This window comes from Pseudomonas tensinigenes (assembly GCF_014268445.2).
GTDB classification, from domain to species: Bacteria; Pseudomonadota; Gammaproteobacteria; order Pseudomonadales; family Pseudomonadaceae; genus Aquipseudomonas; species Aquipseudomonas tensinigenes.
Genome location: NZ_CP077089.1, coordinates 3,627,055 through 3,684,725 on the forward strand (window position 1 = coordinate 3,627,055; position 57,671 = coordinate 3,684,725).

The window sequence follows — 57,671 nt, forward strand, 5'->3', positions numbered from 1 at the left end:
CACATTTGGTTTTGCGTGCTTTCAGCGAGGGAGGATGTAGTTTTCGATCGCCAGGGCCACGCCGTCTTCGGTGTTCGGCGCTGTGACCACGTCGGCTTGGCGTTTCACCGCCTCCTCCGCCTGGCCCATGGCAATCGACAGCCCTGCGCAATGGAACATCGCTGGATCATTGCCGCCATCGCCGATGGCCGCTGTCTGCTCCAATGGAATACCGAGATGTTCGGCCAGAGTTGCCAGCGCCGTGCCTTTGTTCGCCTCCAGCGCCGTGACGTCGAGATACACCGGTTGCGAGCGTGACACTTGCGCCATGCCTTTGACCTTGGTCAACAGGCGCGCCTCAAGCTCGATCAACAGCTCAGTGTTGTTACTGGTCGCGACGATCTTGTCGATGCGCTGCAGATACGGCTCGAAGCTTTCGACCACCACCGGCGGATAACCGAGGCCATGCTGCTCGCGCGGCACCATCGGCCCGTGCGGATCCTTGAGCAGCCAGTCACCGCCGCTGAACACCCAGATTTCCACATCCGGCTGATCGGCAAACGTTGCCAGCGCAATCAGCGCGGTGCTCGCCGGCAGGTAATGCGCGACCAACAAACTGCCATCCGGATTGACGATGGTTCCACCGTTAAACGCCGCTGTCGGCAGATCAACGCCCAGGGCCTCGATCTGCTGCAGCATGGCTTTCGGTGGTCGCCCCGTGGCTAGGCTGAACAGCACGCCCGCCTCACGCAGCGAACGCACCGCGTCAATGGTGCGCTGACTCAGCGTGTGATCCGGCAGCAGCAACGTGCCGTCCATGTCACTGAGCAGAAAGCGGACAGGTTGTTTCGGCAAGTCACTCATCCGAGGCCATGCCAGACGCGGCCATCGCGAGTCAGCAGATCTTCGGCGGCCTGCGGGCCGTCTTCACCGGCAGCATAGGTCTGTACGCTCGCGTCCTGTTGCCAGGCATCAAGGAACGGTTGCACGGCGCGCCAGCCGTTCTCGATGTTGTCGGCGCGCTGGAACAGCGTCTGATCGCCGGTCAGGCAGTCGTAGATCAAGGTTTCGTAACCGGTCGACGGCTGCATTTCGAAAAAGTCTTTGTAGGCAAAGCCCAGTTCGATGTTGGCCATGTTCAACGCCGGCCCCGGTCGTTTGGCCAGCAGGTCGAACCACATGCCTTCGTTCGGCTGGATCTGGATGCGCAGGTACGTCGGCTGCAACTCATCGACTTCAGTGTCACGGAATTGCGCGTACGGTGCCGGTTTGAAGCAGATAACAATTTCCGTGTCGCGCACACTCATACGCTTGCCGGTGCGCAGGTAGAACGGCACGCCAACCCAACGCCAATTGTCGATCATCACTTTCAGCGCGACGTAGGTTTCGGTGCTGCTGTCCGGTGCGACATTGGGCTCTTGGCGATAACCGTTCAGTGACTTGCCATCGACTTCGCCGGCGCTGTACTGGCCGCGAACCGAGTTGGCCCGCGCCTCTTCAGTCGTCCACGGGCGGATCGCGCCGACCACCTTGGCCTTCTCGCCGCGCACCGCATCGGCGCCGAACGCCGCCGGCGGTTCCATGGCGACCATGGCCAGCAACTGAAACAGGTGATTGGGCACCATGTCACGCAGTGCGCCGGTGTGTTCGTAAAAACTGCCACGGGTTTCGACGCCGACGGTTTCGGCGGCGGTGATCTGCACGTGGTCGATGTAATGATTGTTCCAGAACGCTTCGAACAGGCTGTTGGAAAACCGGCTGACCAGAATGTTCTGCACGGTTTCCTTGCCCAGATAATGGTCGATCCGATAGATCTGTTTCTCGGACATCACCTTGAGCAGACAAGCGTTCAACGCTTCGGCGGTGTGCAGGTCGGAGCCGAACGGCTTCTCGATCACCACCCTTCTGAACGCTTCCGGAGTTTCTTCAAGCAAACCGGCGCTGCCCAGTCGGCGCACCACTTCGCTGAAGAAACGCGGCGCGGTGGCCAGGTAGAACACCGCATTGCCAGTGCCGCTGTCGGCGATTTTCGCCGCCAGCGCGGAATAAGTGCTGTCGTCCAGGAAGTCGCCCTGGACGTAGCTGATACCTTTGGCGAGCTTGGCCCACAAGGCCGGATCAAGCATCTGATCGCCCTTGCCGACCTTCGCCGCCACTTCGGTGCGGATGAAGTCTTCGAGCTTCTGCGCGAAGGCTTCATCGGTAATGGCGTTGTGGTCAACGCCAACGATCCGCAGATTTTCGTCAAGCAAGCCGTCGCGACTGAGGTTATACAGCGCCGGCATCAGCAAGCGCTTGACCAGGTCGCCGTGGGCACCGAACAGAAACAGCGTGGTCGGTGGAGCGGGTTCTGCCTTGGATTTTCTGCGGATCGTATGGGTCATTTCTTCGGTGTCTCCACGTGGCCGCCGAAGCCGAAGCGCTGGGCCGAAAGAATCTTGTCGCCAAACGTGCCCTGACCGCGCGAGCGGTAGCGCGAGAACAGCGAGTTCGACAGCACCGGGACCGGCACCGCTTGTTCCATGGCCGCTTCGATGGTCCATTGACCTTCGCCGCTGTCCGCTACGGAGCCGGAGAAACCGTCGAGTTTCGGATCGCTGGCCAGTGCATCGGCGGTCAGGTCGAGCAACCACGACGACACCACGCTGCCACGGCGCCACACTTCCGCGATGTCGGCGACGTTCAGATCAAAACGCTGATCTTCCGGCAGGCGTTCGCTGGACTTGGTCTTGAGGATGTCGAAACCCTCGGCGAAAGCGGCCATCATGCCGTACTCGATGCCGTTGTGAATCATCTTCACGAAGTGCCCGGCACCGGCAGGACCGGCGTGGATGTAACCGTGCTCGGCACGGTGGTCATCGGACTTGCGATCCTTGGTGCGCGGGATGTCACCCATGCCCGGCGCCAGTGCGGCGAACAGCGGATCGAGGCGCTGCACGGTTTCAGCGTCGCCGCCGATCATCATGCAATAGCCGCGCTCCAGGCCCCAAACGCCGCCGGAAGTACCGACGTCGATGTAGTGCAGGCCCTTTTCGGCCAAAGTCTTGGCCCGGCGAATGTCATCCTTATAGTTGGTGTTGCCGCCGTCGATGATGGTATCGCCGGCTTCGAGCAAAGTGCTCAGGGTGTTGATGGTGTCTTCGGTGGGTGCGCCGGCCGGCAGCATGACCCAGACCGCACGCGGTTTGGCCAGGCCGGCAACCAGTGCCGGCAAATCGGCGACGCCAGTGGAGCCCTCGGCGACCAGGTTATCGATGAAAGCGGTATTGCGGTCGTAAACAACGGTGGTGTGACCGTTGAGCATCAGACGTCGCGCAATATTGCCGCCCATGCGGCCCAGTCCAATAATCCCGAGTTGCATGTGCTGATGCTCCTTACTACAAATAAATGTGTGTCATTGGTTATAGCCCAACGCGACTGATGGAGGTTAGTCCAGAGCGTTGCGATGAAGTTTCCGGGCATTGTGCCCGATCCAGACTGATAACGCCCCGAATCATGCAGAAGACACACCGACCATGAAAAATAAAAAAGTTCCATTCACAGGCAAAAGAAATCAAAATCGGCGCCGATAGTAGATCTGTACCGCAAGCCGGGACGACCTACAGTTGATGCACGCCATTTGCGAGGTGAGCAATGGGCACAGTACACACAGCAATGCCGCCACAAACCCTGTACGTGACGATTCGTCGCGATGAATTGCGCCAGTTGAAAGACGAACGCGACCAGTTGAAGCAGGAGCTGGCGCAACTGCGCCTGTTGACCCAGGGTGCGCAACCGCAACCTTTGCCGGTCGTTCAGCGTCATCCCCACGCCTGATCCCCCGCCTGATTCGGGAACGGCAGCGGCTGTTCCCGACACGCTACCCTCTGGCCGCATGCCCCACGGCAAAAGCGCCGCTTAACAAAACTTTCACATTCTCTTCGTAATACTCCGCCCCATTCTGGCCGTACCTGCGTGTACGGCCTCCGTTCGTCGGCTTCATGGATGTTCCGGCGGTGGTTGTAACGAGTGAGCTGGAGCGCCGAATGGCATTGTTCAAACGCAGCAAAACGACTGCGACAGGTTTCGATTGGGCCGGTTTTCTCTGGCTGTTTGTATTCTTCTGGTACTTCTCGGGTATCACCCAACTGCTGATCCAGCTGACCGGTACCTCCGGCTTCACCGGGTTCCGTCAGGCGTTCGTCATGAGCGCGATCTGGCTGGCGCCGATGCTGCTGTTCCCCAAACGCACCAAACTGCTCGCCGCCATCATCGGCGTGGTGTTGTGGGCGTGCTCGATGGCCAGCCTGGGCTACTTCTTCATCTATGAGCAGGAATTCTCCCAGAGCGTGATCTTCATCATGTTCGAGTCGAACGTGTCCGAAGCCGGCGAGTACATGACCCAGTACTTTGCCTGGTGGATGGTGCCGGCGTTCCTCGCGCACACCGCGTTCGCTTACTTTCTGTGGACTCGCCTGCGCCCGGTGTACATGCCCCGTGGCCGCGCATTCGTCGCGGCGATGGCCATCCTGATTGCGGTGATCGGTTATCCGCTGGTCAAACAAACCATGCGCATGGGCACCTTCGCCCAAGGCTTCGAGAAATTCGAAACCCGCATCGAGCCGGCGGTGCCATGGCAGATGGTCGTGGCCTATCACCGTTACCAGGAAACCCTCGCCGACATGCAGGGCATGCTGCACAACGTGAGCAAGATCCCGCCGCTGAAAAACCTCAAGGACGCCTCGGCCGATCAGCCAAAAACCCTGGTGCTGGTGATCGGCGAATCGACCAACCGTCAGCGCATGAGCCTTTATGGCTATCAGCGCAACACCACGCCGGAACTGGACAAGCTCAAGGATCAACTGGCGGTGTTCGACAACGTCGTCACTCCACGTCCGTACACCATCGAGGCGCTGCAGCAGGTCCTGACCTTTGCCGACGAGGAAAACCCGGATCTGTACCTGTCCACGCCGTCGCTTGTCAGCATGATGAAACAGGCCGGCTACAAAACCTTCTGGATCACCAACCAGCAGACCATGACCAAGCGCAACACCATGCTCACCACGTTCTCCGAACAGGCCGATGAGCAGGTATACCTGAACAACAACCGCAACCAGAACGCCGCGCAATACGACGGCGACGTCATCGAGCCCTTTAACAAGGCCCTGACTGATGCGGCGCCGCGCAAACTGATCGTTGTGCATTTGCTCGGCACACACATGAGCTACCAGTACCGCTATCCGCCGACGTTCGACAAGTTCCAGGACCGCAACGGCGTGCCGCCCGGCGTGCGTGACGACCAGGTACCGACCTACAACAGCTACGACAACGCCGTGCTGTACAACGACTTCGTCGTGTCGAGCCTGATCAAGGATTACGCCAAATCCGATCCGAACGGCTTCCTGCTGTACCTTTCGGATCACGGTGAAGACGTGTTCGACTCGGTGGGCCACAAGACCCTGGGCCGTAACGAAAACAAACCGACCGCGCCGATGTACACCATTCCGTTCATGGCTTGGGCGTCACCGAAGTGGAAAGCCAACCACGACTGGAACTTCGCCGGCGACCTCGATCGCCCGTACAGCAGCTCGCACCTGATCCACACCTGGGCCGACCTCGCCGGTTTGAGTTTCGATGAACTCGACCACAGCAAGAGCCTGGTCAGCGACAGCTTCAAGGTACGGCCACTGCTGATCGGCGATCCGTACCAGACCGACCAGCGTGCGTTGATCGACTTCAGTTTGATGAAGCCGAAGAAACCGACACCAACCGTCGCGGATGCGGTGGGGCAGTAAAACCGAAGGGGCCTTTACGGCCCCTTTTTCATGGCTACCGCTAGCCACGGAAGCATTGTCATGGCGAATTTGTCGGGCGTCGCCGATGCGCCACGTCAACCTTCAGCAATCATCCCAAGTCCTGGTCCTCACACCGCCTTCGAAGGCAAGCAAGTGCGCCTCAAGGAAATACTGCAGCGGTTGACTGCCCTACCCTCACTCCCTATCCTCGCGCCTGTCACGACTCATTCGTGATCGGGTTTGACGGCCTGAAAAATCCAAGACGCACATTGCTCTCCAATGTGTGCGTGCACTCCTGTGTCCGACGCACTGCTCAATGGTGACTGTGTGCGGGGCATCTTCGGGTGCGCCGGGTGTCTTGGACCGGTCCGTCAACCTGCACACAGTTGCCACCTATTCGTTTGACGGCGATGAAGTGGCAGTTTTCGACTTCCAAGAGGCTGCACCGATGACCGATCCAACCACGATGTCCACACCCTTCGCCCACTGCGACCACGTCGCTCACCACCTCTTCACCGTCCAACCCGACATCCCCCTTCTCGACGCGCTCGAACACGCCTCCGTCTACCTCAACTGCGCCGAAGCCCTCGCCCATCAAGCCCCCACCGCCACCCGCCCAGAACACAGCGGTTCACTGCACTGGGCCAGTCAGCAAATGCTCAGCACCGCCCGCGCGTTGGTGCTGGCCTCCGTCGCCGGTTTGCATGCCGCACAGGCCGGAGGTGAAGCATGAGTTCGCACATTTCGATGACCCACAACGAAGACAACATTCCGGTTTTATTGATCTCGACTGAAGCCCCGCTAGATGTTCTGCACAGCAGCGCGGCCAATCGCTTTCTGGCGGTGACGCAGATGATGGAAAGTCTGGCCAGTCTGGACATCTCGTCCGCCAAAGGCGCTGATGTGCAGCAACTGGCCCACGCCGCCGCGATGTTGTTGCGTGATGGCTGTGATGTGATGGATGTGTTGGGCCGGCAGATTCGTTTGCGAGTCTGATACCCGCAAAGTCAAAAGATCGCAGCCTTCGGCAGCTCCTACATCGATCGGTACAGGAGTTGCCGAAGGCTGCGATCTTTTGCTTTTCAAGCGAGGTCGAGTCAAACCTCAGAAACACTTTCAAATAATAATATTTCTCGTTTGATACTAAATCCCAGCCGCACCCTTCGTCTTTGAACAAACGGAATTTTTCCCTCGAAGACAAGGAGTCGGCTGCGATGTTCGCGCCCATTACCCGTTCCATGACCCTCACCCTCGGCCTGTGCGGCGCTGCGTTCAGCGCCGATCTGCTGGCTGAAACCGAAGCCGAAAATCCGCAGCAGCCCGGCAATCCGGCGCTGGAGCTGGCCGCGACCAACGTCAGCGCGCAAGGCCTGGGCACCACCACCGAAAACACCGAGTCCTACACCACCGGCGCGATGAGCACGGCGACGCGGCTGAATCTGTCGATCAAGGAAACCCCGCAATCGGTGTCGGTGATCACGCGCCAGCAAATGGATGATTTCAAGCTCGGTACATTGTCCGAGGCCATGCGCCAGACCACGGGTGTGGTAGTGCAGCACCTGGATTCGGATCGGGTCAGCTATTCATCGCGTGGTTATGCGATCAACAACTTCCAGATCGACGGGATGCTCAACACCTTCGATCGCATGAAGTCCGACTCCGACACGATCATTTACGACCGTATCGAGGTGGTGCGCGGTGCCACCGGGCTGACCACGGGTGCGGGTGATCCGTCGGCGACGATCAACATGGTGCGCAAGCGTCCGACCGCGCAGTGGCAGGCGCTGGCCGGGGTCAGTGGCGGCAGCTACGACAATTACTACAGCTACGTCGACGTCGGCGGGCCGCTGGCGTTCGACGGGCGCTTGCGCGGGCGCACGGTGTTGGCGTATCGCGACAACCAGTCGATCAAGGACAAATACGCGCTGCAACGGGAGGTCGGTTATGGCGTGCTTGAGGCGGATCTGACCGATTCCACCGTGCTGGCGGTCGGCTACGACTATCAGAACAAGCATGTGCAAGGTTCATCCTGGGGCACCGTGCCCTACTGGAATGCCGATGGCAGCAAGGCCGGTCTCGGGCGTTCGACCAACATGGCGACGTCGTGGAGTTCCTGGCCGCTGCAAGACAAAACCGCATTCGCCACCCTCGATCAGCAACTGGCCGGCGGCTGGCGCCTCAAAGCCGCGTACACCCATCGCGAGAGCAACACCGACGGCAAGGTCTATTACGGTGGTGCCGGTTTTCCCGCAGCGGACCGCAGCGGCATGATCGCCTACACCTCGCACATGATCGGCACGCAGAAAATGCAGGCGTATGACTTCAATGTCTCCGGCCCCTACTCGCTGCTGGGCCGTGAGCACGAAATGATGTTCGGCTACGGTGAGGCCGTGCGCCGCTCGAATTCCCCGTACACCATTGCCGGTGCGCGTCCCAGGGATTACGGAACCATCCGCGACTGGAAATACATGGGCGACATCGCCAAGTTCAGCGATACCGTCACCGACCTCACCGGCTCGAAGGACGATACCCGGCAGAAAGCCGGCTACATCGCCACGCGCCTGAGCCTGACTGATGATCTGCACGCCGTGCTCGGCAGCCGATATGGCAGCTGGCAAGCGTCCAGTACCAGCAACAGTTACGACGCCAATCGGCAACTGACCGAGGTCGATTACACCAGCCAGAAACAGAACGACGTCTGGACGCCATACGCCGGGCTGCTGTATGACCTGACCCCGGAATACACGGCGTACGTGAGTTACACCGACATCTTCAAGCCGCAGGGCAACCGCGACAAGAATCGCAAATACATCGACCCGGTGGTTGGCAAAAACTATGAAGTGGGCATCAAGGGCAGTCTGCTCGAGGAGCGCCTGAACCTCTCCACGGCGGTGTTCTGGAGCAAGCAGGATAACGTCGCCGAACTCGATAACTCGGTACCGGCGGATCCGGTTACCCGCGAGCAGTTCTACAAATCCGGCGGCAAGGGCAACAAGGTCAACGGTTTTGAAGCCGAAGTGTCCGGGGAAATCCTTCAGGGCTGGAACATGACCGCCGGTTACACCTACACCCACTCGGTCAACGGCGACAGCGCGCGCACCAATACCAATCAGCCGATGAACCTGTTGCGCGTGTCCACGGCGTACCGTCTGCCGGGCGAATGGCAGGCGCTGACCGTGGGCGGCGCGGTGAACTGGCAAAGCGATGTGTATGGCACGTCGAGCCGACCGGTTGGCGACGACACCGAACAAGCACGAATCGCCCAGAGCGCCTACACCGTGGTCAATCTGATGTCGCGCTACGAGTTCGACCGGCACCTGTCGGCGTCACTGAACGTCAACAACCTGTTCGACAAGAAGTATTACGACAACGTCGGCTTCTATAACGGCGTGTACTGGGGTGACCCGCGCACCGTCACTCTGAGTCTCGACTGGAAGCTCTGACCTCCGCCTCTCGGGTGCGGCGCACCTGTGCTTGATGTGCGCCGCGTCTGTCTGAAATTGCCCCGCAACATGCTGCAAAACCTACACTGAACCGGCGTTAACCCCGTGTTAATTCATGCCACCCAGACTCTCTTCCGAGATCTGCTTCATGGACGAACAGCTCCCACTTGTTCAGTAGGAGGCACCATGAAAATCACTACCGCAATCCTTGCCGGGCTGTTTGCCCTGGGTTCTGCCAGCGTCTTCGCCGAGGGCGGCGCTGAGCGCATGCGTTATTACTACGACAACTTCCCGGTTCAGCACGCCCAGAGCGAGCAGAAGAGCGACGCCAACGCGAAAGAAATTCGCGTTCCCGCCGACCAGACCGCGCAAGTGACCGAGTCCTATCGCGACTGAGATTTAGCGAGCAACCGATGGACCTCCCGTGGCTCCGCTCTGGCCTGGGAGAAGACAGTTTGGCGCCCTGATTGGGGCGCCTTTTTTTATGGGCATTGAGCGGGGGTGTTCGACCTTATGCTGTCGCGAGTTCGCAGATTGGGTTGGGTCAGCAAGATCCAACCCCCTCACCCCAGCCCTCTCCCCAAAGGGGCGAGGGGGAAAGGGAGCCGATTTTCATGCTTTTCAAAACCTACGTTCGGCTCGATGTTTCAGGTCGGCGTACCCCGCCCAAACACCTCGGTCAGTCCCCTCTCCCGAGCGAGAGGGAGCTGATTTGTGGGCTTTCAAAACCTGAGCTCGGCTCAATATCTCAGGTCGGCGCACCCCGCCCAAACACCTCGTTCAGTCCCCTCTCTCGAGGGAGAGGAAGCTGATTTGTGTGCTTTTCAAAAACCTGAGTTCGGCTCAATATCTCAGGTCGGCGCACCCCGCCCAAACACCTCGGCCAGTCCCCTCGCCCGAGGGAGAAGGATCTGATTTGTGGGCTTTCCAAAACCTGAGTTCGGCTCAATATCTCAGGTCGGCGTACCTTGCCCAAACACCTCGGTCAGTCCCCTCTCCCTTTGGGAGAGGGCTAGGGTGAGGGGCTTCTAGGCCTGCAAACTCTTGATCCAGAACTGCATCCGCCCGTGATCCGGGTCGAACATGCCCGGCGCGAAGCCGAACTTGCGGTAGGAACCCTGCGCCACAGCGTTACCTTCAAGCACTTCAAGGGTGATCTTGCAGCAACCGCGCTGACGAGAGATTTCCTCGACTTTCTGCAGCATTTTCTGGCTCAGACCGAGACCGCGAAACTTGCCCACCACCGCCACGTCGTGGACGTTGACCAACGGTTTGCAGGCAAACGTGGAAAACCCTTCAAAGCAGTTCACCAACCCCGCCGGTTCACCACCGACAAAGGCCAGCACGCTGAACGCATGCGGGCGTCGGGCCAGTTCTTCGGGCAGCCGGCGCAACAGCTCAGGATCGAGCGAGTGACCGCCGCCCATCGGGTCTTCGGCGTAATGATTGAGCACGATACCGATGGCCTCGGCGTGCGTTGGATTGCTGTAGCTGGCTTGAAGCACAAGAATCTCTGCGGAATCCATTTCCATCCCCAAACACAAAAGCCCCAGCGCGCAAAGTGCGCACTGAAAGGCTGCCTGACATTAGCGCGGGGGTGATCGGGCGGGCAACCCGCAAATGCACAAGATCAAAAAATCGCAGCCTTCGGCAGCTCCTACAGATAATCGAGTGTAGGAGCTGCCGAGGGCTCGGGCCGCGATCGGACGATCTTTGGCTTTTTCAGTGGCCCCAAATCAACTCTTCAGTCCAGCCCAGTTCGGCGAAATCCCCGGCGCGCAGGCCACTCTCGCCGACACAGAAGAACTCATCCAGTTGCGGCGGCGTCACCGAAGTATCGCTGAGCATCGCATGCACCTGACCACGGTGATGAATCTGATGTTCGAACAAATGCGACAGCATGCGCAGACGGCTGTCGTGCTGCGGCGTATCACGGGCAATGGTGACGATCCTGGTCAGATCGGCATCGCGCAGTTGCTCGCAATAAGCAATCAGCCGCCGATCAACGTGAGCCTGCTCCTCGCGCAGCTGCGCGCCCTCGGTAAACGGTTCGTCCGCGTTGAAAAACACATAACAGTCAGGATGCGGCTCGGCCCCGCGCAGCTCGCGCTCCAGCGCATCGACGTAGAACCAGTCGCAGGTGAGGATGTGATTGAGGGTCAGACGAATGCTCGGAAAAAAGCTTACCCGAGGCGCCGCCAGATCTGCCGCGCCAAGCTGCGACCAGGCCTTGGCCAGGCGATGATTGGCCCAGGCATTCTGATAAGCCATGGTCAGCAGATGATGGGATAACGCTTGGCTCATGTCGGCGCCCTCTTCACTCAAGCTTCGGCAAAACGCTGCAGCTGCATCTCCTGCAAGCGACTGAGGGTGCGGCGGAACGGGAATTCCAGATAACCCTCGGTGTACAGCGCATCCATCGGCACTTGCGCCTCGATGTACAGCGGCACTTTGCGGTCGTAGCACTCGTCGACCAGCGCGATGAAACGCCGCACACCGTCATCGTGAACCGACAATTGCGGCAACTCACGGTCACCGGCCACTACCCGTTGCGCGCCATCTTCAGTGCCGCGCGCGATGCGCCCTTCGCGTTTCTGTGCGCTGAGGTTCGGCACCTCGCTCAACAGAATAGCCGTGTAGCGGTCGCACAGCGCGATGAAATCCATGGCGGCGAACGGTTGCTCGCACAGATCCGCGTAGCGGCACCACACCACCGTTTCACTGGCCTGCACCACGTTCAACTGGCGATGCCCGACCGCCACCGGTTCGCCGCTGGACGGTTGCCCGGCGGTGAGTGCCTGAAAGACTACGTCCAGCGCACTGACCGCAGACGTGGCGACAAAGTAGCGTTGCAGGCCCGCCCCCGGATGCAGTCGATGATCCTCGGCGCCATTCACTGCCACCACCTGCATATGCGCTTTGATCGCGGCAATTGCCGGCACAAAGCGATCGCGGTTGAAGCCATCGGCGTACAGATCGTCCGGCGGTAGATTGGACGTACAAACGATCACCACGCCTTCGTCGAACATCACCTGAAACAGCCGACCGAGAATGATCGCGTCACCGATGTCGTTGACGAACAGCTCATCGAAGCACAGCACCCGCACCTCGGCCGCCAGCTCTTTGGCCAGCGCTCGCAACGGATCGGCAATCCCGGTCAACTGGAACGAACGCTGGTGCACCCAGCCCATGAAGCGATGAAAGTGTTGACGTCGCGCCGGCACCCGCAGGCTCTGATAGAACTGATCCATCAGCCAGGTCTTGCCGCGTCCGACCGGCCCCCACAGATAAACGCCGGTGACCGAACGGGCACCGGCGTGCAGGGCTTCATGGCATTTTTGCAGTGCCCAGACCGCGTGTTCCTGGGCTTCATCCTGGATGAAACCCTTGTGTTGCACGGCGTGTTGCCAGGCGCTGAGGGGGGAGTCGAAAGTCATGCGCGGCAGTATGCCACGCCGATTACAGGGAAATATCCAGTCGGGCGATTTTCCCCTGCTCGTTCAACCGAAACGTGTAGCGCAGTTGCGCCGGGCTGCCGGGAAAGGTTCCGGAAATCAGCCCGTGCACCAGCACCTTGCCGGTGCGCTGCTGCACGTCCAGCACTTCGACCCGTGGTTGATAACGTTGCCCGGTGTCGTGCATCCATTGCGCGATGGCTCGCGGGCCGACTTGATGCTGGCCCTCGTCGAACACGTTGGCATCCTCGGCAAAAAAACTGCCGACCCTGGAGGTATCGCGCGTGTTGGCCGCATCGATATACGCAGCGATCGCCGGGGCCAGCGCAGAGACGGGATGGGACATGGTTGCAGCTCCTTTTGTTTGGTTCTGCGAGCATCCTAAAACAGTGTTGCGTCAGTTTTTGTCAGGAGTGAACCGCCCGCTTTCATCCAGTTGCATCTGCTCGCGCCAAGTGCGCAAAAGGTCGCTGCGCCGTCCCGGATAACCCTCGCCCTGGCGGCTGGCAGCGCTGATCCGGTCGGTGCGAAACGTGCGGTAGGCGCCGCGCAATTCGCACCACGCGACGATGATCCGCACCTCATTGAGAAAGCCCAGCGCCAAGGGCCAGATCAGTCGCTGACTGGACACCTGTTGCGCGTCGGCGTACGCGATGTGCAGTTTGGCCTGGTCGCGGATGGCATGGCGGAACACGTTCAACGGCACGGCGTTTTGCGGAAAACCATAGCCCGGCGGGCCCGGCATCACCGTGGGATTGCGCAGCGCTTCCTGGGCCTGCGGATCGAGCACAGCGGCAATTTTCGCCAGCGCATCCGCCGCCGCTTTGCCGAGCACTTCGTCACCGCGCTGATCGACGTAGCGCAAACCGAGAACAATGGCTTCGGTCTCGTCGGCATTGAGCATCAGTGGCGGCAGAAACAGGCCGCTGCGCAGCACATAACCGATCCCCGCCTCGCCATGGATCGGCGCGCCGAGCGCGGCCAGCTCAGCGATATCGCGATAGAGCGTGCGCTCGGACACTTCCAGCTCGGCAGCCAGAGTCGCCGCCGTGACCGGGCGCTTCTTGCCGCGCAGCACTTGCAGCAAAGTCAAAAGACGAGTGGTACGTGACACGATCGGCAGACTCTGGAGGGAAAAGATTCCGGAGCTTAGCAGAGGCTGGTGTCAGAAAATGGCAGGAGCCGAACGACTGTAATGACAGACCTGACCGTTGAGCGGCAAGCGTCTTGACAGCCAATATTACCGACATCATATTGGCGTAATATTTCGATCGTAATTTTTTATATCAAGCGAATTTCCATCGAGGGCGTTGCCATGCATTACAAGGTTTTTGGCCGCAAGACCGGTCTGCGTGTTTCTGAACTGGCGTTGGGCGCCGGCAATTTTGGCACCGGTTGGGGTCACGGTGCCGAACGTGATGAAGCCAAGCGGATCTTTGATGGGTTTCTCGATGCTGGCGGCAATTTCATTGATACCGCCAATGGTTATCAGGGCGGGCAATCGGAGTCGATGCTCAGCGAATTCATTGCGCCAGAACGTGATCGGCTGGTGATCGCCACCAAGTACAGCATGGGCACAACCCCGGCCGACGGTATTTCCCACACCGGCAACAGCCGGAAAAACATGGTTCGCGCGGCGGAGGAAAGTCTCAAACGCCTGAACACCGATCACATTGATCTGTTCTGGGCCCATGTCACCGATGGCGTGACCCCCATGGAAGAAATCCTCCGCGGTTTCGATGACCTGGTGCGGGCCGGCAAGATTCACTATGCCGGCCTATCCAACTTCCCGGCTTGGCGCATTTCCCGCGCCGACGTACTGGCGGAACTGCGCGGCTTCGCGCCGATTGCAGCGATTCAGGTCGAGTACAGCCTCGCCGAGCGCACTGCCGAGCGCGAATTGCTGCCGATGGCCGAAGCGCTGGGGCTGGCGGCGACGCTGTGGTCGCCACTGGCCGGTGGTTTCCTCACTGGCAAGTATCGCGGCGGCGATGACAACAACCGTGCGAGCAAACTCGGCATGCTGGTGCACGCGGAAAAAAGCGCCCGCGAAACCGCCCTGCTCGATACGTTGCTGGCCGTAGCTGCAGAAATCGGCGCCAGCCCAACCCACGTCGCCATCGCCTGGCTTCGCGAAAAAGCCCGCCGCTCGACGACCGCGCTGATTCCGATCCTCGGCTCACGTACCCGCGAACAACTGGATGCCACCCTCGGCGCGCTCGAGGTGCAACTGAGCGAACAGCAAATGGCTCGGCTGGAAGACAGCAGCAGCGTGCCGGCCGGTGTTCCGCACGAGACGATTGCCAGTGCCACACCTCGCTTTACCGGCCCGCAGACGTTGGACCTGCCGATCATCCCGGTGGCCTGACCCGGCTCGCTCCCATAGGGATTTACCAGGTGCCTTCAACTCCCTGTAGGAGCTGCCGCAGGCTGCGATCTTTTGATTCTGCTTTTCAAGATCAAAAGATCGCAGCCTCGTTTCACTCGACAGCTCCTACAAGGCTTTTGCCGATGGCGGCCAATAAAACCTGACCTTTCAGGCAGTTATTGCTCGTTGCCCTCGCCGCCCTCTTCCGGCATCCTGCGCCTCCATTTTCTGACCCGGCCCCGCCTCGCGGCGCGCAAAACACCATGACCGCCTCTGAAAAAGCCCCGCGCAACAACGACCTGATCTACGGCCTCAACGACCGCCCGCACCTGACCGCCACCGTGTTTGCCGCGCTGCAACACGTGTTGGCCAGTTTCGTCGGCATCATTACTCCCACGTTGATCATGGGCGGCGCCCTCGGTCTGCAAAGCGAAATCCCCTACCTGATCAGCATGGCGCTGTTCGTTTCCGGCCTCGGTACTTTCGTTCAGGCCAAGCGCTTTGGCCCGGTCGGTTCGGGATTGTTGTGCCTGCAAGGCACCAGTTTTTCCTTTATCAGCGTGATTCTCAGTGCCGGGTTCATGGTCAAGGCGCGCGGTGGCGGCACCGATGAAATCCTCTCGACGATCTTCGGCGTGTGCTTTTTCGCTGCGTTCATCGAGGTGGTGCTGAGCCAGTTCATCGGCAAGCTGCGCATGCTGATCACCCCGGTGGTCACCGGTACGATCATCACGCTGATGGGCCTGTCGCTGATCAAAGTGGCAATGACTGACATCGCCGGCGGTTTCGGCGCGCCTGATCTGGGTGCGGCTAGCCACATCTTCCTCGCAGCGCTGGTGATCGGCACCATCGTTGTGCTGAATCGCGTCGACGTACCGTTCCTGCGCCTGGGCGCGATCGTCATCGGTCTGACCCTCGGTTACTTGGTCGCATGGCTGATGGGCACCGTGGATTTCGCCTCCATGCCTGAAGTGCCACTGGTCAGCGTGCCGGTGCCGTTCAAGTACGGCTTCAACTTCGACTGGGTGGCGTTCGTGCCGGTGGCGGTGATTTTCCTCGTGTCGCCGCTGGAGGCTGCGGGTGACTTGACGGCCAACTCGATGATTTCCCGGCAGCCGGTCAAAGGCCCGCTGTACATCCGCCGGATCAAATCCGGCCTGCTCGCCGACGGTCTCAACTCGGCGATGGCGGCGGTGTTCAACAGCATGCCGATGGTGACCTTCGCGCAGAACAACGGCGTGATTCAGCTGACCGGCGTCGCCAGCCGTTACGTGGCTTTCTTCATTGCCGGTTTGCTGGTGCTGCTGGGGCTGTTTCCGATGATTGGCGCGGTGCTGCAACTGATGCCGAAACCGGTGCTTGGCGGCGCTGAACTGGTGATGTTCGGCACTGTGGCGGTGGCCGGGATCAAGATCCTCGCCGAGGCCGGCCTGCACCGACGCAACATGCTCATCGTGGCAATTTCGCTGGGCATGGGCCTGGGCATCGCGGCGGTGCCGGAAGTATTGCGTGAGCTGCCGCAAGCGCTGCGCAACATCTTCGAATCGCCGATCACCGTCGGCGCGTTGTGCGCTATCGTGCTGAACATCTTTCTGCCGGAAGAATTCATCGAGCTGGAAGAAGACGATTTCGATCCGGAAGCATCTATTCTTCAGGTCATGGAAAACCCGGACATGCCGGCCAAAGGTGAACCTGCCCCAGCGGCGGCTGTCGCACAGTTGAACCGCTGACGTCTGGCCTTTAACAGAAAGGGCTGAGCCGGCAACGGTTCAGCCCTTTTTTGTTGAGAGACCGTTTATGCGCCGCGTCCAAGCCGTCATTCTGTCACTGCTTCTGCTGTCCCTCAGCGCCTGTGCGCTGTTCCCCAACCGAGACCCGGTGAACATCAACGTGGTCGGCCTCGAACCGTTGCCAAGCCAGGATCTGGAAGTGCGTTTCGCCATCAAGATTCGCGTGCAAAATCCTAATGAAACGGCCATCGACTACAACGGCATCGCCTTGGATCTGGAGGTCAACGGCCATTCACTGGCCTCCGGTGTCAGCGATCAAAGCGGCTCGATCCCACGCTTTTCCGAAAGCATCGTCACGGTCCCTGTGAGCATCTCGGCGTTCTCGGTCCTGCGTCAGACACTGGGCCTGAGCCAGACGCAAACCCTCGACAACCTGCCTTACGTGCTGCGCGGCAAACTTGCCGGTGGCTTGTTCGGCACCATGCGCTTTGTCGACAGCGGCAAGCTCAGCCTGCCCAAGGCCACTGCCGCTACCTGGTAAAAATGCGCTAGCCTGCCTTGTTCCTTAAAGACACTTATGGAGGCTGCAGGTTTATGGAAGACATGCCGACGCTGTACACCGAACGACTGATCCTGCGCTCATTGCAACTGGCCGATGCCGAAGCCGTGCAGCGCGAATTTCCGCATTGGGACGTGGTGCGTTATCTGAACGCGGCCGTGCCATGGCCGTATCCGGAGGACGCTGCCCTCGCCTATCTGCGCGACATTGCCTTGCCGGCGGTCGCGGCGGGCAAGGAATGGGCCTGGACGATTCGCCTGAAATCGGCACCGGAGCAATTGATCGGCAAGATCAGCCTGATGGATCAGACGGATAACCACCGTGGATTCTGGCTGGCGCCGGCGTGGCAAGGTCAGGGATTGATGACGGAAGCCTGCGCAGTGGTGACCGATTACTGGTTCAACGTTCTGCAACGCCCGGTGATGCGCGTACCGAAAGCTGCGCCGAACATCGGCTCGCGCAAGCTCTCGGAGCGTGCGGGGATGCGCTTGATCCGGACAGATGAAGGAGATTTTGTCGGTGGGCGTTTCCCTCGGGAGCTGTGGGAAATCACTCGTGAAGAATGGCTGCAACGCCAAAAAACGTAGCCTTGTGAGGCCCCCCTGTGGGAGCGAGCCTGCTCGCGAATGCGTCGTCACACTCAATATTTTCGTTGACTGACACTCCGCTTTCGCGAGCAGGCTCGCTCCCACAGGTTCTCTATAAGGCTGGAGTCATGTGTTGAAGCGCACCCCGGGTTTGGCGCGTTCATCGACCGACAGCTCAAACACATCCGGCCGCGCATAGTGGCCAACCACATCATAGTCATAGCGCGCCCGCACCAGCTCATCGGTGTCGATCTCAGCCGTGAGCAACCCCGCCTCCCCGCGCAACGGCCCCGCCAGCACATCCCCCATCGGCCCGACAATCACGCTGCCACCGGCAATCAACGGCCGATCCGCCGGCCAATTGGCGACTTCAACGCCCAACGCCTGAGGCGAAGCCTGCACCTGACACGCACTGACCACAAAGCAACGGCCCTCATGGGCGATATGACGCATGCTGACCTGCCACATCTCGCGCTCATCGACGGTCGGCGCGCACCAGACTTCAATGCCCTTGGCGTACATCGCCGTGCGCAGCAGCGGCATCATGTTTTCCCAGCACACCACCGCGCCGAGCTTGCCGACCTGGGTGTCAAACACCGGCAAGGTCGATCCGTCGCCCTTGCCCCAGATCAGCCGTTCGGTGCCGGTCGGCATCAGTTTGCGGTGTTTGCCGACAAGCCCGCCCTGCGGGTCGAAATACAGCGCCGTGCAATACAACGTGCTGCCACCGCGTTCGATCACACCGATTACCAGGTTTGCCCCGGTTCGCGCCGACATTGCCGCCAGCGCTTCCGTTTCCGCGCCCGGCACATCGATCGCGTTGGCGAAGTATCGGGCATAGGCTTCGCGCCCTTCTGGCAGGCGATAACCCAGTTGCGTACCGAAACCCTCGCCTTTCGGATAACCGCCCAGCAGTGCTTCCGGCATCACCACCAGCGCCGCGCCGGATTCGATGATCGCGCCTTCCCAACTGAGAATCTGTTCCAGAGTCGCGTCTTTGCCTTCGGGCAAGGCGCCGATTTGCAGCGCAGCAACGATTGATTTGGCCATCGCGGTAACTCCATCAGGTTCAGTGGTTGCCGATTCTGCGGCGCCACGCGATCATGAATAAAGCCCCGTCCACTGCTGAATGATATGAGCCAAATGAATATCACCACCATCGACCTCAACCTGCTGAAAGTCCTCGAAGCCCTGCATGAAGAATCCAGCGCCAGCCGTGCAGCGCTGCGTCTGGGCGTCACGCAATCGGCGGTCAGTGCGGCGCTGCGACGGTTGCGCGATGTCTACGGCGATCAATTGTTCGTGCGTACCGGGCGCGGGTTGGCACCGACACTCAAGGCCAATCAATTGAAACCGGTGGTCAGTGAAGCGCTGAACAAGTGTCGGCAAAGCCTGGCAATGGTCGACCCGGCAGCCAATCAATACGAGGGTCGCTCGGTTACCGTAGGGCTCTCGGACGACTTCGAGATTGCCTACGGTCGCCGGCTGATCGAGGAAATTGCCCACAGCGCACCGAAGTTGCGCCTGATCTTTCGCCAGACCCACAGCCAGATCGTTGCTCGCGCCTTGATGGATCGCAGCATCGACCTGGCGATCACCGCCGGTGGTTTTGCCGAACGGTTGCTCAGTCGTCAGGTATTGGGCGAAGGTGGCTATGCGTGTCTGGTCGATCCAGCGAGCCTGGCGCCCGGCCAGCAGCAGATCGATCTTCAGGAGTTCGTCGCCCGCGAGCACATTCTGGTGTCGTCCGGCGGTTTTATCGGAATCACCGATGAGGGCTTGGCGGCGTTGGGCCTGAGTCGCCGGGTGTGCGCGTCGACCACGCATTTCGCCGCACTGCCGTACCTGCTCAAGGGCAGTCGCGCGGTGGCGACAATTCCGACGCATGCTGCCGAAAGTATCGCCGCGCTCAGCGGTCTGGCGCTGCTGCCCTGTCCACTGAAATTGCCGCGTTACCCGATCGAACTGGGCTGGCGCACCAGCACGCAGATCGATCCGGTGGTGGTCAAAGTGCGCGAGGCGATTGCCGCGACGTTCACCTGAGGTGTTACTTGTTGGCGGCCATCAGGCGATTGACTTCACTGCGCACCATGTTGGCGAACTCCGGCGGCGACATGCCGTCCAGTTCGGCGCGGACCCACTCGGCCCACTTGCCCTTGCGCTTGCCGCGCTCACCGAACAGACGCGCGGCTTCGCCTTTGGCTTTGCCCAGATTGTTCTGCCAGAGTTCGAACAGACGGGATTTCTCGTCTTCCAGCGCAGCGCGCTCTGCGAGGGATTTGTCGGCCAGATTGAAACTCATGGGGAATTATCCTGCTGCGTAAAATGGCGACATCTTACACGCTCGACGGAAATCTCCCGCGCAGGTTTTTGTTTCTGACCTAAATTCAGTGCAACTTTTTACTCAGCGCCACACTCCATTGATCACTGTCCATTCAACTGCAAGGAGTCACCTAATGGCCCGCAAATCCGCCGTGCAAGCCGCCGAAGATCAAATCAAGGATCAGGCCTTCAGCGAACTTCAGGCTCTGATTCAAGAGTCGGACAAACTGCTCAAGAGCAGCGCCTCACTGGTCGGCGAAGAAGCGGAAACGCTGCGCGGACAAATCGCCCTGAAACTGCAGCAGGCGCTGGACTCGGTCTCGAGCGTACGTGATCGCACCAAACCGGCGGTCGATGCCACCGAAAGCTACATCGGCGGTCATCCATGGCAGACCGTGGCGATCTCCGCCGGTTTCGGTCTGGTGGTCGGTTTGCTGCTCGGCCGTCGCTGAGTCAAACGCACACAAAAAAGGCGAACCCGCGGGGTTCGCCTTTTTTATGCCTGCATTTTTTTGCCGGTTTTGAACCAGTTCTGGGCTTTCAAAACCCGAGTTCAGCTCGATCTCTCACGTCGGCGCACATCTCCCATTCACCTCGGTCAGTCCCCTCTCCCTCCGGGAGAGGGCTAGGGTGAGGGCCTTTCGATCTCCCCCGCCAACTCACGCAACTGCGCCAACGTCTGCGCATCCAGCACAATACCTTCAGCCAACGATTTGCTGCGCTGCCAATGCCGACGATCACCCGGCAACCGCTTGAGCCCAACGCCGTGCATCTGCCGCACCAGTTCGCCACTGCGTTCGGCAAAACTCTGCCCGGCAGCCTTGCTCGGGTCGATGACGATCAACAACTGTCCGGTCCATGGCGTTTTCGCCCCGGGATGATTGGACCAGTCGAACTCGAATGAAAAATTGCCCCCCGTCAGCGCTGCCGCCAACAACTCGACCATCATCGACAACGCCGAACCTTTATGGCCACCGAACGGCAACAACGCACCGCCTTCGAGAATCGCTTGCGGATCCTGGGTCGGCTGCCCAAGGCTGTCTACGCCCATTCCGGCCGCTAGCCGTTCGCCCTTGCGCGCGGCGATCTGCACATCGCCATGGGCAATGGCGCTGGTGGCCAAATCGAAGACAATCGGCGCGGCACCGGCCCGCGGCGCAGCAAAGGCAATCGGATTGGTGCCGAACAATGGCCGGTCGGCGCCGTGTGGCACCACGCAGGTCATGCTGTTGACCACACTGAGCGCCACCAGCCCCTCATCGGCAAACGGCTCGACATCCGGCCACAGCGCAGCGAAATGATGGGAGTTGCGAATCGCCAAGACGGCGATCCCGGCGTCACGGGCCTTTTCCACCAGCAACGACCGTGCAGCCGCCAGTGCAGGCTGAGCAAACCCGTTGCCGGCGTCCACCCGCACAAATCCACTGGCGACATCTTCGACTTGCGGCACGGCGTGGCCGTTGACCCAACCACTTTTCAGAGTCGAGACGTAACCGGGGATACGGAACACTCCGTGACTGTGCGCGCCATCTCGCTCAGCTCCGGCGCAGTTGGCGGCCAACACCCGAGCGACATCGACAGAGGTGCCGTGGCGCAAAAAAATCGTTTCAAGCAGTTGCGTCAATGCTTCAAGTGATAACACCGACGAAGCGGCGGCAGAGACATGATCGTGTGGCGCAGACATCTGAAGCTCCAGAGTAATTATTGGAGGGAACACCAGCGTACGAACAAATTGCCCAGCGATTAACCACGTCACCCCTGCTCTCTGTCAACCCTTGGCCGACTGCAAAAAACTGCGAGCGATAACTATCTACCACCTGAGCGCCATCCCTTGCGCCTAGCCTTGAGCCTCATTTCTGGCGCCCATCGCGCTATTACCGAGACTCGAAATGCCTGAGCCCGCTGCCCCGCTCCTGTTCCCCGATACCCTGAACTTCCCCGGTCTCTGGAAAGAACTGGGCAAAATCCACAGCCTCAACAGCAAGGACTTCGACTGGCTGGCTCATGTAAAGCTGAGCACTCACGCGCTACGTAATCAACAATCTCCACCGATGCTCGCGCAAAGCATTTACATCGAAGTCGGCGCGGCAAAGCCCATACCGCTGGCCGGCAGTTTTATCCTCAGCGAAACCCCAGACGACAAAGGTGCGATCCTGTACACGCCGTACGACGGCATCAAAAAATACGAAAGCCTTGCGATCCTGAAGACACTGCTTGAGAAACGCCTGCAGGTGGCCGAGGAAGAGGACCCGCTGCTGGCGTTTCTTTCGCTCGCTCAACGCCGCAAAGTCAGCGAGCAGACGCACCGCACGCTGACGTATGAAACGATCAGAGACGACATCTTCGAAAGCCAGAAAAACCACATTCTCGCGGCCCAGCAAGTAAACGCCGTGGCCATGCTTGATGAGTTGAAGCGGCTGCCGGCGCTCACACCCCTGGTGGAAAAAATCCTCGATGATCTGTTGCGCGTCCGTTTACCCAACATCAATCAGGCGCTGACTCGCGTCAACTTCTATACCCATGCGCCCGTTGACGGCAGCGCCCCCGTGGCGGCGGCCAGGTCGGCCAGACACTGGCACGATTCAGTGAGCCTGAGTGAAGCGGTGCTGATGTATTACCGCAACCAGGATTGGCCAGCGGGCCAGTTGCATGAATTTGCCAATTCCCAGCGTGCTCCGTTCGATAACGATCAGGGCGTTTGGGAAGATGCCGTCAAACAGGCCGCAAACAAATTGCGGGTCCTGCTGTTTCGCGAGATGGAGCGCTATTGGGACGCGCCTTCTGCCACGGGGGCGCCAAGGCGCAAATTCTTTGGTGAGGCGCTTGAGGAACAGGCCCGTGCCGAACTGATGATCAAGCGCGAAACCAACATCATCGACGCCAGCCAGTTTGCCACCCTGCATCAGATGATTCGTCCGGCAGCCTATCCGACCCGTCGCCCGACCATCGAAAACGTGCGTCTGTGGGAGTACGAACCCAACTATGTCGAGCTTGCAGGTTCATTGATGATCAGTCACGCCAACGCCTTCCTGTACACGCCGACCATGGGTCTGCAGGTACTCAAGGATTACCAGGATCTGAAGGACACCGTATTGAGCAAGTTCCATGCGGCCGGGCACGAGGACGAACTGTACGGGTTGTTGAACCTTGAAGAACGCCAACGCTTTATCGGCTTTGACCGGCCTCATGTCACTGGAGAAAGCGTCGGCGGCGAGATCTTCAACGTGTTGTTCGAGGCCATTATCACCAAGCAGCGGCAGAACATCGAATACGCTTTGCAGGTGTCCCGTCACAGCGATGGCAGCGTGGATATCCATGCCCTGTTCGACAAAGCCCTGGATATCCGCGCCATGCTTCATCAGCGGTTGCTGGAAATGGAAACCGCGGCCCGCTGGTCAACGCGGCCGGTGCTGACCGGTGTTCAACAGCCATCGCAGGTTCGCGCGCAGAAAGCCGCCGCGGTGGCGAAAACCTGCCAGGACATCGAGCCCTTGATCGCCAGTTCCTTCAAAGTTCAGCCTGTTACTCACATCGAAGAGCAACGCCACTATCTGGAAAACATGAAATCACGGTTGGCCCACTCACTCTTTCTCGGCGTGACCGCAGAAGCGGCATTGCGAGTGCTCAGTGGCTCGCTGAAATCTGCCGAGCAGATGATCGTCGACACCGTGATCAACCCCGATCACACCAGACGCGACAATCGGCACTCACTTAACGGCTTTCGACCCGATGCCTGGTCACTCACGCTGAAAACCCCTGAGGCGAAAGCGCCTTTGTCGCTGGCCCACTGCTTCTTGCTGACCGAACGCGGCGGCCTCGACGACTTGCACTCGGGCAGAGTGATGGTCTGGACTCCGGCACTGGGCCTGGAAGCCTTCGAGAGCATTCGCGCTGCCCGGTTGGCACTGGGTCAACGGCTCGAAGACAGGATTGGACGCCTGTCATTGCTGGAAAATCTTTTGCCTCAAGAGCGCCAGTACCATCGGCAATACACGCTGGGCACCTTGCGCTTGATCGAAGACAGTGTTCTGGAGAACCGCGTGCAGTCCGGCATTGAACACTTCATTGCACGTTGTGAAGAAGTTCGTGCGCGATTCAAAGGCCGGGCCGGATTGACCTCGGCGCTTGCTTGCCTGACAAAAACGACCATCGATACCAATCTGCTGCGCACTATTCATCTGGCCAACGCTATCGACCAACAACAGTCACTTCCTGCCTGGCTGGGCATGGCGCCGGTGGAGGAGCAACAGTTGCACCTCGAACTGCTTGAGCAATGGCGTCGCAGCGTTGTCGACCATAAGGACTATCTCAGCGGTTTGCCTACACTGGCCGACTACGTACATCAGAGGTTGAAGGCGCTGCTTGACACTCGATTTGCAGGCAGCCGGGTCGATCCGAATGACATCCAGATCATTCCTGACCTCGCCCTGGCCGGTCCTGCCCGCGCGCTGCCCGAGTTTGCGCTCAACCATATCAATATCGCTCAGGGCACCGGTTTCAAAGTCGCCTCCAGGACCACTACCCCGCTACCGGCCAATCTGGATCCGGCGACGGTCAGACAACTGCTGTTGTCACTGGAGATCCCGACGACATTTGCACAAAAAATCACCGCGGCCCTCTCTGCGGACGATGCCGAGGCCACGCAGCGCAAGCAGCGCTTCTTGCGACAGCTGCCCTGGCAACTGCTGCAGCACGCTCATGGTTTGAAACTGCAACAACAATTGTCTGCCAGCGCATTCGACTACGTATGCCAAGTGCTGGACATCCCGGATGGCATCGCACGCAAGACGGTCGAAGGCGCCCACGCCATCGTGTATCCGTTGTCGCTGATCAAAACCGCGGGCTCGACTGCGGTCGAAGCACTGGGCCTGTATATGATCGGCCCGGGCAGCGGTCATCAGGGGCCGCTGGTGCTGTATGCCCCGTACGCAGAAGACGTATTTCGCGAGTTTGCCGACGAAGCGAGTGTGATCGCAGCCATCAATACGCCAGGCAGTTTTCAGGACTTGCTGATTCGTCGATTGCCGCCGGCACAGCAATCGGTATTTCGAGGGCTGTTGCAGTCAAGCGCTGGCGAGGTCAGCGAAATGACACTTGCGGGTAACACCATCACCGGCAACCTGTTGCAAAGGTTTTTCAGCGACAACCTCAAGTTGTTGCCGCAATTGCTGAACGGCCAGTCGTCAGCCAGCGCTCAAAGCGACTGGGAAGCAGCCAAAAACCTGTTCAGCAAAGGCACCAGTCTGATCTCGGGTCTGCTGCCCGGTAAACTTTCGTACGTGACATTTCTGTGGCAGGCCTACAAGGACTTCAAGGATTCGGCAGAAAATCTGCAGGATCATCATTGGACGCAAGCATTGCAGTCATTTATCGCCGGTGCGGTGCAAATGATAAGCCTGGGGCGCCTGACGGCAGAGGCATCGGCAGCGACGCAAGCCACGCCCCCGAGAACGGCACAAACCGCGACTGAAACACCGCCAATCACTCGAGTCACCGACGAAGACGCCAGCGGGGTCGAAAGCTCGCCCGCGCTGGTCGCGCCAAGCTGGTCACAGATCAGGATGACCTCACCCTCGCGCACCGAGTTGCAGCCTTTTGAAACGTCGGCCGTGGCGCTTGAAGACCTCAAGCGTGACGCGAAGAACGGCACCTACGAAAATCCGATCAATAAACGCCTTTACACGGCCATTGCCGGCAAGGTTCATCAGGTCGACCAACCGGGCGCCGTCTGGCAGATCTTCGGCGATGAGAAGCCCGGGCCGTCATTACGATTGAGTGGCTCGCGGCTCTTGCTCGCGCCAGACCGCTACGCGGTTCACTACGGCAAAGCGATATCGAAACTGCACCAGCGATACGCCGTGGAGCCCATCCGCCGAGCCTTGCTTGAAATCGAAGCCATTGGCATGAACGAGATTCGCCGCCGCCATCCCGATAAAGCCTTGCAAATCCAGCAAGCGGTCGACATGGCGCGCTTCTATGCCTTCAACAGCCTGCACAATCTGGCCCAGCTGAAAGCCAATGTTCCGGGCACCCGTCTGGAAGGTTTTCTCAGGTTGTTTTTCGGCGTTGATCAAATCGACAAAGCGTTACTGGCCAAGCTTCACAAGGCCATCGTGCCGATCTGTAATGCCTTGGTCGACCCCAGCGATGACCTGATGGATACCGAACGGTTCGTGGTGGGCTCCAACACCGCCATGTCATCCGCCATCGCGTTCGTGCTGGTCAATGACCGGCGCAAAATGGTGCACTTCACCGAGCATTTCTTCGATCAGAAACTCGGTTTTTACAAAGGAAACCTGACTGTACCCTTCGATGTCGATGGCCACGCTCAGGCGGCGACATTGATTCACGAGTTGTCTCATCAATTCTCCGCCACCGAGGATTTCGCCTTTGTGGAAGCGCGCCGGCCGTTTTCTGATCTGATCAACACGCTCACCGCCTATGGCCGGGATATGAGGGATGTACTGGAAGATTTTCAGAACAAGGCGCTGTCGCTCAATACGCCCAAAGATCAGTTGTTCGCGCGCTGGAGCAAGAAACGCGGCTCGTACGTCGATCTGGACAAATTTCCTGCGGCTGAGAACATGAGCAAAAAATTGCTCGCACTCACCGGCAGCCCAACCATTGATGACGCACGCAACGCGTTTTTTGATCGGCTTTCGCCCAATGCACGTATCGACGTCATCCTGCACAACGCCGACTCGATCGCGCGTCTGATCTGCGAGATGGGCCGGCAACTCGATCCGGCAGTTACGCCCTGACAAACGCAAAAAAAAGGCGCAGGTCGTGACCTGCGCCTTTTCAGCGGTCCTGGGAATCAGTCTTTCTGATCGCGCAGCACATTGCCCGATGCACCGTCGATGCGGAATTCGTAAACCACGCCGTCGGCCTTGCGCCCTTCACCTTTCCAGTAACCGTCGTTGTCGGCTTCAATTTCGTAGACCTCGACATACCTGGCCTTGGTTTTCACGATTGCGATGGCTTTCTCGATGGTGACCCAGCCAGCCCCGGGCCTGTCAGCCAATGCAGCACCGGCGCTCAGCAAACTGGCAGTGGCAATCAGTGCAGCAAACGCGTTTTTGATCATTTTTTCACTCCATTTGTGGATAGTAGTCATTGGCGTCCTGCTTTTTGGGTGCCTGAGCGAAAAATAAGTTCCACTTTGATGGGTAAATGCCATGACCGATGTTCTCGGCAACTTCCCGCAAAGGTTAGAATGTGCGAAATCAGGACGAGTCAATGACCCAAGACACTCTCTCGGAAGCCGAATACGATGCGATCACCGATGCCGCTGCGCACTGGTGCATGCGTCTGCACGCCGCGGATTGCACGGAAGAAGAACGTCGCGCATTCACACAATGGCACGATGCTCATCCGCTGCATGCGTTCGAGTATGAAGCCATGCTGGAAATCTGGGACGTCGCCGAACATCTGCCACGCCCGGAATCCGCGCCGCTCGTGCCGCTTCAGCAACCGTCCCGTTCGTTGCGCCAGTACGCAATAGCGGCCGGTGTCTGCGCGCTCGCGTTACCGCTGGCGGCCTACACCGGATGGAATCTGGGCTGGGTACCCGACAGTTATGAGCACCTGCGTGCCACCGACAATGTGCGTCAGGTCACGCTGAGCGATGGCAGTCAGATCGAGTTGAATCTGAACACTGATTTGACCTTCAGCAATTACAAGGATGAACGACGAGTCACGTTGAAAAAAGGCGAGGTGTTCTTCAACGTCAGTCACGACGCCTCGCACCCGTTTGTCGTGCGAGCGGGCGAAGGCAATATTCGAGTGACCGGTACGCGCTTCAACGTATGGCTGTATGAAGACCAGGTACGTGTCAACCTGATCGAAGGTTCGGTGCTGGTGACGAGTAATCGCGCATTGCCAGGCGATGGCCTGCGTCTGGGGTCGTCCATGCAGGCGCGTTACAAACCGGGCGACTACATGCCGCAGATCAGCCAGACCTATCCCAACGATACCTCGCTGGCGTGGCGCAACGGCAAACTGGTGCTGGACAATCTGGCGCTCAATGAAGCCCTGCCCCTGATCAACCGCTACCTCGACAGACCGTTGATGCTCGCCGACAACAGCACAGGTTCGATCAGAGTGGGCGGCATCTACAACATCAAAGAGTTGAACAACCTGGCCAACTCCCTGCCCAAAGTCTTGCCCGTCTACCTGACGCGCAACAAGGAAGGCAACCCAGTGATCAACCCGATGCCACAACAACCGCCAAAAAGCTGAAGGCCGCGCCCCTTGCGGGATGCGGCCTTCAGTTTGTTCTCAGGTCACGCAGCAGTTCACTGCGCGGCTACTTTCCCCGCCTTGTCCAGCGTCTCGCGAATGGTCTGCACCTGATACTGCGGATCGGCCTTGATCTGCTGCTCGGTGAAGGGCAACACACTCCATTGTTTCTTCGAAAAGGCCTCGGTCTGATCCCGCGAATACTTCGATGCCGGATCGCTCGACAGCGAAAACGCCAGCAGGCCCTGCGCGTGCGGCCCTTTTTCATCGAACGTCACCACTTGCAGGTAGCTGGTACCGCTGACCACCTCAAGCTTGCCGTCCTCGCGGGGCACGCTCTGGATGGCGTTGTAGATCCCCAGCTGACCCGGCCCGCCATGAATCGGTGTCTGTTGCCCGCCACTGCTGACCACCTGGATATCGCCCCAGCGGGTTTGCGGTTTGAGGCCCATCTTGTTCGTCGCTGCGACCGAAGCCAGCATCGCCTCTCGCAGCGACTGTGCCACGGCCGGCTGCTCGACCGCGAGACCGCGCGGGGTGTGTTGCGCGTCTTTCGGATCGAAAGCGACGCGCCAGATATCCGCTGAATGTTGCATTGCCTGCATGATGTTCTGGAAATGCACCAGACCCAGACCCGAGTCCAGATTGGCGCGACCGTCCCATTCCTTCAGGCTGGTGCAGACCGGTTTCAGAGTCCTGGCATCGGCGCCAAGGTCAGCGGCGCAGAACTTCAGCAGATCCGGTACGACCTGGGCCGCCAGATACACCTTATCGTCCATGACCATCTGCTGCAGGTCCTTCACTCCCAGCGGACCTTTTTTACTCAGGCTGCCCAGGCGATCCAGCGCAAACCGCGAACGCATGCCCAACGGTTGACCGTCCTGACTGATCAGTGGCGAGAAGCCGGTGAGCGGCTGTGCCGGGTTGACCAGCCACGCGGAATCATTGGAGTGCTGGATAAAATCCTTGCGCAACAGTTGCGGCAGTTGGCTGGACGCATAAATGCCCTTCTGTGCAGCTTGCGGGTCGACGTCCCAAGCGCAGGCGCTGTTGGAACCGTCGAGCAGAATCATCTGCGTCCCGGCGCGCGGGTCGCTGCACTTGGCCAGTTTCTCGGCGTTGACGTTGGGCACCACCGACAGATTCATGTACAGCGTCTGGCCCTTGTCATCCACAGCGAGGGTATTGACCCACGGGATGCCCTGGATCTTGTGCACCGAGTCCTGCAGTTGCTCAAGCGAGGAAGCCTGGTTCATCGCATACCACTGCGTCAGCACGCGGTCATTGTCGAGGTTGGCATCGCGCAGGCTGTAAGCGAATTGATTATTCCAGTCGAGCTTGCCGGGCCATTGCACAACCGGGCCGAACTGCGAGCTGTAAATATCGTGCGCTACGGGCACTACCTGGCCATCGGCCTGCTTGACCTGGACAGTCACCGTCTGTTTGCTCATCGGCAACGATTTGCCGTCGAGCAGATAACGCGTCGGATCTTTCGGGTCCAGTTGCAGACGATACAGCGTGAAGTGCTTCGAGGAATCGACCGTGTGGGTCCAGGCCAGATGCTGGTTAAAACCGATATTGATCATTGGCAGGCCCGGCAAGGCTGCGCCCATGACATCCAGCTTGCCGGGAATGGTCAGATGCATCTGATAGAAACGCATGGCGCCGACCCACGGAAAATGCGGGTTGGCCAGCAGCATGCCGCGACCGTTGAAAGAACGCTCGCTGCCCACCGCCAGGGCATTGCTGCCACGATCGAGGGCAAATCGCTGCTGACGTGTATCAGCCAGCTGAAAGGCCTGTGCATCCTGGACACGCTGCGCAGTCGCCTGCGGCGGTGTCGCGCCCGCCAAGGCTTCGGCGAACTGTCCGACACCACCTTCAACCAACAGTCGACGGGTCAACTTGACCAGGTCTGCCGAGGTGATATCGCGCACCCACTCACCCTGACATTGCTGCGGCAGGCCTTGCTGACGTCGCTCGGCGAGATAGTGGTTATAGCCGGCAGCGTAACCTTCGACCAGATCACGCACCTGGGCCGGTTGCGCCTGCCAGAAGGTGTTGACTGCTTCGGGGGGATTGAGCCAAGTGAAGAAGACGTCGCTGACGCGGTTCGGGCGTGCTTCGACAGTCACCTGGTCCGGGCCGAAATAGCGCGAACGCAGGCCGTTGACCGTGACGATCTCGTTGGCCAACAGGCAGAGATTGTCCTGTGCATAGGCATACCCGATGCCAAAGCCCAGGCCTCGCTCATCCTGGGCGCGGATATGCGGTACGCCAAAACCGGTACGACGGATTTCGGTACCGGTCTCGGCCGATGAACTCGGGCTGAAGGCATAGGCCGACACGCTGAATCCAAGAAACACACCGGCGAAGGCCAGTCCGGTCAATCGTCTGGAAAGAATGGTCACTGTAACTCCTGATCGAATATCAAAACCTGAGGGCGCAACGCATCCGTGCGCAGGGAGACTCCACAGGTAACGAAGATCAGGGAAAAAGATTTACCGCGACTCACGAAGATTTGTCTCGCAATCACGGAGAGAAGACAAATCGGCGACAAATTTTCTACATTTTTTCTTTCATGATTTGTCGTGCTCAAACGTCTTGTTTAGAGAGAGCAAGAAAACCCTTTCCCGATCAGGCTCTGAAAAGGAGTAATCGCATGTACAACTCGCACCTACCAATGGACGGTAGCCAGGCCCCCCAAGGAGCTTCCATGAGCCCACACGCGAGCGATTTCGGGCAACGCGGCGAACGTCACGGTAACGAACGCATTCGCCTGTTGCTGAAGAGTTTCGGTCTGCGCACCAGCCTGATTCGCCTGAAAGTCATCGACGCGCTGCTGCTGGCGGCGCAAAGCGACCGTCGCCTGGGGGTACGCGGTGTCCACAGCCAATTGCTGGATCTGGATATTCCGCTGTCCTTCCTCAGCGTACGCGAAGTGCTCAAGCGTTTGTGCGCCGAAGGTGTGATCACCTTCAATGCGGACAAGAGCTACAGCCTGCATCCACAGGCTGCTGCCGTCCTCAACAACGATTGAAACGTGTAACGAACGCCGTCAGGGCTTGACCTTGCGGCGCATCACGCCGTTGATCACCACCACGACCACCGCCACACCGATGGCGATGTACTGAAAGGTCTTTTCATCGATCTTCCCGGCGTTTTGCAGCCAGGACAGACCGAGCATGATCGCCAGTACGGACACGGCGATCACAATCGAATAAATCAAGCGTTGCTTCTGGGTCATTACGGTTTCCTGAAACTTTGGAATGTATCCGGTTTGTATCCGCTTGCATGCCATGCGCTTACCGTTTTACGGGGATGCGCCGTGACAAACGGGGTCTCATGTTACAGCCGATGAAGAGTTTTGGCTTCATGACGGCATCACCATGAGGATTTTTCAAATGTTGCGTCGAATCACCTGGCTGATTCCCGTTCTAGCCCTGCTGACCCTGAGTGGATGCATCATCTTCCCCCACGGCGGTTGGCATGACGACCACCACCGTTACGACCGGGGAGGCCCTGGCTACTACCAGCATCGTTAGTGTGAATACTTCGCCCTGCCCGCTCGTCCAAGATTCACCCTGCATTCACCTCGTTAGTTCACTCAAATAAACAATGCCCGCCCCTGTGCGGGCATTTTTCATTCCACCGACCTTCGAGCGTATTTATCTTCCGCTGTTTTTGGATCCAACTAATACGCTGCAAGCATTTGAAATTTAATGTCTTAGCAAACAACTAGGTCAGCCACTTGGCTAGCTCTAGTCTCTGCATGCCTTTTTCAACACACACAGACAAGGATGTGTATGCAGAGAACACTTATAACAATCGGGCGACGCCAGGTTATCGGATTTTGTCTGGCACTGACTGCGTTTGAACTGCTGACGTATATGGCCAGTGACCTGGTCATGCCGGCCATGCTGGATGTCACGACAGAACTTCAGGCCGACATTCGACATGTTCCCAACGCCTTCAATCTCTACTTGCTGGGGGGTATCTGCCTGCAATGGTTGATGGGGCCGCTCTCTGATCGTTGGGGGCGACGACGCCTGTTATTGATCGGATGTGCAATATTCGGTGTGGCCTGTTCGGCCGCTTTTGCCGCTCACAGCATTGAAGCTTTCAATCTGTTGCGCCTGCTACAGGGTATGGGACTGGGCTTCGTCATTTCGGTCAGTTATCCGGCACTGCAGGAGGTGTTCTGCGAGGCTGATGCCGTACGTCTCATGGCCTTGCTCGGCAATGTCGCGCTGCTGTCACCGTTGCTGGGGCCGTTGCTGGGCAGCCTGCTTCTGCAATGGCTGAACTGGCGCGAGTTGTTTTTGGCGTTAGGCCTTGTCGCAGCGATGGTCTGGCTGGGGCTCTACGCCTGGATGCCGGAAACCGTGGGCGTCATACGTCGTGATGGGCAACATCAGGCGCCGATACCTTTTTCCCTGAAACGCACGCGACAGCGCTACCTTGCCTTGCTCGGCAATCGCCGGTTCTTCGGTGCGAGCCTTGCGTTAGGGCTGATGAGCCTCCCCCTGATCGCCTGGATCGGCCTGTCGCCGATACTGCTGATCCAGCTGCTGGGCCAGACGCCACTGGAATACGGGCTGTGGCAGATGCCGATTTTCTCCGCCGTCATCGTCGGCAACCTGATTCTTAACCGCTTACTGGTCACGCACGCCTTGCCCGAGTTGATCAGGATCGGCCTCTGGCCGCTGTGCATGGGGCTCGTGGCGTTGCTCGGTTGCGCATTATTGGCTGCCGGCCCCGTACCGGTGGTGGCCAGCCTGGCGCTCTACGGCGTCGGACTGGGCATCTGCAACGCCACTCTGTATCGACTGGCGCTGTTCTGTACCGAGGACAGCAAAGGGTTGGTCTCGGCCATGATCGGCATGATCTCCATCGCCGTCATGGGCCTCGGCGCCTCACTCATTGCCGCGATCGGCGGCGGCACACGCCTTGACTTCTTTGCGCTCTTGTCCGCCCTCGGTGGCCTGACATGCCTGCCCTTGCTGCACGGGTTCTTGCACGACGCCAAAGCCGCTTCTACCAAAGCTCAATAAAGGAATATTGATGATTCACTTACCCTCAAGCGACGCGCTCTGCGCATTGCCGCGCCCTTACTGTCAAGACTCCGTACCGCCGGGGTTGTTCGACCGGGCCATGGCCGAGATCAGCCGCTTTCACTGCCAGCAAACACCCGGCTATGAAGCCTGGATCAATGCCAACGGACTGCACCTCAATGATCTCGACAGTCTCGATGACTGGTCACGATTGCCCCCTGTCTTCGCCAACTTTTTCAAGCAGCGACTGTTGCTCAGCAGCGTCGGCGAGGACGCACTGGAACTGACATCCTCCGGCACCAGCGGACAGAAAAGCCGTATGCGTTACGACGAACGCAGTCTGGCGGGTGCGCAATGGATGGTTGCGCAGATATTTCGGCATTACGGCTGGGACACCGCGGATACGCCCTGCAACTACTTGCTGCTGAGCTACGAGCCACAAGGCCGGATCAGCCTGGGCACCTCGTTCACCGATCAGTTCCTGTGCCGTTTCGCCCCGGTCAACCGTGTGGTCTACGCCCTGCGCAGCACTGGCGAGGGTCATCAGTTTGACGTTTTCGGCGTCATCAGTGCCTTACAGGCGTTTGCCGAAGAAGGTCTGCCGGTGCGAATCCTCGGCTTCCCGGCGTTTCTCTGGCAGGCCCTGCAACGCATGCAGGCCCTCTGCATGCCAGACCTTGAGCTGCCTGCAGAGTCGCTGGTGTTTTTCGGCGGCGGCTGGAAAACCCGGGCCGCCGATGAAATCCCCAGGCAGCAGTTGTACAGCGCCATCCATCGTCAGCTGGGCATTGAAATATCCCGATGCCGCGATGGCTATGGTGCCGTGGAGCACGCCGTGCCTTACATCGAATGTGCCCGGCATCGTTTCCATGTCCCGGTCTACTCAAAGGTGTTCGTACGCAATCCGACGGACTTCTGCGTTCAGCCTTATGGCCAGCAAGGCTTGCTCGGATTCGTCTCGCCCTACATTTCTTCCAGCCCTGCACACTCGGTGGTGATGAGCGATCTGGCAACGCTGCACCCTGGCACGAGTTGCGATTGTGGACTTGCCAGCGACTGGTTCGAACTCCATGGCCGGGCAGGCACCACGGCCGGCAGAAGCTGTGCCATGGCGGCTGCGCAATTGCTGGGGAGCCATTGATATGTACTTGATCAACGGCCAACTGCACGACGCTTTCAGCTTCGACGAAGCGCTTGCCTGCCTTCACGCCGATCTGGCGCAACACCTCGCTACCCCGCTGCAAAGCAGCACGGTCATCCACGCTGCCACTCACTTCGCAGAACGACTGCGCAGCGCCGACTCCGCACTGCCACTCGATGCCGAGCAACGCCAGGCATTGATCGACTTCTGCGAGCCGCAGGCGTTACACAGCAAACTGCTGCGCGAACTCGGCGCGCAGCCCGACTCATTGCGCCGTATCGATTATCGGCAAGCACGTTTCGAACGCTGGAGCCCGCTTGGCCTGGTGGTCCACATTACGCCGGGCAACGCGCCGTTGCTGGCGTTCTGCGCGGTGCTGGAAAGCCTGCTGGCCGGCAACGTCAACTGGTTGCGCCCCAGCAGCAGCGATGAAGGGCTGACCGCCCGCCTGCTCGGCGCCTTGCTGCACTGCGATCCGAGCGGCCAACTGGCTGGTTATATCGCCGTACTGCCAGTGAGTACGGCGCAAATCGCATCACTGTGCAAACACGCCAATGGCGTCGCGGCCTGGGGGGGTGAAGCGGCCCTGCAAGCGATTCGCCAACAGATTCCGGCCGGGTGTCGCTGGATCGACTGGGGGCACCGCATCAGCTTCGTCTATCTGACGCCCGATGCAGCCACCCCGGAGAATCTGGACGCCGTGGCTGACGAAGTCTGTCGGCTGGATCAGCAGGCCTGTTCCAGCCCGCAGTGGTTGCTGGTGGACAGCGACGATCCGCAGGTACTGCGCAAGATCGGGGAACGTTTGTCTGCCGCCTTCGAACGCCGCGCCGGGCATTGGCCGGCACTGTTGCCGACGCTGCAGGAGGCCGCGCAAATCACCACGCACATGCAAATGGCACGGTTGGGGCACAGCTTCGCCGAGCAAACCGGGGAAATCTGGCACGCACCGGCTGGCAGGTGATCTGGACGCATGAACGTCAACTCACGCCCTCACCGCTGTTTCGCAGCGTACTGCTGCATCCGGTACCCCGGTCACTGATCACTGCCACGTTGCTGCCATGGCGCAATGTCCTGCAAAGCTGTGCGCTGGTGTGCGGCGACAGCCAAATCAGCGAACTGGCACGTACATTGATCGCTGCGGGTGTCACGCGAATCACGCAGGTCGCTGGCATCCACGAGGGCTATGACGGCGAACCCCATGACGGCGTCTATGCGTTGCAGCGGCTAAGCCGACGCGTCTCGGCCAGCTTGCCCTGCGGTGTGCTTGCCAGCCACGCCACCCTCGATCAGCCATCGCAGCCGATGACGTTGCACGGCCAGCCCATCATGGACAAGGCCGCCTTCACTGCCCAGCCGCTGAACGCTTCGGCGCAATTGTATTTTCGCTCTGGAGGCAGCAGTGGCACGCCGGCGCTGTCGGTCTATAGCTACCAGGACTTTCACCGGCAGATGCGTGCCACGGCTGACGGTTTGTTCGCCGCCGGCCTGGATCCGACGCGTGACCGAGTGATGAACCTGTTCTTTTGTGGGGGGCTGTACGGCGGGTTTCTCAGCTTTGCCAAAGTGCTCGAGTTGCTCGACATCACGCACCTGCCAATGGCCGCACCGTCCGATGACGACTACCGGGAAATCGCCGAGCTGATCATCAGTCAGCGGGTGACGGTGTTGATCGGTATGCCCAGCACGCTGCATCGGCTGTTCCTTGACGAACAGCCACGGTTGCAAGCTTACGGCGGGGTCGAAAAGGTCTTTCTCGGTGGCGAGCATCTCAGTGAACACAGCCGCGACTTGCTGCGCAGTTGTGGGGTTTCCAGCATCCGCTCGGCGATTTACGGCAGTGTCGACGCCGGGCCGCTCGGCCACGCCTGCCAGGCCACGGGCGATGGCGTTTTTCATTTGATGAATGACACCCAGCATCTGGAAATCGTGGCCCTGGACAGCGATCAACCTGTGGCCGGCGATCAGGTCGGCCGCTTGCTCTTCACATCGACCGCACGCCAGGCTCAGACCGTTATGCGCTATGACATAGGCGACACCGGTCGCTGGTTGTCAGGCCCCTGCCCCTGCGGGCTGACATCGCCGCGCTTCGAGCTGCTGCAGCGCCACGGCAAGCTGATCCGCATCGGCACCGACTTCATTTCATTGAGCGAATTGGCGGTGCACCTGCAGGTGCCATTTCAACTGCGGCTGGATCATGCCGCCGATGGCCTCGAACGTATGCGCGTGTGTAGCGAACTGCAAGCGGCCGACGCGCAGGAACGGCTTTCCGGTTACTTGACCTTGGCGACCCTTGTCGAGACCGGTCTGTTGATCGTGGAGTTTGAAGTCTGCGCAATCGAAAACTTCATTCGAAACACACACAGCGGCAAGACGCCGATATTGATTGATTCACGGCGCTGACACTTTCTGCGTTCGATCTGACAACTATAAAAAGGCTGACCTATTGAAAACTTCTGAACCGCTGAACGAGTTGATCACTTTCGCTCGTCAGCATTCGCCGTTCTATGCGAAACATCTGGCAGATGTACCCCATCAAGTAACTTCACTGACGCAACTGCCGCTGATTGAGCCTCTTGCTTATTGGCAAAACAGTCAGTCACTGGATCATTGGCCGGTACTGACCGCGACCCACGAGCGCGCACTGGTGTTCAAAACCGGCGGTTCGACCAGCGCCGGAAAACTCTCCGTGTATACCCAGCGCGAGTGGCGTCGTTTGGTAACCGAGTTCGGCACAAGCCTCAGCTCGCAGTTCAAACCGGGTGATCGGGTAGCCAATCTGTTCTTCGCCGGCGACTTGTATGCCAGCTTCCTGTTCATCCACGATTCATTGGCGCATGTCGCCGTGAATATCACCGAGTTTCCGTTCACCGGCGACGTCGACTCATGTGTTCTGGCGCAATCGATCGAGCAGCACCGGATCAATGTGCTGGCAGGTTTGCCCGCCCACCTGCTGACGTTCGCCGAATGGCTCAAACGCCGGGAGCAAACAATGCCCGGCATCGACACCCTTCTGTATGGCGGTGAAAGCCTGTTCGCGTCGCAGCGCGAACTGCTCGAACGAGCGTTCCCCGATGCGCGCATTGCGTCGATCGGTTACGCCAGCGTCGATGCGGGCTTCATCGGCAGCAGCCAGCGCGACTGTGAAGAAGACGAGCATCGCATGCATGAGCACCACGCCCTGCTGGAGATCATCGATGAACACTCCGGCGAAGTCATCGAGACCTGCGATCGCACCGGTTTGTTGGTGTTGACCAATCTTGACCGGCGCTTGATGCCGCTGATTCGCTACCCGGTTGGCGACCGGGCCTGTTGGCGAGAGCCCCCCGGCGCAGCGCAACGCAAATTCGCCCTGAAGGGCCGTAGCGCCAGCAGTCAACGCGTTCGCGTGGGGATTGTGTCACTGATACCAGAAGACATCGGCCAGATGACCCGAAGCATCGCCGCCAGCGATGATTGGCAATTGGTCATTGAACAGTCCGGGCACAGGGATGTGCTGAAGCTGAGATGGGTGGCGACCGCGCAATCTCCTGCCACGACCGAGGTCGATCGGCAGCTGAGAACCGAGTTGATCGCGCATTACCCGTTGATCGCGCAACTGCAGACCGATCATCTGTTGGTCCTGCACATCGAGTGCTGCTCGCTTGAGGATCTGCCGCGCCACCCCCGCTCGGGCAAATGCCTGCGCGTGCTCGATCTGCGCTGCTATGGAACGAGGAACAAGGAGGTGCCGGATGGAACCGTTGATTCTGCGTAACTATCGCGACAGCGATGCCGAGGCCGTCAGTGTGCTGTTCCGTCAGGTGTATGGCGACCATTACGTGCAACCCCATGTCTACCTGCCGCACATGATCAGCCAGAACCACGCCGACAAACGCTGGCACTCGCTGGTCGCGGTGACCGGCGAACAGATCTGCGGGCACGCCACACTGTTTCGCGACACCCACTCACCCATCGCGGAACTGGCCCTGAGCGTGGTTCACCCTGATACCCGGGGCCAAAACATTGCCACCCGCCTGGGCCAGCAACTGCTGACTCACGCACAGGCGCTGGGCTGTCACAACGTATCGATCAAGCAAGTGACTCATCATCCGTATACGCAGCGGATGGCCATCAACCTCGGTTTTCAAAACACCGGATTGCTGCCCGATTACGTCCCATCGCCCTTCGGCAGCCCGGCGCCAGAGTCGATCGTTGTGGGTTGCCGCATGATTGACGGCTATCGCCGCCCGCTGCCCCGACAGACCTGGCCAGACAGTTGCCGGGACTTCATGCAGCATTTATGTCGGGCTTTCGGTACGCAGGAACGAACCAGTCGCTGGCATGGTGCAGCGATTCGTCTGGAACAACACGCTAATCGTTATGACATGTACCTCAAGCATCTGCGGCCCGCCCTGCTTGAACAGATACGCGAATTGCCCCGGCACTGGCTGATTTCGATCCGGCTCAGACTGTCACAGCAATTTGCCTGGGACCTGAGCAGGCTCGCAGCTGTCGGATTTGTCTTTACCGGGCTGGCACCCGCCGAAGGCAAGGAAGAGGGATGGCTGGCACTGTTTCACCGAGGTTACCGGCTGCGCGGGTTGACACTGCAATGCCCGCACATGCAGCAGTTACATGATCAGGCTCAGCAGCAACTCGCCCTGCACCTGAGCGAAACGCCGCGGTGACTTGAACGCATCGTGGGTCTTGCGAAATGACCCGCGCAATATGAGCGGGTCATTTTCTGTAGCCTCAAGCCTTGGCTTTGATGCCGTCTTTAGGGGGAAGCGGCGCGTTGCCTTCACCATAAGTCTTGAGGTTTTGCAGAACGTAGATCGCTTTTTTGAATTCAGGGATCAGGTTCTTGCCGTACGCGTTGCCATTGAGACCATTATTCTGGATCGCATCGAGCTGAGTCGCGAAATACTCCAGTGCGTTGAATTTGGCATCAATGTCTTTGGTCACACCGAAACGGTCGAACTTGTCGCCGGCATTCATCAGCGTGAAAGAGGTGATCTCCGAAATCAGCCCTCGGCTGCGCAGCATGGCGCTGAGGTTGCCCATTTGCTTGACCGAGACGTTAGTCGGATCGAAGCCCTTGATATTCTTGCGCAGGCCTTGCTTGTCCATTTCGGCGACATTCAAGGCATTTGGATCGTTGCCGACCATGGTGAGCATCTGCTGCACCTTGACACTTTGAGACACCTGTTTCTTCGCGCCGGTATTGCGCACCATCACGCCAGCCTTGCTCTCCCAACCGCCAACAATGCCGATTGTCATGAGAAAACTCCCTGTGAAATAAACATGAAATGTCCTTCGTTGAACCATTCGGATGCCGGGGAGTATCTACCGGCCACGTAATGGCACCAAACCTTTTCATGCATTTTTTTACAATTCTCGTACATTCTCGATACAAACCAGCAATGCCCATGGATGCTGGCTCGCGAGGCGCCCGTTACACGGTTTCGAAAAGATTTTGCGCCCTGACAGACGCGTGAGTCAGCTTCATGTATCAACGCCGATACTGACCAGTCGTCAGCGCGCGCCTTTTTAGTACGCCTGTACCTCAAGCTTCCCGATGTAGCGACGATACGTTAGGGACACCCGCACTGTTTTACCCCGCCCCTAATAAGAATCGCAGCTCAAGGACCGGTTTCCATGCCCGCACTCCGCACTATTCAGGCTCGTTACACGCTGTTTCTGGTTCTGTTCATCCTGTTGCTGTCGGTACTGACCGTGGTCGGCATCAGCCAACTGGTCGCCCCCAAACTGCGTCACACCGAAGAACAGGTAGTGCTCAACCGCATCGCCGAAGTGGCCGAGCAGATTCAGGGCGAGTTGAACAAAGTGCAGGCGCAACAGCGCAGCATCACCCAGACCATCCCGTTACTCGACAGCGCAGCCATCGACTCGGTGTTGCCGGGGCTGGTGGATCAGTACGGCGAGCTGAAAGTATTCGGCGGCGGGATCTGGCCGCTGCCGGGGCAGCGTGAAGCCGGGCGTAACAAATTCAGTACGTTCTGGCACCGCGACGCGTCGGGCAAACTGGCGGTGAACACATTCTGGAACAGCGACGCGGCGCCCAACTATTACGACCAGAGCTGGTACAAGGGTGGCATGGCCACGCCACGCGGTCAGTGCGCATGGGCAGCGGCTTACAAGGACGACGCCAGCGCCGAACCGCGCACCAACTGCGCCATGGCGATCCAGAAAAACGGCAACGCCTGGGGCGTATCGACCATTGACGTGACGCTAGGCTTCTTCAACGACCTGGTGGCTCGCAAGGAAAAAGACCTCAACGCCGAAATGCTCATCGTCGAGGCTGACGGCAAGATCATCAGCAACAGCTCGCGTATCAGCGGCCCCATCGTGCTGAAAAACATCAGTGAACTGGCCGCCAGTTCGACCTTCGCCAGCCAGGTCAAGGCCGGCCTGCAAAACCGCGAGCAGGCGCAACGTGTCGAATTCGACAACGAAGGCCAGGACAGTACTTTTTTCATGCGCCCGATCGAGGGTACGCCGTGGTTCCTGGCGACCGCCCTGCCGACCAAAATGCTCACTGCCCAACGTGACGACGTCCTCAGCACTCTGAGCCTGTTGCAGATTCCGATGGTGATTTTGTTGGTGCTGCTGCAGCTGTATGCGATCCGTCAGTTGGTGCAGCGCATGAAAGCGTTGAAAGCCAACATTGATTTGCTGTCCAGCGGCGATGCCGATCTGACCCGACGCATCACCATCCGCGCCGAGGACGAACTCGGCGCGATCGGACACTCGGTCAATACCTTCATCGCCTACCTGCAAAACATGATCGGCGAAGTCACCCAGGCCACGGGGGCAATGGCGTCGAGCCTCGACAACCTGCAACGCACCTCGGCCCACACCAGCCAGATCCTGCTGCGTCACGCCTCGGAAACCGATCAGACCGTTACCGCCATTACCGAGATGAGTTCAACTGCCGAGAGCGTCGCGCAAAACGCCGCCGAGACCGCTGCGTTTACACAGCGCGCCAACGAAAACGCCGACCGTTCACGTGTGGTCGTGGGCGAGGCGACCAACAGTGTGGTGGCGCTGATCGACGAAGTGGCCAGCGCCACACATAAAGTTGAAAACATGCAACAGGATGCGCAGCGCATCACCGAGATCCTCGGGGTGATCGGCGCGATTGCCGGCCAGACCAACCTGCTGGCCCTCAACGCGGCCATCGAAGCGGCTCGTGCCGGTGAACAGGGTCGAGGGTTTGCCGTGGTGGCCGACGAAGTCCGCGCCCTCGCCGCCCGGACACAGGCCAGTACGTCCGAAATCAACGAAATGTTGACCCGCCTGACGCAGGGCGTGAGCTCGTCGGTCAGCGCCATGGAAAACACCCAGGCCAGCTGTCAGTCGGCTGCCGACGCCACTGCCCGGGTCAACTCGGGCCTGGATGAAATGGCCGGTTCGGTCAGCCACATCAACAGCCTCAGCACGCAGATCGCCACGGCCGCCGAGCAACAAAGCGCCGTGACCGAAGAGATCAACCGCAGCATGGTGCAGATCCGCCACATGGTCGATGAGCTGGTGCAGAGCGGCAAGGCCAGCGAGCTCAACACCCACCAACTGCTTGAGGCCAATAGCCGGGTGAGCGCGATCATGGGGCGTTTTAAAGTCCGTTGATCTCTGCTTCCCACAAGGGTTTTCTGCCCAATAGATAACCCTTGTGGGAGCGAGCCTGCTCGCGAAAGCAATCTTTCAGTCCCCGCTTCAGTGTTTGAGCTACCGCATTCGCGAGCAGGCTCGCTCCCACAGGTTGGTGCTGCGTTTTGCAACAACTGGAAACATTGCGTTGATGCCAGACGGGAAAAACCGGTCAAAATGCGTTCTTTTCTGATCGTCAGCCGAGCCGAGAATCCGTTATGCGAACCCATCTGCGTCTGGTCGCCTTGAGCGCCCTGTTCATCTCCTCCCTGGCCCAGGCCGCCGATCTGATCCCGATCGAAGTCCATCGTGACGCCAATTGCGGCTGCTGCAAAAAATGGATCAGCCACCTCGAAGCCAACGGCTTCAAAGTCGAAGATCACGTCGAAAGCGACATGAGCAGCTTCAAGCAACAACATGGCGTTCCCCCGCGCCTGGCCTCGTGCCACACCGCAATCATCAACGGCAAATTCGTCGAAGGCCACGTGCCGGCGGAGCAGGTCTTGGCCCTGAGCAAGCGTGACGATCTGCTCGGCGTCGCCGCACCGGGCATGCCGATGGGCTCGCCGGGCATGGAAATGGACGGCATGAGCGATGCCTATCAGGTCATCGGCCTGAAGAAGGATGGCGCTGACGTCGTCGTGGCGGATTACCCGGCCCATTGATCGGCGCCGCTTACTTCGGGCTGTTCTTTGCCGCGTTCGGTGCAGCGACCCTGCTGCCGCTGCAGTCCGAGGCAGTGCTGGTCGGTTTGATCGTCAGCGAGCGCTACTGGCTGTGGGGTCTGCTCGCGGTGGCAACGCTGGGCAATGTGCTCGGCTCGCTGGTCAACTGGTGGCTGGGCCGTGGCCTCGAGCGCTTTCAGGATCGACGCTGGTTTCCGGTCAGCCCCGCGCACATGGCCAGGGCGCGCAAACACTATGAGCGCTACGGACATTGGTCGTTGCTGCTGAGCTGGTTGCCGATCATTGGCGACCCGCTGACGCTGATTGCCGGCGTCATGCGCGAACCGCTCGGGCGCTTTCTGGTAATTGTCACTCTGGCCAAAGGTGCCCGTTATGGCGTGCTGGCCATGCTGACCCTGGGCTGGCTGGGTTGAACGTTCGGGCGCGGGCATTGCCTGTGTTTAACGTCGGCATAATCCAGCCGTTCCAGCATCGGCCAATTTCAAACGGAGTTTGACCTTATGCCTGTCACGTTTTCCCGTTGGCTTCCCTCCTTGCTCCTCTGCGCCGCCCTGCCCCTGTCGGCGCAGGAGGCCACGTCAACCGCAGCCGCGCCGGAAGGCCCGGCCTATGGCCCGGAGTTGCAAGGCTTCGAATACCCTTACACGCTTAAACACTTTGCGTTTCAGTCTCAGGGCAAATCCCTCCAGATGGGTTACATGGACGTCGCCGCCCACGGCAAGGCCAATGGCCGCACCGTGGTGCTGATGCACGGCAAGAATTTTTGCGCAGCGACCTGGGACAGTTCGATCAAGGCATTGAGCGAGTCCGGTTACCGGGTGATCGCGCCGGATCAGATCGGCTTCTGCACCTCCAGCAAACCTGACAACTATCAGTACAGCTTCCAGCAACTGGCGACCAACACTCAGCAATTGCTCAAAGCGCTGGGCATTCAGAAAGCCACGCTGCTCGGCCACTCCACCGGCGGCATGCTCGCCACCCGTTACGCCTTGCTGTTCCCCGAGCAAGTCGAGCAATTGGCATTGGTCAACCCGATCGGTATGGAAGACTGGAAAGCCCTTGGCGTGCCCTATCGCACGGTGGATCAGTGGTATCAGCGCGAACTGAAAGTCAGCGCCCAAGGCATTCGTGATTACGAACGCACCACCTACTACGACGGCCGCTGGAAACCGGAATTCGATCGCTGGGTCGACATGCTCGCCGGCCTGAGCAAAGGCCCGGGCAAGACCCAGGTCGCGTGGAACTCGGCGCTGATCTACGACATGATTTTCACCCAGCCGGTGTACTACGAGTTCAAGGACCTGAAGATGCCGACCCTGCTGCTGATCGGCACCTCCGACACCACCGCCATCGGCAAGGACCTCGCACCGCCTGAGGTGAAAGCGAAAATCGGCCACTATGAGGTGCTCGGCAAACAAGTGGCCAAGCTGATCCCGCAGTCGACGCTGGTGGAATTCCCCGGCATGGGCCACGCACCACAGATGGAAGAACCGGCGCAGTTCCACAAGGCCCTGCTCGACTGGCTGAATACATCCAATCCCGTTCGTTGATGAGGTAAGGCTGATGGCGGTGCAGATTGCAGTAATCGATGACTGGCAGGACGTGGCCCGCGATGTGGTCGACTGGTCGGTGCTCGATAGCCTCGGTGAAGTGACGTTCGAGCATGATTACCCGGCCGACAACGCGACACTGGCCGAGCGCCTGGGCCGCTATCAGGTGATTTGCGTGATGCGCGAGCGCACGCGGTTCGATGAAGACCTGCTCAAGCGTCTGCCCAATCTGAAACTGCTGGTTACCGGTGGCATGCGCAACGCCGCGCTGGACATGCAGGCCGCGGCAAAACTGGGCATCAAGGTCTGCGGCACTGACAGTTACAAGCATGCGGCACCCGAGTTGACCTGGGCGCTGATCATGGCGGCCACACGCAATCTGGTGAAAGAAGCCAATGCCCTGCGCGACGGTCAGTGGCAGCAAGGGCTGGGCGGCGACCTGCACGGCAAAACCCTCGGGATTCTTGGTCTGGGCAGCATCGGCCAGCGGGTCGCGCAATTTGGTCAGGTGTTCGGCATGAAGGTGATCGCCTGGAGCGAAAACCTCACCGCCGAACGGGCTGAACAGGTTGGCGTGACGTACGTGAACAAGCAGCAACTGTTCGAGCAGGCCGATGTGCTGTCGGTGCATCTGGTGCTCAGCGAGCGCAGTCGCGGGCTGGTCGATGCGCAGGCGTTGGGCTGGATGAAGCCGACGGCACTGCTGGTCAACACCGCGCGCGGGCCGATTGTCGATGAAGCGGCACTGATCAAGGCCTTGCAGAAACAGCACATTGCCGGCGCCGCGCTGGATGTGTTCGAACAGGAGCCGCTGCCGGCCATGCACCCGTTTCGCACACTCGACAATGTGTTGGCGACCCCGCATGTGGGGTATGTCAGCCGGCAGAACTATGAACAGTTCTTTTCGCAGATGATCGAGGATATTCAGGGATGGGCGGCTGGGGAGCCGGTTCGCCTGTTGAATTGAGACCTTCATGAATACGGTGGTGTAGCGACCATTGCCTTCGCGAGCAGGCTCGCTCCCACAGGGGATCTTCAGTGGGCAGAAAATCTGTTCCCGGCGCAGATCCAATGTGGGAGCGAGCCTGCTCGCGAACGGGCACTCACTGTCTCCCCATCAACAAACTGCCCGCACCACAACAGTGCAACCGCGCTACCCGCTAGCACAAAATCGTGACCGACCAGTCACCGTTTTGGCCCTCCCTCGTAGAAAAACCTGCACTTCGTCGGTGCGTTTCACCCTTCCAAGCGCGGTTTTCGCTGACTGCCAACCGATTGTCGAACAATTTACCCATTTGCTCTGGCCCGCTCTAGGATCTGGCCTAGACTGACTTTCGCGGGGTAAAACCGACCAGTCACATTGCCGAAAAAAACTCGAAACTTTTGCGCGCAGCGGCGGGTCATCTGAAAGGCGGGGCCAAAGCGACTGGTGCAATCCTTGCAACGGCCCGTTCACCCATTCTGCTTGCGCGTGTTGGGTAGCGTTTGCTCACCGATGCGTGGCGCGTTTGCGCCCGGCCACAGGACTTGGCCATGGACATCGCTTGTTCAAGACAAGAATCAGATCAACGAGACGGGAGATTCATATGATCAGTGCGGCATTGGATATTCAGGGAGAGCGTGCTCAGCGGGCGGTTGGTGAATCGAGCACCATCAGTGTTCCCGGCAGCCGACAGATCAACGTCCCCGGCACCAAAACGCTGACTCCGGTAGCGAGCCAGAACCCCAACAAGAAAAAAGTGTTGTTTGTGACCTCGGAAATCGCCGATCTGGTCAAGACCGGCGGCCTGGGTGACGTGTCAGCCGCCCTGCCCCGGGCCATGGCCCACCTGCACGACGTGCGCGTGTTGATCCCCGGTTACCCGCAGGTGATGCACAGCGAAAACCCGATTCACATCATCGGCGAACTCGGTGGCCATGCCGCGCTGCCACCGTGCAAGATCGGGCGCATGGACATGCCGGACGGGCTGGTCATCTACGTGTTGATCTGCCCTGAACTTTACGAGCGTGAAGGCTCGCCTTACGGCGCCAACAACGGTCGTGACTGGCCCGATAACCACATTCGTTTCGCACGCTTAGGTCTGGCCGCTGCCGACATCGCCGCCAACCTCGCGCAAATTCACTGGTGCCCGGACCTGGTGCACGCCCATGACTGGCCGGCCGGCCTCGCACCAGCTTATATGCACTGGCGCGGGCAGCGTACGCCGACCCTGTTCACCATTCACAACCTCGCTTATCAAGGTGTGACCAGCCTCGGCTCCTGCCCTGAGCTGGGCATTCCCAACCATGCCCTGCAACAGGAAGGCATGGAGTTCTACGGCAAGATGTCGTTCCTCAAGGCCGGCATGGCCTATTCAAGCCATATCACCACGGTCAGCGCCACTTACGCGCAGGAAATCACCACCCCGGATTTCGGCTGCGGCCTCGACGGTTTTCTCGCCGCCAAGACCCAGCAAGGCTTGCTCAGCGGCATCCCCAACGGCATCGATGAAAGTTGGGACGCTGCCACCGATCCGCACCTGTTCGCGCCATTTGCCATCGGTGACTGGGAAGGCAAAGCGGTCAACGCAGCGCATGTGCGTGAACTGTTCGAACTGAATGACTCCGAAGGCCCGCTATTCGCCGTGGTGTCGCGGTTGGTCTATCAAAAAGGTCTGGACCTGACGATAGCGGTATCCGAGTACATCGTTAAAAACGGCGGCCAGATCGCCATCATCGGTCGCGGCGAACCGGAAGAAGAACAAGCCATGCGCGAGCTGGCGCTGCGTTTTCCAGGACAGATCGGTGTGCGCATCGGCTTCAACGAAACCGACGCCCGACGCATGTTCGCCGGCAGCGATTTCTTGCTGATGCCTTCACGCTACGAGCCTTGCGGTTTGAGTCAGATGTACGCCCAGCGCTTTGGTTCGCTGCCAGTGGCGCGCAATACCGGCGGTTTGGCCGACACCATTGAAAATGGTGTCACCGGTTTCCTCTTCGATGAGTCCACCGCTGAAAGCTATCAAGAGGCCCTGAGCCGCGCGTTCAAGGTCTTCGCGTTTCCCGAACTGCTCAATGCGATGCGCTGCCGGGCGATGGCCGCGCCATTCAACTGGTGCAAAGCGGTTGAACCGTACGCCGAACTTTACGAACAACTGGTGGCCAAGGCGCTGGGTAAAGCGCACCACAAATAATCAGGGAGTTTTCAACGATGCCGTTACGGACCCAAGAGAACTGGCCCCACGGCGCGATCAAGCTGGACGCCGAACACACACAATTTGCGCTGTGGGCACCTGACGCGTTTTACGTAAGCGTTGAATTGGAAGATGGCCAGTCGCTGCCGATGCTGCCCCAGGCAGACGGCTGGTTTGTGATCAACGCCCGCTGCCCGGCGGGTACACGATACCGCTACAACATCGATGGTGAACTGGAGGTGCCCGACCCTGCCTCCCGAGCCCAGGATGGCGGTCTCGACCGCCACAGCGTGGTGGTCGATCCGCTGGCTTATCAATGGCGCCACACTGCCTGGCAAGGTCGGCCGTGGAGCGAAGCGGTGATCTACGAGTTGCACGTCGGTGCGCTCGGCGGTTTCGCTGAAGTCGAACAACATCTGGCGCGCCTCGCGGGCCTGGGCATCACCGCCATCGAACTGATGCCGCTGGCGCAGTTCCCCGGCGATCGCAATTGGGGTTACGACGGTGTTTTGCCCTACGCACCGCAAGCCTCCTACGGCACCCCGGAACAACTCAAACACCTGATCGATAGTGCTCACGGCCACGGTTTGGCGGTGATTCTTGACGTGGTCTACAACCACTTCGGCCCTGATGGCAATTACCTGCACCGCTACGCCAAAGGCTTTTTCCGCGAGGACAAACACACGCCATGGGGCGCAGCGATCGATTTTCGTCGCAGCGAAGTTCGCGAATTCTTTATCGAAAACGCCCTGATGTGGTTGCTCGAATACCGCTTCGACGGTCTGCGCCTGGATGCGGTGCATGCCATCGAAGACCCGGATTTCCTCACGGAGTTGGCCCAGCGCATTCGCGCGCAGATCGACCCGAGCCGCCACGTCTGGTTGACCGTGGAGAACGAACTCAACCAGTCCAGCCTGTTGGAATACGACTACAACGCGCAATGGAACGACGACGGCCATAACGCCCTGCACGTCCTGCTCACTGGCGAAACCGACGCCTATTACGCTGACTACGCCGCACAACCCACCGAACAATTGGTGCGCTGCCTCAGTCAGGGGTTTGTCTTCCAGGGCCACATCACCCGCCACGGCGAACCGCGCGGCGAGCCCAGCGAACACCTGCCGTCCACGGCATTCGTGCTGTTCCTGCAGAATCACGATCAGATCGGCAACCGTGCGTTCGGTGAGCGTCTGCATCAACTGGCCGATCCGCGCGCCGTGCAGGCAGCGACCGTGTTGTTGCTGCTATCGCCAATGATTCCGTTGATGTTCATGGGCGATGAGTTTGCCGCCGAACAGCCGTTCCAGTTCTTCACCAGTCACCACGGCGAACTGGCGAAACTGGTGCGCGAGGGGCGACGCAATGAATTCGCCGCATTCAGCGCCTTCACCGATCCGCACAAGCGCGAGCAGATTCCCGACCCGAATGGCGAAAAAACCTTCCACGCCTCACAGCCAAGGTTGATCGGCCATGGCAGCGAAAAACAGCAGGAAACCCTCGCGCTGTACCAGAAGCTCCTGCAGTTTCGCCATCAATACATCATTCCCCATCTGTCCGGCACGCAAGCGCTCGGCGCCCATATGCTCGGTTATGGCGCGGTCAGTGCGCGCTGGCGTCTGGGCAATGGCAGCGAGCTGCGAATTGACCTGAACCTCAGCGACACGCCAGTGGTCAACCCTCCACAGACCGAGGCCGTGTGGTTGTTTCAACAGCCAGCCACCGTCGATCTATCGGAATCGGGCGTACTGCCCGCGTATTGCGCGCTTGTCAGCCTCACGGCCGCAACCCCTTTGCAACCTCTGGATGGAGAGCGCCTATGAGCGATGCGCAACTGGAAATACTCGCAAGCCGCGCCGGCCTCGCCGTCGACTGGATCGACGCCAACGGCCGCCCGCAGAAAGTCGCCCCGGCGGTGCTGCGCAATGTACTGATCGGCCTCGGCCACCCCGCCAGCACGGCGCAGGAAATCGACGCTAGCCTGCTGGAACTGCAAGCCGTGCAACAAGACCGTCACTTGCCGCCGCTGTTGACCGCCGATGTCGGGGTCGGCGTCGATCTGGCGCGGTACTTCGCACCGGAGACGCCGTGTGAAATCCACCTTGAAGACGGCTCGCGGCTGAACCTGAAACTCGATTCCGAAGCGATATTGCCGGGGCTGATCCCGGTCGGCTATCAACAGGTACACATCAGCGATCAGTATTTCACCCTGGCCGTGGCCCCGGAGCGCTGCTTCAGCGTCGGCGATGCGGTGGACAATCCGATTCCTCGCGTCTGGGGTCTGAGTGCGCAGCTGTATTCCCTGCGCCGCCCCGGCGACGGTGGTTTCGGCGACACCCAGGCGCTGGAAGACCTGGTGCGCGTGGCGGGTGAACGCGGCGCCGATGCGCTGGCGATCAGCCCGCTGCACGCCATGTTCAGCGCCGACACCGGGCGCTACAGCCCATATTCGCCATCCAGTCGGTTGTTCCTCAATTCTCTTTACGCAGCACCCGGGGCCATTCTCGGTGAGCGCGCCTTGCGTGATGCGATCGACGCGGCCGGACTGGCCGAGCAGTTCGCGCAACTGGAAGACCTGACGCTGATCGACTGGCCGAGCGCCGCCGACGCCAAGCAAAAGCTCCTGCAAGCCTTGTACGAAGGTTTCATCGCCGGTGACCATCCGTTGCACCCGGACTTCGCCAGTTTCCGTCACGCCGGTGGCGAAGCACTGGAAAACCACTGCCGCTTCGAAGCGATTCAGGAAATGCGCGCCGCCCGTGGCGAAAACCTCGACTGGCGGCAATGGCCGGAGCACTGGCACGACCCACGCGGTGCAGCGCTGGAAGCCTTTGCCGAAGAGTACGCCGAACGCATCGGCTATTTCGCTTTTTGCCAATGGCTGATCCACCGCTGCCTGGAACGTGCGCAAACCGCCGCCCGCAGCGCTGGCATGGGCATCGGCCTGATCGCCGACCTCGCCGTTGGGGCCGATGGCGCCGGCAGTCAGGCCTGGAGCTTCCAGGATGAGTTGCTCGCCTCGCTCACCGTCGGTGCGCCGCCGGACATTCTCAATCGCTCCGGTCAGGGCTGGGGCATTTCCGCGTTCTCCCCCGAAGGCCTGATCCGCAATGGTTTCCGCGCTTTCATCGACATGCTGCGGGCCAACTTCGCCCATGCCGGCGGCTTGCGCATTGACCATGTGATGGGCCTGCAACGCTTGTGGGTGATCCCCAACGGCGCCGCCCCGGCCGATGGCGCGTACCTGTATTACCCGGTGGACGATCTGCTGCGATTGTTGACCCTTGAATCCCATCGTCATCAGGCCATCGTCCTCGGCGAAGACCTCGGCACCGTGCCCGACGGCCTGCGCGAAAAACTCAGCGCGCGGGGGATGCTCGGCATGCGCGTGCTGTTGTTTGAACAGGACAACACTTATTTCAAACCGATACTCGACTGGCCGGACAACGCGCTGGCGACCACCAGCACCCACGACCTGCCGACACTCAACGGCTGGTGGCATGGCCGCGACATCGACTGGAATGCGCGCTTGGGGTTTGTCGATGCCAACGGTGAAATCGAATGGCGGCACCACCGGCAACGTGAGCGCGAAGGCTTGCGCAACGCCTTGAGTCAGGACCCGCAGAATTTTCGCGAGGAGTCCCACGAGGCCGATCAAGTGGTCGATGCCGCTGTGCGTTTTCTCGGCCACACCCGCGCACCACTGGTGCTGTTACCGCTGGAGGATGCGTTGGGCATCAACGAGCAAGCGAATTTTCCGGGCACCATCGACGCCCATCCGAACTGGTCGCGGCGTTTGCCCGGCACCAGTGAAGCACTGCTCGATGACGCCGACGCCGCGCGACGTCTGGAACTGCTCGCCTGTGCGCGTCTTCAGGCTGCCGAGCGTGACCAATGAATCAAACGCTCATTCAGCCCCTGCGCGCGACCTTGCGCCTGCAATTTCATAAAGGTTTCACTCTGGAACAAGCGGTGCCGCTGGTGCCGTACTTTGCCAGTCTTGGTATCAGCCACATTTATGCCTCGCCGCTACTCGCGGCGCGGGCCGGCTCGATGCACGGCTACGACGTGGTCGACCCAACGCAAGTCAATCCCGAACTCGGTGGCGAAGCGGCGCTGCGGCGCCTGGTCAGCACCCTGCGCGAACACAACATGGGGCTGATCCTCGACATCGTTTCCAATCACATGGCCGTCGGTGGCAACGATAACCCGTGGTGGCTCGACCTGCTGGAATGGGGCCGACTCAGCCCTTACGGCGAGTTCTTCGACATTCAGTGGCATTCGCCGGACCCGTTGATGGAGGGCCAGTTGCTGCTGCCGTTTCTCGGCAGCGATTACGGCGTGGCCTTGCAGGAAGGCACGCTGAAATTGCAGTTCAACGCGCAGACCGGCAGCTTTTACGTCGAGCACTACGATCATCATTTCCCGATCTGCCCGAGTGACTACGGTGAGATCCTCAAACACCAAGAGACGCTGAAATCCCTCGCTGACCGGTTCAGCACGCTCAGTTATCAGACCGATGCACATTCGCTGGCGATGCCACTGAAGGAAGAGCTGCGCGAACTGGCGAGCGATCCGCAGACGCTTGAATCGATTCACAGCAACCTTGAGCATTTCGACTCAACGACCGAAGCAGGCTTCCAGGCGCTGCATCAGTTGCTGGAGCGGCAAAGCTATCGCCTCGCCAGTTGGCGCACGGCGGCGGATGACATCAACTGGCGGCGCTTTTTCGATATCAACGAACTCGGCGGCCTGCGTGTCGAGCGCCCGGCAGTGTTCGAAGCCACCCACGGCAAAATCTTCCAGTTGATCGCCGAAGGCTTGGTCGACGGTTTGCGCATCGACCACATCGATGGCCTCGCCGACCCGCGCGGCTACTGCCGCAAACTGCGCCGCCGGGTCGATCTGCTGGCACCGGGCAGGCACTTGCCGATCTACGTCGAGAAGATCCTCGGCGCCGGTGAAACCCCGCGCCGCGACTGGACGGTGGATGGCACCACCGGTTACGAGTTCATGAATCAACTATCGCTGCTGCAACACGACCCGGACGGCGAATACGTCCTCGGTGATCTGTGGCAACGGCGCACCGAACGCCCGGCTGCTTTCATCGAAGAAGCGCAACTGGCGCGTCAGCAGATCCTCAACGGTTCACTGGCCAGCGATTGCGAAAGCGTCGCCCAGGCCCTGCTGCAAGTCGCCCGCGATGACCTGATGACCCGCGACCTGACACTCGGCGCGATTCGCCGGGTGTTGCAGGCGTTGATCGTGCATTTCCCGGTGTACCGCACTTACATCAGCGCCATGGGCCGCTCGGCGCAGGACGAAGCATTTTTCCAGCAGGCCATGGATGGTGCCCGGCAGACTCTGAGCGAAGCCGACTGGCCGGTGCTCGACTGCGTGGCCGGTTGGCTGGGCGGGACCCCATGGCGGCAAAAACTGCGCGGGCGCTCACGCAAGATTCTCAAGCATGCCTGCGTACGCTTTCAGCAACTGACTTCACCGGCAGCGGCCAAAGCCGTGGAAGACACCGCGCTGTATCGCTCGGCGGTGCTGCTGTCACGCAATGACGTCGGTTACAACACCGAACAGTTCAGTGCCCCGCTCAGCGACTTTCATGCCGTCAATCAGCAACGGCTGGACGCGTTCCCCGACAACTTGCTGGCCACCGCCACCCACGATCACAAACGCGGCGAAGACACCCGCGCGCGTCTGGCCGTGCTCAGCGAGCGCAGCCACTGGTACGCCGAGCAGATCGAATTGTGGCGCGCCCTCGCCCGCCCGGTGCGGGTTGACGAGCAAATGCCGTCAAGCGGCGATGAACTGATCCTCTATCAAGCGTTGCTCGGCAGTTGGCCGCTGCAACTGCGCGACGACGATCAGGCCGGGTTCGCCGACTACGCCAAACGCATCTGGCAATGGCAGCAGAAAGCCCTGCGCGAAGCCAAGCTGCAAAGCAGTTGGAGCGCGCCGAACGAAGCCTATGAAAACGCCGCACAGGCATTCACGGAAAAACTCCTCACCGGAGAGGAAGGCGAACTGCTGCGTGCCGCGCTGAGCAAGACGGTCAACAGCATCGCCGCCGCCGGCGCGCTCAATGGTTTGGCGCAAACCTTGCTGCGCATGACCGTGCCGGGGGTGCCGGATCTGTATCAGGGCAATGAGTTCTGGGACTTCAGCCTGGTCGATCCGGACAACCGCCGGCCGGTGGATTACGCCGCTCGTGAACACGCCTTGCAGGAGCCATTGCCACCTGGGGAACTGTTGGCGAATTGGCGTGACGGGCGCATCAAGCAAGCCTTGATCGCCGAAGTGCTGAACCTGCGTGTCGAGCATGCCGAGCTGTTCCGCCGGGGCAGCTACCAGGCCCTGGAGGTACTGGGTAGTCAGGCGCACAACGTGCTCGCGTTTGCCCGCGAGCACGAGGGCAAGCAGGCCATCGTGATCGTGCCGGTCCGTTGCGCAACCCTGCTGGAAAACGGTGCTGTACCTCAGGTCGATGCGCTGCGCTGGGGCGATACGCGGGTGGTTTTACCGTTCGCCGCCTCTGCGACAAACCTGAAGGGACTTTTTTCAAGCAGCGCAGTCACAAAAAACAGGGAGCTGAATATCAGCGACGCGCTGGGGGATGTCCCGGTCAATCTCTTTATCCAACACTTAACGTAAGCATGAGTTCAGTTCAGGAGCATTGCGATGAGTACCGACGATAAACGCATCCGCGAATTCGCCTATCAAATCTGGGAATCGGAAGGCCAACCTGATGGTCAGGAGGCGCGCCATTGGGAGATGGCGCGCAAGCTCGCTGAAGCCGAAGCGCTGGCACCGAAGAAACCACCAAAAGCCGCTGGTAGCAAAGCCGCGGGCAAAACCGCCGAGCCCAAAGCTCCGGTCGCCAAACCGAAACCTGCGGCCAAGGCCAAACCGGCCAGCGCTGCAAAAGTGATTCCCCCGGGCGAAAAACCCGCTGAGAAAAAGCCTCGAGCGCCGAAGAAGCCTTCGGCGATCTGACGCTCTAACCGGATTATTGAACTGAATGAACGTGTGGCGGGTTCGCTCGCCACCGAGGGCGCGTTCGTCCTCAAGAAACACACAAAACCCCTGTGGGAGCGAGCCTGCTCGCGAAAGCGCTGGGTCAGCTAACAGAGATGTCGGATGTGCCGACGCTTTCGCGAGCAGGCTCGCTCCCACAGAGGAAACAGTGTCAACCGAACCATCCCGATTTTTGCAGGAGCAATCATGACCCGTCCAAAGAATGCCGAGCCCACCGCGCACGCCGAGCCATCCAGAATCCGCGAAGGCCTGCCCTTCCCGCTCGGTGCGACCTGGGATGGGCTGGGGGTGAACTTTGCTCTGTTTTCCGCCAACGCCACCAAGGTCGAACTGTGCATCTTCGACGATGCCGGCGAAGTCGAACTCGAACGCATCGAACTGCCGGAGTACACCGACGAGATCTACCACGGCTACCTGCCCGATGCGCATCCGGGGTTGATCTATGGCTACCGCGTCTACGGCCCGTACGACCCGGCCAACGGTCACCGTTTCAACCACAACAAATTGCTCATCGACCCGTACGCCAAGCAACTGGTCGGCGAACTGAAATGGTCGGAAGCGCTGTTCGGCTACACCATCGGCCACCCCGACGCCGACCTCAGTTTCGATGAACGCGACAGCGCGCCGTTTGTGCCCAAGTGCAAAGTCATCGACCCGGCGCACACCTGGGGCAACGACCACCGCGTCAGCGTGCCGTGGGACAAGACCATCATTTATGAAACCCACGTGCGCGGCATCAGCATGCGCCACCCCTCGGTGCCGGAAAACGTGCGCGGCACCTTTGCCGGGCTGATGGTCGACGATGTCCTCGAGCACATCCGCAAACTCGGCGTGTCCACCGTCGAGTTGCTGCCGATTCACGCCTTCGTCAACGACCAGCATCTGCTGCACAAAGGCATGACCAATTACTGGGGCTACAACAGCATCGCCTTCTTCGCCCCGGACCCGCGCTATCTGGCTAGCGGCAAGATCGCCGAGTTCAAGGAGATGGTCGCGCACCTGCACGAAGCCAACCTCGAAGTGATCCTCGACGTGGTCTACAACCACACCGCCGAGGGCAACGAGCAAGGCCCGACCCTGTCGATGCGCGGTATCGACAACGCCTCGTACTACCGTTTGATGCCGGACGACAAGCGCTTCTACATCAACGATTCCGGCACCGGCAACACCCTCGACCTGAGCCACCCGTGCGTGCTGCAAATGGTCACCGACTCGTTGCGTTACTGGGCCAGCGAGATGCACGTCGACGGTTTCCGCTTCGATCTGGCAACCATTCTCGGCCGTTATCACGACGGTTTCGACGAGCGCCACAGCTTCCTCGTCGCCTGCCGTCAGGACCCGGTGCTGCGTCAGGTGAAGATGATTGCCGAACCGTGGGACTGTGGCCCCGGTGGCTATCAGGTGGGCAACTTCCCGCCGGGCTGGGTCGAGTGGAACGACAAGTTCCGCGACACCGTGCGCGCGTTCTGGAAAGGTGACGACGCTCAGGTTGCCGATTTCGCCAGTCGTATGACCGCGTCCGGCGAGATGTTCAACCAGCGCGGGCGGCGGCCGTATTCGTCGGTGAACTTCATCACCGCCCACGACGGTTTTACCCTCAACGATCTGGTCTCGTACAACGACAAACACAACGAAGCCAACGACGAGAACAATCAGGACGGCAGTAACAACAATTTGTCGTGGAACCACGGCGTCGAAGGCCCGACCGACGATCCCGAGATCAACGCCCTGCGCCATCGGCAGATGCGCAACTTCTTCGCCACCCTGCTGCTCGCCCAAGGCACGCCGATGATCGTCGCCGGCGATGAATTCGCCCGCACCCAGGACGGCAACAACAACGCCTATTGCCAGGACAGCGAGATCGGCTGGGTCAACTGGGACCTGAGCGAAGAAGGCAAGGCACTGCTGAAATTCGTCAAACGTCTGATCAAGCTGCGTCTGGCCTATCCGATCCTGCGTCGTGGACGTTTCCTGGTCGGCGAGTACAACGAAGACATCGGCGTCAAGGACGTCACCTGGCTGGCACCGGACGCCACCGAGATGACCACCGAACACTGGCACGATGCGCACAACCGCTGCCTGGGCATGTTGCTCGATGGCCGCGCGCAGGAAACCGGGATTCGCCGCAAAGGTGCGGATGCGACGCTGCTGCTGGTGGTCAACGCCCATCATGACATCGTCAATTTCACCTTGCCGGAAGTGCCGGAGGGCAGCTTCTGGACGTGCATGATCGATACCAACCAGCCATCGATCCGTGGCCAGGAACGCTTCGATTTCGGCCACGAATACTCGGTCACCGGACGCTCGCTGCTGCTGTTCGAACTGCAACGTGATGAAGAAGATTGATATGGATCTGCACAGTTATCTCGCCCGACGCCCAGCGGACTATCCGCACACCGTAGCCCTCGGCAATTGCTTGCGGGCGCTGGTCGAAGCCGGGCTGGATCGGTTGCCGTTACCGGGCAGCGGCCACACGCTGGAACGCTTTCAGCGGCTGGCCGAGGTCGGCGGGCATGATCTGGGTTTGTGCAAATTGTTCGAAGGTCATACCGACGCACTGGCGATCATCGAGCAATTGGGCGGTTCACCGACACCGGGCAGTACGTGGGGAATGTGGGCGGCGGAACCGCCGCAGGCACGGGTCAAAGTCAGTCCGGCCGGGCACATGGTCGCACTGCATGGACGTAAAGCGTGGTGTTCCGGTGCCGCCGTGCTCAGCCATGCCTTGCTCACCGCGTGGGATGGCGACGATCAGCAACAACTGGTCGCCGTCGCCCTTGATCAACCGGGTGTAACCGTCACCGAACAGGGCTGGCAAGCGGTGGGCATGGCCGCCACCGGCAGCGTTGAAGTGTTGTTTGACGGTGCCGAAGCGCAGGCCATCGGCAACCCCGGCGACTATCTGCAACGCC

47 protein-coding genes and 1 pseudogene (1 of these 48 running past the window's edge) are annotated in these 57,671 nt (G+C 59.8%); 33 read left to right on the forward strand and 15 right to left on the reverse strand.

The window, feature by feature from the left end; all coding sequences use genetic code 11:
* Positions 1–21: 21 nt before the first annotated feature.
* From HU718_RS15905 to gnd, 3 genes are read right to left on the reverse strand one after another with little or no spacing between them, the layout of a single operon-like run.
* Positions 22–843 (reverse strand): HAD family hydrolase, encoded by an 822-nt coding sequence (locus HU718_RS15905; protein ID WP_186615436.1) that lies wholly within the window; start codon positions 841–843, stop codon positions 22–24.
* Complete coding sequence (gene zwf / locus HU718_RS15910; RefSeq protein WP_186615438.1) at positions 840–2,363, reverse strand: glucose-6-phosphate dehydrogenase; 1,524 nt, start codon at positions 2,361–2,363, stop codon at positions 840–842. Before zwf ends, HU718_RS15905 begins: the two co-directional genes overlap by 4 nt.
* On the reverse strand, positions 2,360–3,340 hold the full coding sequence (gene gnd / locus HU718_RS15915; protein ID WP_007914838.1) for a phosphogluconate dehydrogenase (NAD(+)-dependent, decarboxylating): 981 nt from the start codon (positions 3,338–3,340) through the stop codon (positions 2,360–2,362). Before gnd ends, zwf begins: the two co-directional genes overlap by 4 nt.
* A gap of 272 nt (positions 3,341–3,612) precedes the next feature.
* Here gnd and HU718_RS15920 point away from each other — a divergent pair, with 272 nt between their 5' ends.
* The 6 genes from HU718_RS15920 (at position 3,613) to HU718_RS15945 (ending at position 9,592) form a co-directional block, all read left to right on the forward strand.
* Positions 3,613–3,795, forward strand: coding sequence for a DUF6026 family protein (locus HU718_RS15920; protein ID WP_016983768.1), 183 nt, complete (start codon positions 3,613–3,615; stop codon positions 3,793–3,795).
* Between the two features lie 209 nt (positions 3,796–4,004).
* Complete coding sequence (locus HU718_RS15925) at positions 4,005–5,753, forward strand: phosphoethanolamine transferase CptA (protein ID WP_150731628.1); 1,749 nt, start codon at positions 4,005–4,007, stop codon at positions 5,751–5,753.
* 448 nt (positions 5,754–6,201) lie between these two features.
* The gene (locus HU718_RS15930) at positions 6,202–6,486 is read left to right on the forward strand and encodes a DUF3077 domain-containing protein (protein ID WP_095118774.1); all 285 of its coding nucleotides are present in this window, start codon (positions 6,202–6,204) and stop codon (positions 6,484–6,486) included.
* A complete protein-coding gene (locus HU718_RS15935; protein WP_186615440.1) occupies positions 6,483–6,749 on the forward strand; it encodes a short-chain dehydrogenase in 267 nt (88 codons plus the stop codon). The genes HU718_RS15930 and HU718_RS15935 overlap by 4 nt, the downstream gene beginning before the upstream one ends.
* A gap of 218 nt (positions 6,750–6,967) precedes the next feature.
* On the forward strand, positions 6,968–9,196 hold the full coding sequence (locus HU718_RS15940) for a TonB-dependent siderophore receptor (RefSeq protein WP_186615442.1): 2,229 nt from the start codon (positions 6,968–6,970) through the stop codon (positions 9,194–9,196).
* Positions 9,197–9,382: 186 nt separating this feature from the next.
* Entirely contained in the window at positions 9,383–9,592 is a 210-nt protein-coding gene (locus tag HU718_RS15945) for a hypothetical protein (protein WP_016983771.1), read from the forward strand.
* 632 nt (positions 9,593–10,224) lie between these two features.
* On the opposite strand, the gene HU718_RS15950 is transcribed toward HU718_RS15945, so the two are convergent.
* The 5 genes from HU718_RS15950 to HU718_RS15970 form a co-directional block, all read right to left on the reverse strand.
* The gene (locus tag HU718_RS15950; protein ID WP_150708801.1) at positions 10,225–10,722 is read right to left on the reverse strand and encodes a GNAT family N-acetyltransferase; all 498 of its coding nucleotides are present in this window, start codon (positions 10,720–10,722) and stop codon (positions 10,225–10,227) included.
* A gap of 196 nt (positions 10,723–10,918) precedes the next feature.
* Positions 10,919–11,500 (reverse strand): DinB family protein, encoded by a 582-nt coding sequence (locus HU718_RS15955; protein WP_186615444.1) that lies wholly within the window; start codon positions 11,498–11,500, stop codon positions 10,919–10,921.
* 17 nt (positions 11,501–11,517) lie between these two features.
* On the reverse strand, positions 11,518–12,633 hold the full coding sequence (zapE, locus tag HU718_RS15960; RefSeq protein ID WP_186615446.1) for a cell division protein ZapE: 1,116 nt from the start codon (positions 12,631–12,633) through the stop codon (positions 11,518–11,520).
* A 22-nt stretch (positions 12,634–12,655) separates the two neighbouring features.
* Positions 12,656–12,997: a nuclear transport factor 2 family protein gene (locus HU718_RS15965; protein ID WP_186615448.1), complete on the reverse strand. Its 342-nt coding sequence runs from the start codon at positions 12,995–12,997 to the stop codon at positions 12,656–12,658.
* Between the two features lie 51 nt (positions 12,998–13,048).
* A complete protein-coding gene (locus tag HU718_RS15970) occupies positions 13,049–13,765 on the reverse strand; it encodes a helix-turn-helix transcriptional regulator (protein WP_186615450.1) in 717 nt (238 codons plus the stop codon).
* A gap of 201 nt (positions 13,766–13,966) precedes the next feature.
* Between HU718_RS15970 and HU718_RS15975 the strand changes: the two genes are divergently transcribed.
* From HU718_RS15975 to HU718_RS15990, 4 genes are all read left to right on the forward strand, one after another.
* Positions 13,967–15,019 carry an aldo/keto reductase gene (locus tag HU718_RS15975; protein ID WP_186615452.1) on the forward strand — a complete coding sequence of 351 codons (1,053 nt, stop codon included), beginning with the start codon at positions 13,967–13,969 and terminating at the stop codon, positions 15,017–15,019.
* Between the two features lie 263 nt (positions 15,020–15,282).
* A complete protein-coding gene (locus HU718_RS15980) occupies positions 15,283–16,749 on the forward strand; it encodes a nucleobase:cation symporter-2 family protein (protein WP_186615454.1) in 1,467 nt (488 codons plus the stop codon).
* Positions 16,750–16,816: 67 nt separating this feature from the next.
* Positions 16,817–17,290, forward strand: a complete 474-nt coding sequence (locus HU718_RS15985) for an LEA/WHy family protein (RefSeq protein WP_186615456.1) — start codon at positions 16,817–16,819, stop codon at positions 17,288–17,290.
* Positions 17,291–17,343: 53 nt separating this feature from the next.
* On the forward strand, positions 17,344–17,895 hold the full coding sequence (locus HU718_RS15990; RefSeq protein ID WP_186615458.1) for a GNAT family N-acetyltransferase: 552 nt from the start codon (positions 17,344–17,346) through the stop codon (positions 17,893–17,895).
* Positions 17,896–18,021: 126 nt separating this feature from the next.
* Here the strand turns inward: HU718_RS15990 and HU718_RS15995 are convergent, their stop codons facing one another.
* On the reverse strand, positions 18,022–18,945 hold the full coding sequence (locus HU718_RS15995; protein ID WP_186615460.1) for a carbon-nitrogen hydrolase family protein: 924 nt from the start codon (positions 18,943–18,945) through the stop codon (positions 18,022–18,024).
* 84 nt (positions 18,946–19,029) lie between these two features.
* Here HU718_RS15995 and HU718_RS16000 point away from each other — a divergent pair, with 84 nt between their 5' ends.
* Positions 19,030–19,938, forward strand: coding sequence for a LysR family transcriptional regulator (locus HU718_RS16000; RefSeq protein WP_186615463.1), 909 nt, complete (start codon positions 19,030–19,032; stop codon positions 19,936–19,938).
* A 4-nt stretch (positions 19,939–19,942) separates the two neighbouring features.
* On the opposite strand, the gene HU718_RS16005 is transcribed toward HU718_RS16000, so the two are convergent.
* The gene (locus HU718_RS16005; RefSeq protein ID WP_007917411.1) at positions 19,943–20,197 is read right to left on the reverse strand and encodes a hypothetical protein; all 255 of its coding nucleotides are present in this window, start codon (positions 20,195–20,197) and stop codon (positions 19,943–19,945) included.
* Between the two features lie 154 nt (positions 20,198–20,351).
* On the opposite strand from HU718_RS16005, the gene HU718_RS16010 reads away from it, so the two are divergent.
* On the forward strand, positions 20,352–20,669 hold the full coding sequence (locus tag HU718_RS16010) for an ElaB/YgaM/YqjD family protein (RefSeq protein WP_007917413.1): 318 nt from the start codon (positions 20,352–20,354) through the stop codon (positions 20,667–20,669).
* A 173-nt stretch (positions 20,670–20,842) separates the two neighbouring features.
* Here HU718_RS16010 and HU718_RS16015 read toward each other — a convergent pair whose 3' ends face one another.
* Entirely contained in the window at positions 20,843–21,901 is a 1,059-nt protein-coding gene (locus HU718_RS16015; protein ID WP_186615465.1) for an Ldh family oxidoreductase, read from the reverse strand.
* Positions 21,902–22,106: 205 nt separating this feature from the next.
* Here HU718_RS16015 and HU718_RS16020 point away from each other — a divergent pair, with 205 nt between their 5' ends.
* Positions 22,107–26,978, forward strand: a complete 4,872-nt coding sequence (locus tag HU718_RS16020; protein WP_186615468.1) for a dermonecrotic toxin domain-containing protein — start codon at positions 22,107–22,109, stop codon at positions 26,976–26,978.
* Positions 26,979–27,034: 56 nt separating this feature from the next.
* Here HU718_RS16020 and HU718_RS16025 read toward each other — a convergent pair whose 3' ends face one another.
* Entirely contained in the window at positions 27,035–27,304 is a 270-nt protein-coding gene (locus HU718_RS16025) for a PepSY domain-containing protein (RefSeq protein ID WP_186615470.1), read from the reverse strand.
* A gap of 152 nt (positions 27,305–27,456) precedes the next feature.
* Here HU718_RS16025 and HU718_RS16030 point away from each other — a divergent pair, with 152 nt between their 5' ends.
* Positions 27,457–28,458, forward strand: coding sequence for a FecR family protein (locus tag HU718_RS16030; protein WP_186615471.1), 1,002 nt, complete (start codon positions 27,457–27,459; stop codon positions 28,456–28,458).
* A 56-nt stretch (positions 28,459–28,514) separates the two neighbouring features.
* On the opposite strand, the gene pvdQ is transcribed toward HU718_RS16030, so the two are convergent.
* Positions 28,515–30,869 carry a bifunctional acylase PvdQ gene (pvdQ, locus tag HU718_RS16035; RefSeq protein WP_225936799.1) on the reverse strand — a complete coding sequence of 785 codons (2,355 nt, stop codon included), beginning with the start codon at positions 30,867–30,869 and terminating at the stop codon, positions 28,515–28,517.
* Between the two features lie 251 nt (positions 30,870–31,120).
* Here pvdQ and HU718_RS16040 point away from each other — a divergent pair, with 251 nt between their 5' ends.
* Positions 31,121–31,498 (forward strand): fe2+ zn2+ uptake regulation protein, encoded by a 378-nt coding sequence (locus tag HU718_RS16040; protein WP_150729287.1) that lies wholly within the window; start codon positions 31,121–31,123, stop codon positions 31,496–31,498.
* 18 nt (positions 31,499–31,516) lie between these two features.
* Here HU718_RS16040 and HU718_RS16045 read toward each other — a convergent pair whose 3' ends face one another.
* Positions 31,517–31,705 carry a hypothetical protein gene (locus HU718_RS16045; protein ID WP_016985231.1) on the reverse strand — a complete coding sequence of 63 codons (189 nt, stop codon included), beginning with the start codon at positions 31,703–31,705 and terminating at the stop codon, positions 31,517–31,519.
* A gap of 157 nt (positions 31,706–31,862) precedes the next feature.
* Here HU718_RS16045 and HU718_RS16050 point away from each other — a divergent pair, with 157 nt between their 5' ends.
* The 6 genes and pseudogenes from HU718_RS16050 to HU718_RS16075 all read left to right on the forward strand — a co-directional run bounded on the left by HU718_RS16050 (position 31,863) and on the right by HU718_RS16075 (position 39,323).
* Positions 31,863–32,003, forward strand: coding sequence for a hypothetical protein (locus tag HU718_RS16050; RefSeq protein ID WP_016985230.1), 141 nt, complete (start codon positions 31,863–31,865; stop codon positions 32,001–32,003).
* 261 nt (positions 32,004–32,264) lie between these two features.
* On the forward strand, positions 32,265–33,512 hold the full coding sequence (locus HU718_RS16055; protein ID WP_186615474.1) for an MFS transporter: 1,248 nt from the start codon (positions 32,265–32,267) through the stop codon (positions 33,510–33,512).
* 10 nt (positions 33,513–33,522) lie between these two features.
* Positions 33,523–34,653, forward strand: coding sequence for a LuxE/PaaK family acyltransferase (locus tag HU718_RS16060; RefSeq protein WP_186615475.1), 1,131 nt, complete (start codon positions 33,523–33,525; stop codon positions 34,651–34,653).
* Between the two features lies 1 nt (position 34,654).
* A pseudogene (locus tag HU718_RS16065) lies at positions 34,655–37,056 on the forward strand (aldehyde dehydrogenase family protein).
* Positions 37,057–37,099: 43 nt separating this feature from the next.
* The gene (locus tag HU718_RS16070) at positions 37,100–38,410 is read left to right on the forward strand and encodes a phenylacetate--CoA ligase family protein (RefSeq protein WP_186615477.1); all 1,311 of its coding nucleotides are present in this window, start codon (positions 37,100–37,102) and stop codon (positions 38,408–38,410) included.
* Positions 38,388–39,323 carry a GNAT family N-acetyltransferase gene (locus HU718_RS16075; protein ID WP_186615479.1) on the forward strand — a complete coding sequence of 312 codons (936 nt, stop codon included), beginning with the start codon at positions 38,388–38,390 and terminating at the stop codon, positions 39,321–39,323. The genes HU718_RS16070 and HU718_RS16075 overlap by 23 nt, the downstream gene beginning before the upstream one ends.
* Positions 39,324–39,387: 64 nt before the next feature.
* Here HU718_RS16075 and HU718_RS16080 read toward each other — a convergent pair whose 3' ends face one another.
* Positions 39,388–39,915: a hypothetical protein gene (locus HU718_RS16080; RefSeq protein ID WP_102900954.1), complete on the reverse strand. Its 528-nt coding sequence runs from the start codon at positions 39,913–39,915 to the stop codon at positions 39,388–39,390.
* A 378-nt stretch (positions 39,916–40,293) separates the two neighbouring features.
* Between HU718_RS16080 and HU718_RS16085 the strand changes: the two genes are divergently transcribed.
* From HU718_RS16085 to HU718_RS16140, 12 genes are all read left to right on the forward strand, one after another.
* A complete protein-coding gene (locus HU718_RS16085; protein WP_150708815.1) occupies positions 40,294–42,285 on the forward strand; it encodes a methyl-accepting chemotaxis protein in 1,992 nt (663 codons plus the stop codon).
* Positions 42,286–42,524: 239 nt separating this feature from the next.
* Entirely contained in the window at positions 42,525–42,971 is a 447-nt protein-coding gene (locus HU718_RS16090; RefSeq protein ID WP_077572718.1) for a DUF411 domain-containing protein, read from the forward strand.
* A complete protein-coding gene (locus HU718_RS16095; protein ID WP_186615715.1) occupies positions 42,971–43,405 on the forward strand; it encodes a YqaA family protein in 435 nt (144 codons plus the stop codon). Before HU718_RS16090 ends, HU718_RS16095 begins: the two co-directional genes overlap by 1 nt.
* 87 nt (positions 43,406–43,492) lie before the next feature.
* Positions 43,493–44,542, forward strand: a complete 1,050-nt coding sequence (locus HU718_RS16100; protein ID WP_186615481.1) for an alpha/beta fold hydrolase — start codon at positions 43,493–43,495, stop codon at positions 44,540–44,542.
* Positions 44,543–44,555: 13 nt separating this feature from the next.
* Complete coding sequence (locus HU718_RS16105; RefSeq protein WP_186615483.1) at positions 44,556–45,509, forward strand: D-2-hydroxyacid dehydrogenase family protein; 954 nt, start codon at positions 44,556–44,558, stop codon at positions 45,507–45,509.
* A 619-nt stretch (positions 45,510–46,128) separates the two neighbouring features.
* Complete coding sequence (gene glgA / locus HU718_RS16110; RefSeq protein WP_186615486.1) at positions 46,129–47,715, forward strand: glycogen synthase GlgA; 1,587 nt, start codon at positions 46,129–46,131, stop codon at positions 47,713–47,715.
* A gap of 17 nt (positions 47,716–47,732) precedes the next feature.
* Positions 47,733–49,535 (forward strand): malto-oligosyltrehalose trehalohydrolase, encoded by a 1,803-nt coding sequence (treZ, locus tag HU718_RS16115; RefSeq protein ID WP_186615488.1) that lies wholly within the window; start codon positions 47,733–47,735, stop codon positions 49,533–49,535.
* Complete coding sequence (malQ, locus tag HU718_RS16120; protein ID WP_186615490.1) at positions 49,532–51,610, forward strand: 4-alpha-glucanotransferase; 2,079 nt, start codon at positions 49,532–49,534, stop codon at positions 51,608–51,610. The genes treZ and malQ overlap by 4 nt, the downstream gene beginning before the upstream one ends.
* Positions 51,607–54,375: a malto-oligosyltrehalose synthase gene (locus HU718_RS16125; protein WP_186615492.1), complete on the forward strand. Its 2,769-nt coding sequence runs from the start codon at positions 51,607–51,609 to the stop codon at positions 54,373–54,375. The genes malQ and HU718_RS16125 overlap by 4 nt, the downstream gene beginning before the upstream one ends.
* Before the next feature lie 27 nt (positions 54,376–54,402).
* Entirely contained in the window at positions 54,403–54,717 is a 315-nt protein-coding gene (locus HU718_RS16130; RefSeq protein ID WP_175554235.1) for a DUF2934 domain-containing protein, read from the forward strand.
* Positions 54,718–54,945: 228 nt separating this feature from the next.
* Positions 54,946–57,105: a glycogen debranching protein GlgX gene (gene glgX, locus HU718_RS16135; protein ID WP_186615494.1), complete on the forward strand. Its 2,160-nt coding sequence runs from the start codon at positions 54,946–54,948 to the stop codon at positions 57,103–57,105.
* Between the two features lies 1 nt (position 57,106).
* On the forward strand, positions 57,107–57,671 hold the 5' portion of the coding sequence (locus HU718_RS16140) for an acyl-CoA dehydrogenase family protein (protein ID WP_095118738.1). It continues 434 nt past the right edge of the window; only the first 565 of its 999 coding nucleotides appear in the window; it begins with the start codon at positions 57,107–57,109; its stop codon lies beyond the right edge, outside the window.

What these genes read in the sequence shown, in the direction of transcription:
- HU718_RS15905 (WP_186615436.1), bottom strand. Translation starts at nt 843, where the DNA reads ATGAGTGACTTGCCGAAACAACCTGTCCGCTTTCTGCTCAGTGACATG.
- zwf (WP_186615438.1), bottom strand. Translation starts at nt 2,363, where the DNA reads ATGACCCATACGATCCGCAGAAAATCCAAGGCAGAACCCGCTCCACCG.
- gnd (WP_007914838.1), bottom strand. Translation starts at nt 3,340, where the DNA reads ATGCAACTCGGGATTATTGGACTGGGCCGCATGGGCGGCAATATTGCG.
- HU718_RS15920 (WP_016983768.1), top strand. Translation starts at nt 3,613, where the DNA reads ATGGGCACAGTACACACAGCAATGCCGCCACAAACCCTGTACGTGACG.
- HU718_RS15925 (WP_150731628.1), top strand. Translation starts at nt 4,005, where the DNA reads ATGGCATTGTTCAAACGCAGCAAAACGACTGCGACAGGTTTCGATTGG.
- HU718_RS15930 (WP_095118774.1), top strand. Translation starts at nt 6,202, where the DNA reads ATGACCGATCCAACCACGATGTCCACACCCTTCGCCCACTGCGACCAC.
- HU718_RS15935 (WP_186615440.1), top strand. Translation starts at nt 6,483, where the DNA reads ATGAGTTCGCACATTTCGATGACCCACAACGAAGACAACATTCCGGTT.
- HU718_RS15940 (WP_186615442.1), top strand. Translation starts at nt 6,968, where the DNA reads ATGTTCGCGCCCATTACCCGTTCCATGACCCTCACCCTCGGCCTGTGC.
- HU718_RS15945 (WP_016983771.1), top strand. Translation starts at nt 9,383, where the DNA reads ATGAAAATCACTACCGCAATCCTTGCCGGGCTGTTTGCCCTGGGTTCT.
- HU718_RS15950 (WP_150708801.1), bottom strand. Translation starts at nt 10,722, where the DNA reads ATGGATTCCGCAGAGATTCTTGTGCTTCAAGCCAGCTACAGCAATCCA.
- HU718_RS15955 (WP_186615444.1), bottom strand. Translation starts at nt 11,500, where the DNA reads ATGAGCCAAGCGTTATCCCATCATCTGCTGACCATGGCTTATCAGAAT.
- zapE (WP_186615446.1), bottom strand. Translation starts at nt 12,633, where the DNA reads ATGACTTTCGACTCCCCCCTCAGCGCCTGGCAACACGCCGTGCAACAC.
- HU718_RS15965 (WP_186615448.1), bottom strand. Translation starts at nt 12,997, where the DNA reads ATGTCCCATCCCGTCTCTGCGCTGGCCCCGGCGATCGCTGCGTATATC.
- HU718_RS15975 (WP_186615452.1), top strand. Translation starts at nt 13,967, where the DNA reads ATGCATTACAAGGTTTTTGGCCGCAAGACCGGTCTGCGTGTTTCTGAA.
- HU718_RS15980 (WP_186615454.1), top strand. Translation starts at nt 15,283, where the DNA reads ATGACCGCCTCTGAAAAAGCCCCGCGCAACAACGACCTGATCTACGGC.
- HU718_RS15985 (WP_186615456.1), top strand. Translation starts at nt 16,817, where the DNA reads ATGCGCCGCGTCCAAGCCGTCATTCTGTCACTGCTTCTGCTGTCCCTC.
- HU718_RS15990 (WP_186615458.1), top strand. Translation starts at nt 17,344, where the DNA reads ATGGAAGACATGCCGACGCTGTACACCGAACGACTGATCCTGCGCTCA.
- HU718_RS15995 (WP_186615460.1), bottom strand. Translation starts at nt 18,945, where the DNA reads ATGGCCAAATCAATCGTTGCTGCGCTGCAAATCGGCGCCTTGCCCGAA.
- HU718_RS16000 (WP_186615463.1), top strand. Translation starts at nt 19,030, where the DNA reads ATGAGCCAAATGAATATCACCACCATCGACCTCAACCTGCTGAAAGTC.
- HU718_RS16005 (WP_007917411.1), bottom strand. Translation starts at nt 20,197, where the DNA reads ATGAGTTTCAATCTGGCCGACAAATCCCTCGCAGAGCGCGCTGCGCTG.
- HU718_RS16010 (WP_007917413.1), top strand. Translation starts at nt 20,352, where the DNA reads ATGGCCCGCAAATCCGCCGTGCAAGCCGCCGAAGATCAAATCAAGGAT.
- HU718_RS16015 (WP_186615465.1), bottom strand. Translation starts at nt 21,901, where the DNA reads ATGTCTGCGCCACACGATCATGTCTCTGCCGCCGCTTCGTCGGTGTTA.
- HU718_RS16020 (WP_186615468.1), top strand. Translation starts at nt 22,107, where the DNA reads ATGCCTGAGCCCGCTGCCCCGCTCCTGTTCCCCGATACCCTGAACTTC.
- HU718_RS16025 (WP_186615470.1), bottom strand. Translation starts at nt 27,304, where the DNA reads ATGATCAAAAACGCGTTTGCTGCACTGATTGCCACTGCCAGTTTGCTG.
- HU718_RS16030 (WP_186615471.1), top strand. Translation starts at nt 27,457, where the DNA reads ATGACCCAAGACACTCTCTCGGAAGCCGAATACGATGCGATCACCGAT.
- HU718_RS16040 (WP_150729287.1), top strand. Translation starts at nt 31,121, where the DNA reads ATGTACAACTCGCACCTACCAATGGACGGTAGCCAGGCCCCCCAAGGA.
- HU718_RS16045 (WP_016985231.1), bottom strand. Translation starts at nt 31,705, where the DNA reads ATGACCCAGAAGCAACGCTTGATTTATTCGATTGTGATCGCCGTGTCC.
- HU718_RS16050 (WP_016985230.1), top strand. Translation starts at nt 31,863, where the DNA reads ATGTTGCGTCGAATCACCTGGCTGATTCCCGTTCTAGCCCTGCTGACC.
- HU718_RS16055 (WP_186615474.1), top strand. Translation starts at nt 32,265, where the DNA reads ATGCAGAGAACACTTATAACAATCGGGCGACGCCAGGTTATCGGATTT.
- HU718_RS16060 (WP_186615475.1), top strand. Translation starts at nt 33,523, where the DNA reads ATGATTCACTTACCCTCAAGCGACGCGCTCTGCGCATTGCCGCGCCCT.
- HU718_RS16075 (WP_186615479.1), top strand. Translation starts at nt 38,388, where the DNA reads ATGGAACCGTTGATTCTGCGTAACTATCGCGACAGCGATGCCGAGGCC.
- HU718_RS16080 (WP_102900954.1), bottom strand. Translation starts at nt 39,915, where the DNA reads ATGACAATCGGCATTGTTGGCGGTTGGGAGAGCAAGGCTGGCGTGATG.
- HU718_RS16085 (WP_150708815.1), top strand. Translation starts at nt 40,294, where the DNA reads ATGCCCGCACTCCGCACTATTCAGGCTCGTTACACGCTGTTTCTGGTT.
- HU718_RS16090 (WP_077572718.1), top strand. Translation starts at nt 42,525, where the DNA reads ATGCGAACCCATCTGCGTCTGGTCGCCTTGAGCGCCCTGTTCATCTCC.
- HU718_RS16100 (WP_186615481.1), top strand. Translation starts at nt 43,493, where the DNA reads ATGCCTGTCACGTTTTCCCGTTGGCTTCCCTCCTTGCTCCTCTGCGCC.
- HU718_RS16105 (WP_186615483.1), top strand. Translation starts at nt 44,556, where the DNA reads ATGGCGGTGCAGATTGCAGTAATCGATGACTGGCAGGACGTGGCCCGC.
- glgA (WP_186615486.1), top strand. Translation starts at nt 46,129, where the DNA reads ATGATCAGTGCGGCATTGGATATTCAGGGAGAGCGTGCTCAGCGGGCG.
- treZ (WP_186615488.1), top strand. Translation starts at nt 47,733, where the DNA reads ATGCCGTTACGGACCCAAGAGAACTGGCCCCACGGCGCGATCAAGCTG.
- malQ (WP_186615490.1), top strand. Translation starts at nt 49,532, where the DNA reads ATGAGCGATGCGCAACTGGAAATACTCGCAAGCCGCGCCGGCCTCGCC.
- HU718_RS16125 (WP_186615492.1), top strand. Translation starts at nt 51,607, where the DNA reads ATGAATCAAACGCTCATTCAGCCCCTGCGCGCGACCTTGCGCCTGCAA.
- HU718_RS16130 (WP_175554235.1), top strand. Translation starts at nt 54,403, where the DNA reads ATGAGTACCGACGATAAACGCATCCGCGAATTCGCCTATCAAATCTGG.
- glgX (WP_186615494.1), top strand. Translation starts at nt 54,946, where the DNA reads ATGACCCGTCCAAAGAATGCCGAGCCCACCGCGCACGCCGAGCCATCC.